General features: G+C 66.0%; 51 protein-coding genes and 7 pseudogenes. 32 read left to right on the top strand and 26 right to left on the bottom strand.

The features are described 5' to 3' along the window. Positions 1-163: 163 nt before the first annotated feature. The 5 genes from GNX96_RS42475 (at position 164) to GNX96_RS42450 (ending at position 2,224) form a co-directional block, all read left to right on the top strand. Entirely contained in the window at positions 164-388 is a 225-nt protein-coding gene (locus tag GNX96_RS42475; protein WP_163573215.1) for a hypothetical protein, read from the top strand. Further along, positions 389-931 (top strand): TetR/AcrR family transcriptional regulator, encoded by a 543-nt coding sequence (locus GNX96_RS67495; protein ID WP_279582971.1) that lies wholly within the window; start codon positions 389-391, stop codon positions 929-931. 111 nt (positions 932-1,042) lie between these two features. Continuing rightward, positions 1,043-1,585: an outer membrane protein assembly factor BamB family protein gene (locus GNX96_RS42460; RefSeq protein WP_279582970.1), complete on the top strand. Its 543-nt coding sequence runs from the start codon at positions 1,043-1,045 to the stop codon at positions 1,583-1,585. Next, complete coding sequence (locus GNX96_RS42455) at positions 1,570-1,947, top strand: hypothetical protein (RefSeq protein ID WP_452124507.1); 378 nt, start codon at positions 1,570-1,572, stop codon at positions 1,945-1,947. Before GNX96_RS42460 ends, GNX96_RS42455 begins: the two co-directional genes overlap by 16 nt. A 13-nt stretch (positions 1,948-1,960) precedes the next feature. Then, the gene (locus GNX96_RS42450; RefSeq protein WP_279582969.1) at positions 1,961-2,224 is read left to right on the top strand and encodes a hypothetical protein; all 264 of its coding nucleotides are present in this window, start codon (positions 1,961-1,963) and stop codon (positions 2,222-2,224) included. Here GNX96_RS42450 and GNX96_RS42445 read toward each other — a convergent pair. The 7 genes from GNX96_RS42445 to GNX96_RS42420 all read right to left on the bottom strand — a co-directional run bounded on the left by GNX96_RS42445 (position 2,217) and on the right by GNX96_RS42420 (position 5,848). Further along, positions 2,217-2,639: an MmpS family transport accessory protein gene (locus GNX96_RS42445; protein ID WP_279582968.1), complete on the bottom strand. Its 423-nt coding sequence runs from the start codon at positions 2,637-2,639 to the stop codon at positions 2,217-2,219. The genes GNX96_RS42450 and GNX96_RS42445 overlap by 8 nt on opposite strands. Before the next feature lie 188 nt (positions 2,640-2,827). Then, positions 2,828-3,271: a RidA family protein gene (locus GNX96_RS42440; protein WP_163573208.1), complete on the bottom strand. Its 444-nt coding sequence runs from the start codon at positions 3,269-3,271 to the stop codon at positions 2,828-2,830. 82 nt (positions 3,272-3,353) lie between these two features. Next, positions 3,354-3,728 carry a beta propeller repeat protein gene (locus GNX96_RS42435; RefSeq protein ID WP_163573207.1) on the bottom strand — a complete coding sequence of 125 codons (375 nt, stop codon included), beginning with the start codon at positions 3,726-3,728 and terminating at the stop codon, positions 3,354-3,356. Then, on the bottom strand, positions 3,698-4,657 hold the full coding sequence (locus tag GNX96_RS42430; protein WP_163573206.1) for a beta propeller repeat protein: 960 nt from the start codon (positions 4,655-4,657) through the stop codon (positions 3,698-3,700). The genes GNX96_RS42435 and GNX96_RS42430 overlap by 31 nt, the downstream gene beginning before the upstream one ends. Continuing rightward, positions 4,650-5,180: a SigE family RNA polymerase sigma factor gene (locus GNX96_RS42425; protein WP_163573205.1), complete on the bottom strand. Its 531-nt coding sequence runs from the start codon at positions 5,178-5,180 to the stop codon at positions 4,650-4,652. Before GNX96_RS42425 ends, GNX96_RS42430 begins: the two co-directional genes overlap by 8 nt. Before the next feature lie 60 nt (positions 5,181-5,240). Next, positions 5,241-5,375 (bottom strand): TetR/AcrR family transcriptional regulator, encoded by a 135-nt coding sequence (locus tag GNX96_RS61875; RefSeq protein ID WP_313885930.1) that lies wholly within the window; start codon positions 5,373-5,375, stop codon positions 5,241-5,243. Next, complete coding sequence (locus tag GNX96_RS42420; RefSeq protein ID WP_313885929.1) at positions 5,375-5,848, bottom strand: TetR/AcrR family transcriptional regulator; 474 nt, start codon at positions 5,846-5,848, stop codon at positions 5,375-5,377. Before GNX96_RS42420 ends, GNX96_RS61875 begins: the two co-directional genes overlap by 1 nt. A gap of 127 nt (positions 5,849-5,975) precedes the next feature. On the opposite strand from GNX96_RS42420, the gene GNX96_RS42415 reads away from it, so the two are divergent. The 3 genes and pseudogenes from GNX96_RS42415 (at position 5,976) to GNX96_RS66385 (ending at position 7,506) form a co-directional block, all read left to right on the top strand. After that, positions 5,976-6,701 carry a sulfite exporter TauE/SafE family protein gene (locus tag GNX96_RS42415; protein WP_163573204.1) on the top strand — a complete coding sequence of 242 codons (726 nt, stop codon included), beginning with the start codon at positions 5,976-5,978 and terminating at the stop codon, positions 6,699-6,701. After that, a complete protein-coding gene (locus GNX96_RS42410) occupies positions 6,698-6,889 on the top strand; it encodes a hypothetical protein (protein WP_163573203.1) in 192 nt (63 codons plus the stop codon). The genes GNX96_RS42415 and GNX96_RS42410 overlap by 4 nt, the downstream gene beginning before the upstream one ends. Before the next feature lie 49 nt (positions 6,890-6,938). Then, positions 6,939-7,506: pseudogene (locus GNX96_RS66385) on the top strand (sulfotransferase family protein). Positions 7,507-7,572: 66 nt separating this feature from the next. Here the strand turns inward: GNX96_RS66385 and GNX96_RS42395 are convergent. From GNX96_RS42395 to GNX96_RS42370, 6 genes are read right to left on the bottom strand one after another with little or no spacing between them, the layout of a single operon-like run. Continuing rightward, positions 7,573-7,881 carry a hypothetical protein gene (locus GNX96_RS42395; RefSeq protein WP_163573200.1) on the bottom strand — a complete coding sequence of 103 codons (309 nt, stop codon included), beginning with the start codon at positions 7,879-7,881 and terminating at the stop codon, positions 7,573-7,575. Continuing rightward, on the bottom strand, positions 7,878-8,630 hold the full coding sequence (locus GNX96_RS42390) for a nucleotide-binding protein (protein WP_163573199.1): 753 nt from the start codon (positions 8,628-8,630) through the stop codon (positions 7,878-7,880). Before GNX96_RS42390 ends, GNX96_RS42395 begins: the two co-directional genes overlap by 4 nt. Beyond that, the gene (locus tag GNX96_RS42385; RefSeq protein ID WP_163573198.1) at positions 8,623-9,276 is read right to left on the bottom strand and encodes a hypothetical protein; all 654 of its coding nucleotides are present in this window, start codon (positions 9,274-9,276) and stop codon (positions 8,623-8,625) included. Before GNX96_RS42385 ends, GNX96_RS42390 begins: the two co-directional genes overlap by 8 nt. Continuing rightward, positions 9,204-11,336, bottom strand: coding sequence for a hypothetical protein (locus GNX96_RS42380; protein ID WP_163573197.1), 2,133 nt, complete (start codon positions 11,334-11,336; stop codon positions 9,204-9,206). The genes GNX96_RS42385 and GNX96_RS42380 overlap by 73 nt, the downstream gene beginning before the upstream one ends. Before the next feature lie 46 nt (positions 11,337-11,382). Continuing rightward, positions 11,383-11,535, bottom strand: coding sequence for a hypothetical protein (locus tag GNX96_RS42375; RefSeq protein WP_279582967.1), 153 nt, complete (start codon positions 11,533-11,535; stop codon positions 11,383-11,385). Between the two features lie 46 nt (positions 11,536-11,581). After that, positions 11,582-11,911: a hypothetical protein gene (locus GNX96_RS42370; protein WP_279582966.1), complete on the bottom strand. Its 330-nt coding sequence runs from the start codon at positions 11,909-11,911 to the stop codon at positions 11,582-11,584. 468 nt (positions 11,912-12,379) lie between these two features. Between GNX96_RS42370 and GNX96_RS42365 the strand changes: the two are divergent. The 4 genes and pseudogenes from GNX96_RS42365 (at position 12,380) to GNX96_RS42340 (ending at position 16,713) form a co-directional block, all read left to right on the top strand. Continuing rightward, positions 12,380-13,680 (top strand): annotated as a pseudogene (locus tag GNX96_RS42365) (MFS transporter). A 12-nt stretch (positions 13,681-13,692) separates the two neighbouring features. Continuing rightward, positions 13,693-14,388: a response regulator transcription factor gene (locus tag GNX96_RS42360; RefSeq protein ID WP_163573194.1), complete on the top strand. Its 696-nt coding sequence runs from the start codon at positions 13,693-13,695 to the stop codon at positions 14,386-14,388. Then, positions 14,358-15,611 (top strand): annotated as a pseudogene (locus tag GNX96_RS66380) (HAMP domain-containing protein); the annotation flags it as partial. The gene GNX96_RS42360 and the pseudogene GNX96_RS66380, both read left to right, overlap by 31 nt. A gap of 163 nt (positions 15,612-15,774) precedes the next feature. Continuing rightward, a complete protein-coding gene (locus tag GNX96_RS42340) occupies positions 15,775-16,713 on the top strand; it encodes a TAXI family TRAP transporter solute-binding subunit (protein WP_163573193.1) in 939 nt (312 codons plus the stop codon). A 48-nt stretch (positions 16,714-16,761) separates the two neighbouring features. On the opposite strand, the gene GNX96_RS59500 is transcribed toward GNX96_RS42340, so the two are convergent. Further along, positions 16,762-17,373 carry a hypothetical protein gene (locus GNX96_RS59500; RefSeq protein ID WP_279582963.1) on the bottom strand — a complete coding sequence of 204 codons (612 nt, stop codon included), beginning with the start codon at positions 17,371-17,373 and terminating at the stop codon, positions 16,762-16,764. Positions 17,374-18,082: 709 nt separating this feature from the next. Between GNX96_RS59500 and GNX96_RS42330 the strand changes: the two genes are divergently transcribed. The 4 genes from GNX96_RS42330 (at position 18,083) to GNX96_RS42315 (ending at position 22,776) form a co-directional block, all read left to right on the top strand. Then, entirely contained in the window at positions 18,083-18,541 is a 459-nt protein-coding gene (locus tag GNX96_RS42330; protein ID WP_163573192.1) for a hypothetical protein, read from the top strand. Between the two features lies 1 nt (position 18,542). Then, the gene (locus GNX96_RS42325) at positions 18,543-19,262 is read left to right on the top strand and encodes a PucR family transcriptional regulator (protein WP_279582962.1); all 720 of its coding nucleotides are present in this window, start codon (positions 18,543-18,545) and stop codon (positions 19,260-19,262) included. Positions 19,263-19,746: 484 nt separating this feature from the next. Next, a complete protein-coding gene (locus tag GNX96_RS67490) occupies positions 19,747-21,270 on the top strand; it encodes an MFS transporter (RefSeq protein WP_452124506.1) in 1,524 nt (507 codons plus the stop codon). Between the two features lie 123 nt (positions 21,271-21,393). Beyond that, a complete protein-coding gene (locus tag GNX96_RS42315; protein ID WP_163573190.1) occupies positions 21,394-22,776 on the top strand; it encodes an MFS transporter in 1,383 nt (460 codons plus the stop codon). 127 nt (positions 22,777-22,903) lie between these two features. Here GNX96_RS42315 and GNX96_RS42310 read toward each other — a convergent pair whose 3' ends face one another. Continuing rightward, entirely contained in the window at positions 22,904-23,245 is a 342-nt protein-coding gene (locus GNX96_RS42310) for a hypothetical protein (protein ID WP_163573189.1), read from the bottom strand. A gap of 361 nt (positions 23,246-23,606) precedes the next feature. On the opposite strand from GNX96_RS42310, the gene GNX96_RS42305 reads away from it, so the two are divergent. Next, entirely contained in the window at positions 23,607-23,912 is a 306-nt protein-coding gene (locus GNX96_RS42305; RefSeq protein ID WP_163573188.1) for a hypothetical protein, read from the top strand. A 22-nt stretch (positions 23,913-23,934) separates the two neighbouring features. Next, a complete protein-coding gene (locus GNX96_RS59480; protein WP_279582961.1) occupies positions 23,935-24,117 on the top strand; it encodes a hypothetical protein in 183 nt (60 codons plus the stop codon). Positions 24,118-24,200: 83 nt separating this feature from the next. Here GNX96_RS59480 and GNX96_RS42300 read toward each other — a convergent pair whose 3' ends face one another. The 4 genes from GNX96_RS42300 to GNX96_RS42285 form a co-directional block, all read right to left on the bottom strand. Further along, positions 24,201-25,337 carry an RNA polymerase sigma factor gene (locus GNX96_RS42300; RefSeq protein WP_163573187.1) on the bottom strand — a complete coding sequence of 379 codons (1,137 nt, stop codon included), beginning with the start codon at positions 25,335-25,337 and terminating at the stop codon, positions 24,201-24,203. Between the two features lie 107 nt (positions 25,338-25,444). Beyond that, a complete protein-coding gene (locus GNX96_RS42295; protein ID WP_163573186.1) occupies positions 25,445-26,344 on the bottom strand; it encodes an alpha/beta hydrolase in 900 nt (299 codons plus the stop codon). A 47-nt stretch (positions 26,345-26,391) separates the two neighbouring features. Then, positions 26,392-26,709 carry a hypothetical protein gene (locus GNX96_RS42290; RefSeq protein WP_390624294.1) on the bottom strand — a complete coding sequence of 106 codons (318 nt, stop codon included), beginning with the start codon at positions 26,707-26,709 and terminating at the stop codon, positions 26,392-26,394. Then, positions 26,606-27,028 (bottom strand): TetR/AcrR family transcriptional regulator, encoded by a 423-nt coding sequence (locus GNX96_RS42285; protein WP_163573184.1) that lies wholly within the window; start codon positions 27,026-27,028, stop codon positions 26,606-26,608. The genes GNX96_RS42290 and GNX96_RS42285 overlap by 104 nt, the downstream gene beginning before the upstream one ends. Here GNX96_RS42285 and GNX96_RS42280 point away from each other — a divergent pair. The 5 genes and pseudogenes from GNX96_RS42280 to GNX96_RS42260 all read left to right on the top strand — a co-directional run bounded on the left by GNX96_RS42280 (position 27,027) and on the right by GNX96_RS42260 (position 30,785). Beyond that, on the top strand, positions 27,027-28,037 hold the full coding sequence (locus tag GNX96_RS42280; RefSeq protein WP_163573183.1) for a LysR family transcriptional regulator: 1,011 nt from the start codon (positions 27,027-27,029) through the stop codon (positions 28,035-28,037). The two genes, GNX96_RS42285 and GNX96_RS42280, sit on opposite strands and share 2 nt — an antisense overlap. A gap of 142 nt (positions 28,038-28,179) precedes the next feature. Then, positions 28,180-28,458: a hypothetical protein gene (locus GNX96_RS59475; protein ID WP_279582960.1), complete on the top strand. Its 279-nt coding sequence runs from the start codon at positions 28,180-28,182 to the stop codon at positions 28,456-28,458. A 49-nt stretch (positions 28,459-28,507) separates the two neighbouring features. Beyond that, positions 28,508-29,392 (top strand): MFS transporter, encoded by an 885-nt coding sequence (locus tag GNX96_RS42275; RefSeq protein WP_279582974.1) that lies wholly within the window; start codon positions 28,508-28,510, stop codon positions 29,390-29,392. A gap of 27 nt (positions 29,393-29,419) precedes the next feature. Next, positions 29,420-30,417 (top strand): annotated as a pseudogene (locus GNX96_RS66375) (MFS transporter). A 38-nt stretch (positions 30,418-30,455) separates the two neighbouring features. Continuing rightward, positions 30,456-30,785, top strand: a complete 330-nt coding sequence (locus GNX96_RS42260) for a multidrug efflux MFS transporter (RefSeq protein ID WP_163573180.1) — start codon at positions 30,456-30,458, stop codon at positions 30,783-30,785. A gap of 290 nt (positions 30,786-31,075) precedes the next feature. Here GNX96_RS42260 and GNX96_RS59470 read toward each other — a convergent pair whose 3' ends face one another. From GNX96_RS59470 to GNX96_RS59450, 5 genes and pseudogenes are all read right to left on the bottom strand, one after another. Beyond that, complete coding sequence (locus GNX96_RS59470) at positions 31,076-31,675, bottom strand: carbohydrate binding domain-containing protein (RefSeq protein ID WP_279582973.1); 600 nt, start codon at positions 31,673-31,675, stop codon at positions 31,076-31,078. A gap of 48 nt (positions 31,676-31,723) precedes the next feature. Beyond that, positions 31,724-32,368: pseudogene (locus GNX96_RS59465) on the bottom strand (glycoside hydrolase family 18 protein); the annotation flags it as partial. After that, positions 32,257-32,913: a glycosyl hydrolase family 18 protein gene (locus tag GNX96_RS59460; protein ID WP_279582972.1), complete on the bottom strand. Its 657-nt coding sequence runs from the start codon at positions 32,911-32,913 to the stop codon at positions 32,257-32,259. The pseudogene GNX96_RS59465 and the gene GNX96_RS59460, both read right to left, overlap by 112 nt. A gap of 179 nt (positions 32,914-33,092) precedes the next feature. Continuing rightward, positions 33,093-35,366, bottom strand: coding sequence for a glycoside hydrolase family 76 protein (locus GNX96_RS59455; RefSeq protein WP_279582958.1), 2,274 nt, complete (start codon positions 35,364-35,366; stop codon positions 33,093-33,095). Continuing rightward, positions 35,315-35,959, bottom strand: coding sequence for a hypothetical protein (locus GNX96_RS59450; protein WP_279582957.1), 645 nt, complete (start codon positions 35,957-35,959; stop codon positions 35,315-35,317). Before GNX96_RS59450 ends, GNX96_RS59455 begins: the two co-directional genes overlap by 52 nt. A gap of 645 nt (positions 35,960-36,604) precedes the next feature. Here GNX96_RS59450 and GNX96_RS42240 point away from each other — a divergent pair. Next, positions 36,605-37,885: a zinc-binding dehydrogenase gene (locus GNX96_RS42240; protein ID WP_279582956.1), complete on the top strand. Its 1,281-nt coding sequence runs from the start codon at positions 36,605-36,607 to the stop codon at positions 37,883-37,885. Between the two features lie 435 nt (positions 37,886-38,320). On the opposite strand, the pseudogene GNX96_RS66370 reads toward GNX96_RS42240, so the two are convergent. Both GNX96_RS66370 and GNX96_RS59440 read right to left on the bottom strand, forming a co-directional pair. After that, positions 38,321-38,461 (bottom strand): annotated as a pseudogene (locus tag GNX96_RS66370) (hypothetical protein); the annotation flags it as partial. Positions 38,462-38,609: 148 nt separating this feature from the next. Continuing rightward, a complete protein-coding gene (locus GNX96_RS59440) occupies positions 38,610-38,834 on the bottom strand; it encodes a hypothetical protein (protein ID WP_279582954.1) in 225 nt (74 codons plus the stop codon). A gap of 65 nt (positions 38,835-38,899) precedes the next feature. On the opposite strand from GNX96_RS59440, the pseudogene GNX96_RS59435 reads away from it, so the two are divergent. The 8 genes and pseudogenes from GNX96_RS59435 to GNX96_RS42205 form a co-directional block, all read left to right on the top strand. After that, positions 38,900-39,460 (top strand): annotated as a pseudogene (locus tag GNX96_RS59435) (Na+/H+ antiporter NhaA); the annotation flags it as partial. Then, positions 39,382-40,395 (top strand): Na+/H+ antiporter NhaA, encoded by a 1,014-nt coding sequence (locus GNX96_RS59430; RefSeq protein WP_279582953.1) that lies wholly within the window; start codon positions 39,382-39,384, stop codon positions 40,393-40,395. The pseudogene GNX96_RS59435 and the gene GNX96_RS59430, both read left to right, overlap by 79 nt. Continuing rightward, on the top strand, positions 40,380-40,580 hold the full coding sequence (locus GNX96_RS66365; protein ID WP_390624295.1) for a DsbA family protein: 201 nt from the start codon (positions 40,380-40,382) through the stop codon (positions 40,578-40,580). Before GNX96_RS59430 ends, GNX96_RS66365 begins: the two co-directional genes overlap by 16 nt. A gap of 315 nt (positions 40,581-40,895) precedes the next feature. After that, positions 40,896-41,387 (top strand): MFS transporter, encoded by a 492-nt coding sequence (locus GNX96_RS42225; protein WP_163573178.1) that lies wholly within the window; start codon positions 40,896-40,898, stop codon positions 41,385-41,387. Next, the gene (locus GNX96_RS42220) at positions 41,387-41,998 is read left to right on the top strand and encodes an MFS transporter (RefSeq protein WP_163573177.1); all 612 of its coding nucleotides are present in this window, start codon (positions 41,387-41,389) and stop codon (positions 41,996-41,998) included. The genes GNX96_RS42225 and GNX96_RS42220 overlap by 1 nt, the downstream gene beginning before the upstream one ends. Positions 41,999-42,000: 2 nt before the next feature. Continuing rightward, positions 42,001-42,324, top strand: coding sequence for a hypothetical protein (locus GNX96_RS42215; protein ID WP_163573176.1), 324 nt, complete (start codon positions 42,001-42,003; stop codon positions 42,322-42,324). Positions 42,325-42,412: 88 nt separating this feature from the next. After that, positions 42,413-43,492, top strand: coding sequence for a zinc-dependent alcohol dehydrogenase (locus tag GNX96_RS42210; protein ID WP_163573175.1), 1,080 nt, complete (start codon positions 42,413-42,415; stop codon positions 43,490-43,492). 37 nt (positions 43,493-43,529) lie between these two features. Then, positions 43,530-45,134 carry an L-lactate permease gene (locus tag GNX96_RS42205; protein ID WP_163573174.1) on the top strand — a complete coding sequence of 535 codons (1,605 nt, stop codon included), beginning with the start codon at positions 43,530-43,532 and terminating at the stop codon, positions 45,132-45,134. Positions 45,135-45,393: the final 259 nt, after the last annotated feature.

The following is a 45,393-nucleotide window of genomic DNA, read 5'->3' as shown; positions in this document are numbered from 1 at the left end:
GTGGGTGCGGTCTTCCTGCTCTGCGCGCTGGCCGACACACCGGTGGTCGAGGCCATCGAGAAATCGGCGCGTACGCAGACATTCACCAGCCCACCAATGGCTGTTCTGGTCAGCTCGGAATTCGTCCGCGGACTCCTGCACGCGGCGGTTTTTCGTTGTCATCGTGGCACTTCTGCGCCGCAGGTGGCCAGTGGCCTGGCTGTGGTGCGCGGTGTCGTTGGCGCTGCTGAATGGCTGGATTCCGATCATCACGCAAACCACGCTGGCGCCGCTGATCCGGGTGGCGAACGGCGTCGAGATCACCCTCAGCTCAGTCATCTTCGGCCTGCTCGCGGCCTGGTTGCTGGCCCACCGAGCGGCCCCGGCACCGGATCGGCATGCTGGGTAGATGCCACCCCCCGGCCGGCGCAAAGCTGCTGTCCGCACCCGAACGCTCGGCCAGCGTCCTCGCGGCGGCCGCCCGAGTATTCGCGGCCGGCGGGTACGCGCGTACGTCCATCGACGACATCGCCGCCGAGGCCGGCATCACCAAAAACTCATCGTCTACCGGCATTTTGCCTCCAAACAGGCGCTCTACCGGGCCGTGATCGACCAGATCGCCGGAAAACTCGGCGCCGTCGAACGAGCGCCGGTGAACGGGACGACGTACGAAGATCTGCTCGCGGGCGTGACGCGGACGCTGGCCGACACCATGCGAGTCGCCAGACAGGCACCGGACGCTTTCCGGCTGCTCATTCGCGACGCCCAGCATGAGCCGGAATTCGCCGACTATGCCAAGGAAATTCTGGCGAGGAGCGTGCCGATCAGCGCCCAGGCGCTGGCTGGGATCGCCGATCCGGCGATCCGCCGGTGGACCGCGGAGGTGATCGCTACCACCGTGGACAACGCGATGCTGAGATGGCTGGAACTGGGCGCCGGCCGACCGGGATGACGAGATGGCGCCGATCCTAGCCCGCATGCTGGCTGGCATCGGCGGTGCCGCTTTAAGACCGTAAGGTCCTTGTAAGGAGGATCCTGTCCATCTCGTGGTTAGCATCGGGCCATGTCATTTCGGGTCCGCGCGGTGGCGGGTTTTTTCGTTGCTGGCGCTGCTGGTCGCGGGATGCGGCGGCGGAGCTACCAAAAAACCGTTCCGTCCGGTACGCCGGGAGAGCCCACCTGGGCGCCCTGGCCGTCCGCGCTGCACGACGCCCGGCACAGTGGCGCGTCGACCTCCGATGGCCCGCAGAGCGGGAAATTCCGCTGGCAGCGCCAGCTCGAAACGTCGATCACACCTGGCCCGGTGATCGGCGCGGACGGGACGATTTACGTCGCGTCCAACACCGGAATTTTCCACGCACTCGATCCGGCGACCGGAAATGACCGCTGGACGTACGATCTCGGCCATGCCGGCGGTGGTGACCTGTCGGTCTCTCCGCACTCGTGCTGCCCAGTGGCGACATTCTCGTACCGAGCGCACAACAGCTGGTCGCACTGTCGCCAGCGGGCGTACACCTCTGGACACAGGACCTCCCGGGCGTACCGACTTCTCCGGTCACCGCCAACGGAGACCGCGTCTATGTCGGCGACATGTCCGGCGGCGTGAGCGCGATCGACGTGACTGGGGGAAAGTCTCACCGTCTGGTGTGGACGGTCCAGGCCGGCTCGGGGTCGTACGGGTCGGTGGTCGCCACCGGAACGGGCCGGCTTTACACCACCGCCGACTCCGGCCTGGTCGCTGTCGACGACCACGGCAGCACTGGGAAAGTGGCCTGGCGAGCCAATCCCAGCGACGGCATCACCGAAGTCTCAGCCGGCTTGGCCGCCGACGGCACCGCGATCCTTGGTACGAACGGAAAGCGGGAGTGGGCCTACCATCCGGACGGCACGCGGGCCTGGGACTCGCCGCGGACCATCACTTATTCTTCGCCGTCAGTTCACCGCGAACGGCCTGGTCTATGTCGGTGACCACGCTGGTTTTGTGCACGTTTTCAGCGTGAAAGACGGAACTGAATCCGCCACCTACGGGCCCGTACCCACTTTGATCTGGAGCTCCACCGTGGTCGACCGCCGCTCAGACGTGTATTTCGCCGGCCAGAACGGCCATGTGTACGGCGTCACCGCTGCCGGTAAGCGTTTGTTCGACGTAAAAGTGGGTGGCCAGGTGGACAGCTATCCGGCCCTGACAGCCGACGGCGCCCTGATTGTCGGCGCCCGCAACGGCATTCTCACTTCGATTAGCTGAGATCCGCGCTGCAGATGACATCCTGGTAGGGGCCGCTGGTGACGGCCTTGGAGTCCACCTGCCTGCCATCGACAGTGATGGAGCAGGTAACCGGCGAGTCGCCGCCCATTTGATTGACATTCAGCGTGATGTAGTCGACCACGCCACTGTCGATCGTCTCAGTGTCGGTCCAGGGCGATGTGACATCGTAGATGTTTTGATCAAGGCCAGTGGAGTCGTAGAAACCGATCTCGCCGATCGAACTGCCGGGGCTCGATGCCGAATACGTCACCACGTGCGGCTGGCCGGTGCCCGAACTGCTGGGCGGCGTGGCCGAGGCTGTCGTCGGATTCTGTGCGTTGCCGGCGGTGAACAGCAGCACGGCACCCATCACCCCAGCGCACAGACACAGCACAACCACCAGGCCGCCGGCCATCATGCCGATGATCACACCGGTGCTGAGTCCGGCTCTGGGCGGCGGTGGAACGAAACCAGAAAACGGCGAATTAGCCGGATATGCCATCTTTCTCCCCGTCTTTCCCCGTACTTGCCGACAAGCAGCATACGGGGGCAGACGGGCGGCTGTTGCCAGAATTTTGTGAGGCCCGTCGGCCGCATGATCCTTTAAGCGATCTCGGCGAGCACCTCGATTTCCAACGCCAGGTTGGCCGGAAGGGAGTTGACGCCAACCGCGATGCGCGCATGCTGCCCGGCCGGGCCGAACACCTTGATGAACACGTCCGATGCGCCGTCGATCACTTTCGTGTGCTCGACGAAATTCGGTGTCGCGTTTACCCATCCGCGGACCATGACGATGCGCCGTACCCGGTCCAATGAGCCAAGTTCGGCTCGCATGCTGGCAAGTGCGCTGTATGCGGCGCGGCCGGCGGCCTCATAGCCGGCCGCGGTGTCCAGCTCCTCACCAAGTTTTCCCAGTACCACAGAACCGTCCACCCCAATCGGGATGTGCCCGCCGAGGACGAGAAGACTGCCGACGACCACGGAGTTGACGTACGAGCCGGCCGGCGGAAAGGGCGCCGGCAGGTCCAGATCCAATTCGTTTGACATAGGCCCGGACACTGGCACAGGACTTGTCGACCGTCGATTACCTCAGAGGTAAGCGTCCCCAGCCGACGTTATTCAGTGATGACTATCCATTGCCACCAGTCACGATGATCCGATTCGGCACGATCGCGCCGGCCGGCAGCGGCGGCACCAGTACGAAATGAATGCCGTCAGCGGAAACCACCTCGCCATACGGAGTACTCTTCGGCCACAATGCGGCGGAGTAGGACCCGAGAACGGTCCGATAGGGAATGCCGCCCGGAGCCGGTTTCGTGGAGATCCGCTGGAAAGTAGCGCCAGCGTCGGTGCTGCGGATGACCGGAGACGAATCACCGCCGGCAGTGTTCATGTCGATCGTCGCGACCGACCCATCGCCGAGAACGCCTAAACCGGAGACAACCCTGCCGATCGTCTGGGTCTTCTGCCAGGTCAGGCCACCGTCGGTGGTGCGAAGGAGCACCTGCGGACCAGGAATGTACTCCACCAGGGCATATCCGGTATGGCCGTCGAGGCTGTCCACGGTGACCTGCCGATCCGGGTGTTTCGGTCCATCCTTGGCAAAGTTGACGCCACTGGAGCCTTTCGCCGCCGGGGCGTCGAACGTGTGCCAGGTCGCGCCGCGGTCGCGGCTGACGGCGACCGCGCCATCGCCTCCAGCCAGAGCGAACCGTTCGTGGGCTGTCGCTCGTTCGTCGGTAGGCAGCCCCTCGCGGCGGTGCCGAGCGGGTGTAGCTGACCGGACCCCGGATCAACGGCCATCGGGACGGTGGGCGGCTGGCCAGCCTTGGCCACCGGGCCGGCGGCCAGCTCGCCAGCTGAGGCGTTCGCGGCCGGCTGGGCGAGCAGGGCGTCCGTGCTCAGCGGCGTCAGCAGTTGCCACTGGGTGGGCAATGAACGTACGGCCGCGCCGGCTGCTGGGCGTACGGACCAGGTTTCCCCGCCGTCGTGTGTGATGAGGTTCCCGACCATCGTGGTCTGCGCGTCCAGCGCGACCACCGCATGCGGGTTGGCCAGGCTGGATGGCAGTTTGCGAGTGTCCCACGTGTGCCCGCCATCGGCCGTACGCGACCAGGCGAACCCGCCCGCCGCCAGTTTGCTGACGACCTCGTTAATCGTCGTACTCAGGACAACCGAACCGACCACGTTGGTGTTGGCCGGCAACCTACCGGCGATCACGGTGGCCGCCAGATCGCCGGTCAGCCGATCGGAATGGCTGGCGAACTGGGTGCCAGTCACCCCGACCGCCAGCGCCGCCACCGCGGCGGTCGCGCCGACGGCGAGCCGGCGCTGTTTGATCCGCCGGCCCTGCTGGACCACGGCCCGCACATCGACCCGTACGCCCGGATCGAAGGTGCGCAGAGCCGTCTTCACATCCTGGTCATCAAACATCTGCTACTCCTTCAGGCTGGGGAATTCGACCGCTGGCCGCGAAAACCGGGTCGGCGCGGAGCTTGCCGAGAGCGCGCGAAGCCGTGGACTTCACCGTGCCGGTCGTCACTCCCAGCTGCGCGGCCACACTGTCGGACGGCAGATCGAGGAAATACCGCAGGACCACGACCAGCCGCTCGCGCCGGGTCAACCGGCTCATCGCGTCGGCCAACTCCTGCCGGTCGATCACCACGCTCGCGAAATCGGGCTGCGGAGCTGGCTCCCGCAGTCCTGCGACCGGCACCTCGAGTCGACTCCGTCGCCGCCACCAGTCGATGTGACTGTTCAGCAGGATTCGCCGGGTGAACGCGTACGGGTCCTCCATCCGGATTCGCCGCCACGCCACGTACGTCTTCGCGTACGCGGTCTGCGTCAGGTCCTCCGCACGCCCCTGGTCGCCCGTCAGCAAATACGCGATCGCGGTGAACTGCCTGGTCGTACGGTGCACGTAGCTGGTGAAGTCGTCCACTTCATCCGAAGTCATCCCCGTCCCTTCGCTGCCACCCACAACGACGCAGGCATTGCCGGAAAGGTTGAGAACGAGTTATCCGAGTGGACCGGTGAGGTAGCGTTGAATGGTCGGGCCGAATCGCGCGACCAGCTGATCGATGGTGAGCTCGGCCAGCGGCGGCACGCCCAGCACGTACCGGCAGGTGCCCAGGCCGACAAGCTGGGTCATCACCGCGGACGCACGCTGCTCAGCCTCGGCTGGCACCGCGCGAGCAGGGCCGCGGTGTGCGGGATGACCTGCTCGCGAAAGACGGTGAGCATGCGCGCCGCGGCGAGCTCGTTTCCCATCGCGGCACGGAAAAGGAAGATGTACGCCTCCCGGAACCGCTCATCCTCCCATTTGCCGATGAAATGCCGGATAATCCGCTCGCCGAGCTGCTCTCTCGGTACGTTTCCCAGGTCTGGCAACGTAAGATCGACGTCCAGAACGGCGTGGAACAGCTTTTCCTTGGAGCCATAGTAACGCATCACCAGCGCCGGATCGATGCCCGCGTCGGCGGCGATGGCCCGGATCGTCGAGCGCTGGTAGCCGCTGCTCGCGAACTCGGTCCTCGCGGCAGCGAGGATGGCCGCCTTCGTACGCTCCGACCGCCGCTGCAGGGAGCTGGGCTCGGCCTCGGTCTGGTCCGGCTGACTCGCCATCGGTGTCCTCGCTGATCGGTTCGCCGCCGAGTTTACGGCGAGTGTCAACGGGCGTTGATATGCGGTGGGCTCCGGGGCTAAAGTCATGTCAACACGCGTTGACCTCAGTCTAGCGAGAGGGGTAACGGTGGACTGGACCTTCGCGGCGGCCGGACTGGTCACCGGATTCCTGGTCGGCCTGACCGGCACCGGCGGCGGCGCTCTGATGACGCCGATCCTGACGCTGCTGCTCGGCGTGCCACCGCTGGCCGCGGTGTCCACCGACCTGGTGACCAGCGTGGTGATGAAGCCGTTCGCCGTGCTGGTGCACTTGCGCCAGCACACCATCCGCTGGCGGATCGCACTGTGGCTGTGTGTCGGATCGGTGCCGGCGGCATTCGTCGGCGCGATGGTGGACGGCCTGCTCCGCTCCGCACGAGTGGACGGCATTCTGCGCATCCTGCTGGGCGCGGCCCTACTGCTGGCGGTCGCTTCCACCGTCGTACGAATGTATCTGGATCTGCGCAAACGCCCGGAAAACCCAGGCGTGGAGCCGGAAGCGGCGGTGGCGCCGGGCCGGCTCGTGCTGATCGGCGTGGTGGTGGGCTTCATTGTCGGAGTCACGTCCGTCGGCTCCGGGTCTCTCGTCATGGTCACGCTTTTGCTGATGTATCCACGCCTTTCGGCCGGCCGGCTGGTGGGCACCGACCTCGCCCAGGCACTGCCCCTGGTGGCCTCGGCCGCCCTCGGACACCTGTTCTTTGGCGAAGTACACTTTGGCCTGGTGGCTGGCCTTCTGGTCGGCTCGATCCCGGGCGCCGTCATCGGCGCGCTGCTCTCGTCGCGCGCACCCCCAGCCGAGTCATCCGGGTGACGCTCGCCGTCGTTCTGCTCGCCTCCGGCCTCAGCCTGCTCGGACTGGCCGCACTCACCACCCTGATTGTGGTCGCGGTGGCCGCACTTATCGCCGCGACGGCGTGGTTTTTACTGGCGCGTACGACACACTCGGCTGCCGCCAACGAGAAAACGACCGTACCTTCGAAAGGAAGGGAACTACTATGAAGGTCATCGGCGCGGGCTTCCCGCGTACTGCACCTCCACCCAGCAGACCGTGCTCAATAAACTGGGCTTTGGCCCCTGCTATCACATGCGCGAAGTCATGGAACACCCCGAGCACATCGACAGCTGGGTCGCCGCCTATTCCGGGGAAAAGATCGACCTGGTGGCCACCTTCGCCGGATACCAGTCGACCACCGACTCGCCCGGCTGTTATTTCTGGCGCGAGCTAATGGAAGCGTACCCGGACGCGAAGGTCCTGCTCAGCGTACGGGACCCAGAGAAATGGTACCAAAGCATGATCAAAACCGTCCTCAACGAAGACCTCTTCAAGGAGGTGGACGGCCCGACTACCTCCGCGCGGCGACTGGTACCGGTGATGTTCGACCGGATGTTTGGCGGATCCCGGGAAAAAAGACCACCTCATCAACGTCTTCAGCCGCCACAACGAAGCCGTAAGACGCGAGGTGCCGGCTGAGAAGCTGCTCGTGTACGAGGTCAGCGACGGCTGGGAGCCGTTGTGCGCATTCCTTGGCGTGCCGGTGCCGGACGAGGAATTCCCCTGGCTCAACGACTCGGCGGCCTTTGTTCGTACGGTCGCAGAATTCCGCAGTCGCCAGTAGGCGTACCAACAAAGTTTGGCCGCCGGGAGCAACGCTGCATCCCGGCGGCCAAACGGCAGGTTTCCCTTATCCCTCAGGTAAGGAGTCGACCACGGTGGCGGCCAACTTGAGGTAGGCATCCTGGGTGTGGTGGGACAGCAGAAGCCACTGCGGCACCCCGCCGGCGGCGAGATGCCGGTCATGCGGCACCCGCAGGACATGGGCCACCTGCCTGCTCAACTCCGCCTCCAACCGGTCCAGGTCCAGCTCCCCCGCGACCGTGTGAGAGGCGTTGACGACCACCGTCGAGGTGGCCACCTTGAGCGGGAATCGCCTGGCCAGCCAGTCCATTCCCTCCACCAGCACCTCCGCGGCGTCGAAACTCGGCCTGGTCACCGCGACCACCGCGTCGGCAGCCTCCACAATGGACAGAAGGCCGCCTCGCGCATGCCGGTGCCCAGATCCACCACGATGATGGAATAGAAACGCGAGAGCACCCCGAGGACCTCGCGATATTCCACCGGCCCGAGCCGGCCGGCCGCGGCGGTGTCCGAGCGGACCACGCACAGCCCGCCTTCGGCCTCGGTCACATAAGGCATCAGGTCCGCGTACCGCTGCACATGCTCGCTGTAACACCGAAGTTCGCTGGCGCTGCCCGGACTGTACGGCTCGGCCACCCGCTTGATCAGGTTGCCGGAGTCCGGGTTGGCGTCCAGCGCGGCGATCAGATCTCCCCGCAGCCGGGCCAAAACCTGCCCCAGCTGCAAGGCGGTAGTCGACTTGCCGACGCCGCCTTTCGGGCTGAACACCGCGATCACCTTCGGTGCCGCGAGCGGCCGGCGGGACAGTCGGGCCCATCGGCGGTGGCGGCGCTCGCGGGCACCTGGGCGCACCCCTCGCGCACCCAGCCGCCAAGCGATCCGCTGCCACCCCAGGATCGGCGGCTGTCGCGACTCGCGGAGATAGTCCTCCGGCCGCAAAAGCCGGCTCTGGTCCACTTTCGCCAGGGTGCTCGGCTCCGCTCCCGCGTCGGCACCCGTACGATCCGGGAACCACAGCGGGGCGTCCAACTCCGGCGTACCGGACCTGGACACCACCGGCCGCTGTTCCCCGCGCGGCCTTGCGCCGCGCGCCGGCTCACCCACCGGCCGGACTCCCTTCGTCATTGATATTCCCGGTGTCCGCGGCAGGTCCGGCATCTGGCGGCGGACCTGCGTCTGGCGGCGGGCTTGTGTCTGGGGGCGGACCTGCGTCTGGGGGCGGACCGGCATCTGGCGGCGGACCCGCGTCCGGCGGCGGTCCGGCGTCTGGCGGCGGACCCGCGTCCGGAGGCGGCCCGGCATCTGGCGGCGGAGCGACGTTGTCCGGAGTATCGCCCTGACCATTCACCCCGGCCTGGCCCGGACCGGCGTCTGGCGGTGGGCCGCCTTCGTTGTTGATGTTTCCGTTGTCCGGGTACGAACCGCCGTCAGGTGCGCCCAGGTTGTCCGGCGTATCACCCTGACCATTCACCCCAGCCTGCCCCGGAACGGCCTCATCATTGATGTTTCCGTTGTCCGGGTACGAACCGCCGTCAGGTGCGCCCAGGTTGTCCGGCGTATCACCCTGACCATTCACCCCAGCCTGCCCCGGAACGGCCTCATCATTGATGTTTCCGTTGTCCGGGTACGAACCGCCGTCAGGTGCGCCCAGGTTGTCCGGCGTATCACCCTGACCATTCACCCCAGCCTGCCCCGGAACGGCCTCATCATTGATGTTTCCGGTGTCCGCGGCCGCGCTGCCGTCCGGCACGCCCAGGTTGTTCGGAGTATCACCCTGACCGTTGACGCCCGCCTGCGCTGGCGCCGATTCGGGGCATGCCTCGGATTGGCAGTAAACACCGTTCTTGACGCCGAAAGGCGCACCCGGCGAGCCGGGTGGCACGTTGGCCGCCGGTCAGTGGGCGGAGCCGAGTCGGCTCCCAACATGGAATAGAGAAAACCAGCCCAGTTGAGCCTGCCCGCGATGCTCGTCGGCGCGCCGACCGGCGGCAGCCTCCGGAACCAGTCACCCCAGTCCGAACTGGACGGTTCGGTCGGGGTGCGTACGTCCGGAGGGCTGCCCTCGGCCGACACATTCGACGAATCCCCGGCAACACCCGCATCCCCAGCCACCCCCGGCGGGTCGGCCGGCGGCCCTTCGACCGGACCGGTCTCGCCTTCCACCGCGCCGGGTTCCGCCGGCGCACCTTCGGCCGGTTGTTCGGTCGGCGCACCCTCAACCGGTGCACCTTCAGCCGGCGCCTCGTCCGCCGGACCACTTTCGGCCGGTGCACCCTCAGTCGGAGCACCCTCAACTGGTGCACCCTCAGCCGGTACGGTCTCGTCCGGTGGAGCCTGTTCCGCGGGCGGAGCCTGCTCGTCCGGGGGTGCCTGTTCGTCCCCGCCGTTCGGATCGGCTTCGGACGGAGGCTGCGCATCGGGGCCGTACACCGGATCCTCGCCGGCCGGCGAGCCCTCGGCCGGAGTTTCCGGGCTTGCTTCGGACGGCGCCTCGGGAGGCGTCATCTTCTGCAGGGAGCGCAGCATCTTGCTCACCAGCCATGGCTCACTGCCCGGTGGCAGGCAGCTTCCGTCGACGCCCTCGCTGGTGGCGACGCAGGTTGCCGTCACGTTGATATCCGACTCGTTGCCCTTACCGAGCGGTTTCGCCCCGAACTGGATGATCGGCTGGCACTCGTCCTTGGTCTGGGACTGTTCACAGACGCCACCGACCCGACCTTTTCCGTTTCCCACCCGGGAGTTTTCGAAGAGGTGACAGTTTCGGCCGTACTGATCGCAGCCAAAACCCACGTCGTTGTACGTCGATCCCGGCAAGCCGATGGGTCCGTTGTTCGCCTTTTGGACGTAGAGAACATTGTTTCCGGGTTTGGGCATCGGCACCAGCCGGCCGTAGACGACCGCACCGCCCTTGCCGTAACCCAGGCCACTGGTGAGTGCCGCCGCGGGTTTTCCGTTCTCGTCCTTGCCCAACGTCAGTTCCACCATGCCGCCCGGGCCGTCGTAAACCCCCAGGCGCGCGTTGTATCCGTAACCGTTCGGGATCGCGTCCCAGGTCTTGCCGACCGCGTTCACGATGCCGTTCCAGGCCGCTCCCGCCGCCGATCCCACCGGATTCCCCTGATCGCCGCCAGGAGGCGCCGGCGGCGCCGGCGCCGACAGCAGCGTCGGCACCAGTCCACCACTTTCGGCCGCCGCGTGCTGCGGTGTGTACGGCGAACCCGCCGGCGGCACGGCAGCCGGATTCTGTTGCGGAGCAACGGAATTCTGCGGTGAATGCAGGGGTTCCTGCGCCGGGTCTACGGAATCCGGGGCAGCGCCGGCACCACCCTGTTGGACGACCGGGGCCGGCGCCAGCGCCAGCGGTGTGGGCATCACCGGGGCCGCCGCCGAGATGTTCGCCAACACCAGCGCGCTGGCGATGCCGGTGGCGCCCACCAAACCCAGTCTGGCCAACCGGGGCCCGATCGTAGGCGCCGCATGACCTGGACGGGACCAGATTTTGCGTTCCGGCCGGGCCGGGGTGGCCGGCAGCGAGTTCGCCATCACCGCCCGGACAAAGCCACGCGCGGTGGTGACCGGCACCATCAACGTGTACGAGTCGCCCTGCCCGCGCAGTTTCTTACGCTCACTGCCCGGAGGCATTCCCACATAGCTGGTCAGGCCCAGATTTCGCAGGTCCGCAAGCAATCCGTCCTCGCACAGCGCGACCAGCACCGGACTCTCGCCGGCCGGCAGGTGCTCCGCGCACCAGTTGCCCACCAGCCGTTCGTACGCGGGAGCAGTGAAATCCCGGCCACGCAGGGGTGGCACAAGTGCGGAAACGCTGCGGTCGCGAGCCGCCGCCCGAGCTTCGATTTCAGTGGCGACCGCATACGCGAACCGGCTTTCGCGGGATGATCACCACATACGTACCGTCCCGGGCTCCTTTCCTGACATTGGCACCCAGCCAGCGGTCCGGCGACGCCCGCAGGCCACCGGCCCCGGCGTCTTCGTCCGGCTTGATAAGCACAGCAGACACTCCTTTCGTTCGTACGATCGCAGGATGATCGGTCAGCTCACCGGGCCGGCGACAGCCAAGGTCGCAGAAACGGCGGAATCCACGAGTTGCCTCCGTCGGGGTCGCGCTTGGGTGGCGCAGGGGTGGACCGATGGCCGCTCGGCAAGGTGGCCCGTACGGCTTTCGCGGCCTCCGAGGGAAAACCTGGCGAACGGGGGTGCTGGCTCGCCGGCACGGCCCTGGCGGCCGTCGCCGATGCGCCGGGCACGGAGTCCGCTGGCTGATACACCCCGACGATCGCGACCAGGCCCCCGACGATCACCGCTCCCAACAGCAGGGTTAGCAGGCTCACCAACCAGAATCTTCGTGCCCACCCGACCGCGCTCATCCGCGCAATGCCTGATATCCAGGCGGCGGTGTCGACCACATTCGGGTGGCGGCTCCGGGTCGACGGGAAGTGGGACGGTGTTTTGCTGCGCGCGGCGGCGCGAATCGCTCCGGAGTGGAGTCCGTCTGACCAGGCATTTGCATGTCTCCCCTGTCGGGAACATTCATCGTTGACTGTTCACGGAAATCCGGAAAACATTTTGCTCCGCCAACAAGGGACCCGAGATTACCCGTGACCGCCAACAGAAAACAATCCAGACCAGAAGATTTTTTCTTTTTTTCCGAGTTCGGCAGTTCTCCGGACCGGCGTTACCCACCCTGGCAGTTTGCCCAGGATACGCCCGCGGCGCTCACGAGTGTTCCTAAGGAACTGTAAAGAACGCCGTCATTTCCTTGCTCCGCGGCACATCGGCCACCAAGGTGACGCTGACGCCAGCAAAGGAGAGATCTTTTGAATTCCGCGAGTTCGATGGTCGTACGAACGAACAGGCACAGCGTTGCCGGCAATGTGGTCAGGGGTTCTCTCGGCAATCTCATCGAGTGGTACGACTGGTATGCGTACGCCGCCTTCAGCGTCTACTTCGCGGCGACTTTCTTCCCGTCCGGCGATCTCACCGCCAAGCTGCTGGACACCGCCGGGGTGTTCGCGGTCGGTTTCCTGATGCGGCCGGTCGGCGGTTGGATTCTCGGTCGCTACGCCGATCGGCATGGCCGGCGGGCCGCACTCACCCTGTCGGTGAGCCTGATGGCGGTCGGTGCGTTACTGATCGCGGCGAACCCCCGCTATGCGGTCATCGGTACGGCCGCGCCAGCATTACTCCTGCTGGCCCGGCTCGTCCAGGGCATCTCGGTCGGCGGCGAATATTCCACCGCGGCAACATATCTGTCCGAGGTGGCACCGCGCGGCCGTCGGGGGTACTACTCGGCTTTCCAGTACGTGACCCTGGTGATGGGGCAGTTGGTGGCGCTCGGCCTGCAGATCGGCCTGCAGCACCTGCTGACCGATCGGCAGCTGACCCTGTGGGGCTGGCGAATCGCCTTCGCGGTCGGCGCTTTCGCGGCCGTCGCCGTGGTGTGGCTGCGCCGGACCATGGACGAGTCGGCCAGTTTCCGGCAGGCCGGCCCACAGACCGCCGAAAGACGCGGGACCATCCGGTCGCTGATGCGCCACCCCCGATCGTTCTTCCTGGTGGTGGGCCTGACCATGGGCGGCACGGTGGCGTTTTACACGTACACCACGTATATGCAGAAATTCATGATCAACACCAGCGGCATCGACAAAACCTCGGTGACCACCATCAACTTCGTCGCGCTGCTGATCTTCGTGGTGATGCAACCCCTTTACGGCGCGCTGTCGGACCGGATCGGGCGCCGCCCGCTGCTGCTGTTCTTCGGGATCGCCGGATCACTGGGCACCGTACCGATTCTCACCCTGCTGGCCGGCACCCACAATCCGCTCACGGCCTTCGTCCTGATGATGTCCGCCCTGGTCATCGTGGCCGGCTACACTCGATCAGCGCGGTGGTCAAGGCGGAACTCTTCCCGGTGCATATCCGGGCCCTGGGTGTCGGCCTCCCGTACGCGCTGGCGACCGCGATCTTCGGTGGAACCGCCGAATACATCGCGCTCGCACTGAAACAGCAGGGCCACGAGAACTGGTTCTACTGGTATGTGACCGCCTGCATACTGGTCTCTTTCGTGGTGTACGCACGAATGCGGGAAACTTCGCAGCGATCCTGGATAGACCGCGACACCGAAAACCTCGACTGAGATGAGAACGACATGCGGGTGATGGTGGTCGAGGACGACGACGGAGTCGCGGACGCACTGACCGACGGGCTGCGCGGTTTCGCGATTCGAACCCTGCGGGTTCGCCGCGCGGACGACATGTTGCGCGATCACACCATGGCCGACCTGGTGCTGCTGGATCTCGGGCTGCCGGACCTGGACGGTCTCGATGGCCTGCGCAAACTCCGACGGATCTCCAATGTGCCGGTTATCGTGCTCACCGCTCGAAACGACGATCGGAGCGTGATCCGCGGCCTGCGCCTGGGCGCGGACGACTACCTGGTGAAACCGGTCGGCCTGACCGTCCTGCTGGCCCGAATCGAAGCGGTACGCCGACGCGGACGTACGGTCCGCGCCGACGCTCACGCCGTCGTCCAGATCGCGGATATCCACATTGAACTGGATTCCCGGCAGGTCATTGTCGGCGGCACGCCGGTCGCGCTCACCCCGATCGAATTCGGCATTCTGGCGTCCCTCGCGCGCCGGGTCGGGGAGGCGGTCAGCCGGCAGCTGGTGATGGACGAAGTGTGGGGAGACGCGTATCTTGCGGTGTCCCGGTCGTTGGATGTCCACATCGGTGCTCTACGGGGCAAACTCGGCCGCCCCGGACTGATCACCACCATTCGCGGATTCGGTTTTCGGCTGGAGGAATCACCAGGATGCGCAGTCGACTCCTCGCCGCGGTCCTAGTTCTCGCCCTGGTGGTCAGCACCGCTCTCGCGGTCCCGCTTGCGCTGATGATCGCGTCGGCACGTACGGCCTCGTTCGCGGCCCAGCGACAGCACGACCTGGCCTGGTTCGTGACGCTGGCGCTGGATCATTCTCCCGGTGGCATCAGGAGGGTGACCACCGAAATGGCGCGCTACACGGCCGTTTACGGCGACGGCCTGGTGCTCGTGGACAGCCGCGGAGACCAGCTGGCGGCCACCGGATCCGGCTCGCTCACCCGTCCGGCCATCGCCGCCGCGGCCGCGAATGCCCTGCGCAGCCAACAAATCGCGGCTCCGCCCCTGCTCCTGCCCTGGTCGAGGGGAACCGTGGTCTTCGCGCTCCCAGTAGGTGGCCCGACGACAGTCAGCGGCGCCGTCGTGCTGGACGCGAATGTGCGCTTGGCCGCGGCGGATCTGGCGGTTTCGTGGGGCGTGGTCGGCGCAGGCCTCGCCGCGGTCGCGCTGTCTTTTGCCCTGTTGGCACTGGGATTGACCCGGTGGCTGCTGCAGCCGCTGCGCGAGTTGCAGGCCGCGACCCAGGCATTGGCGGCCGGGACCGGGGATGTGCGGGTGGCCGGCCGCAGCGGACCGCCGGAAATCCGCGAGCTCGGGGCCCGATTCAACGGGCTTTGCGAGGCACTCGCGCAAGCCGCGCAACAGCAGCGCGACCTGGTCGCGGACGCCTCCCACCAGCTGCGCAATCCGATGGCCGCGTTGCGCCTGCGACTGGATGCGGCCGCCACCGATCCTGGCTCTATAAGGAAAAACCGGCTCGCGCTGGGCGCGGCCGCGACCGAGCTGAGCCGGCTGGAACAGCTGCTGGACGGCCTTCTGCAGTTGGCCCGGGCGGACAGTTTCGCGGTCGGCACCGCCACCAGCGCGCAGGCCGCGGAGATTCGGTGCACCGGCTGGTGGGTGCTGTCCGAGCGGGTCGACGCCTGGCGGCCAACCGCATGCAGGTCGCAAATCACCCTATGTGCCGACGAAAACAGCTGGTCGGGTGAGGTGGCGATCAGCGAGCTCGACCTCGGGCAGATGCTGGATGTGTTCCTGGACAACGCGATCCGCTATGCGGGGCGAAGCGCCGAGGTGCGTACGAGCATCCAGCGGCATGGATCCACCGGCCGATTCGTGTTGTGTGACAACGGTACGGGACTGCCGGCGAACGAGCTGGCAGCGGCGACCCGGCGGTTCTGGCGGTCGGCGCGTACATCCGCACAGCCGGGCAGCGGCCTGGGCCTCGCGATAGCCGACCAACTCGCCCCGCGCGCATCACGGGAGAGTTTCCCTGCGGCACACCGATCCGGCCGGCCTGACCGTCGTACTGGAGCTTCCGATCGCCCGGGCGCAGGGAAAGTAGGACACCATGAAACGCCGGCTGTTGTTACGTGCCGTCCCCGGCACGGCCGCGCTCGGCGTTTTGGGCGCCTGCGGGCCGCAGACCTACCGCGGACCGACCACCTCGCTGCGGATCGCGGCCGGCGAGCGCGGCGGGCTTTTCTACGCCTTCGCCACCCTGCTCGCCGGGCAGATCGCCGCCACCGAACCGAAACTGCGGCCCACCGTGGTGGAAACCGATGCCAGTCAGCAAAATCTGCGGCTGCTGACGACTTTCTCGGCCGACCTCGCGCTGACGCTGCTCGACTCGGCCACCGGCGAGCCCGGCCGCAGCTGGCTGCGAGCACTCGGCCGGACGTACGAGGACTACCTGCAACTGCTGGTGTCTGCTGGCGGCCGGATTCAGCAACTCGCCGATCTGGCCGGCGCCCGCATCTCGCTGGGCGCCGCCGGCTCAGGTGCTGCTTTCACCGGCCAACGTCTGCTGGCGGTGGCGGGGCTGGAAAACCATGCCCTGGACGTCCGCCATTACCCGATCGCCCAGGCGGCCGTCGCGTTGCGGACCGGGTCCGTCGACGCCCTGCTGTGGTCCGGCGGCATACCCACTCCGCTGCTGTCCGCCCTGGCCCGAAAGTTTCCGGTACGGATGCTCGATCTTCAGCTGGTTCTCGCTGATCTGCAGGGAAAGTTCCCGGATCTGTACGATGCCGCGGTAGCCCCTCCAGGGGTGTACGGCCAACAGCTCGCGGTCCGTACGGTCGGGGTGGCCACGCTGCTGACCTGCCGAGCCGACCTCGACCCGGCCATCGCGGCGGCGGTGACCAACGTCCTGGTCACCCGTTCCGCCCAGCTCGTCCCGCCCGAGGTTGTCGGCACCCAGTTCCTGGACACCCCGACTTTGCTGGCCACCGGCCGGATTCCGCTGCATCCGGGAGCCATCACGGCGTACCGACAACTCCGCCACTGAGAGACCTCTGGTGTTCGACTGGCGTCTTTTCGAGGTTGAATTTCTTCGTTAAGGTGCGTTGCCGGTGAGAGTGGTCGCCAGCGCCTGCCAGGCCCGCGCGGATTCCAGCGCCAGCGCGGCCACCACGTCCGTGCAGTGCGGCGGGACGCTGTCCAGCCAGCCCTGCCAGTCGGTGGGTTCGACCAGGTGCGCATCCATCCAGCGCAGCAGCAGATCCCGGCCGGCCTCGTTGTAGCGCAACGAAGGATCGTCCTTGAGCGCCCGCAACCGGGTCCGACCGCCGGCCGGACCGGTCTCTTTTTCGGTAGCACAAAGCCGCAGCGGCCGGGCGCCGCCCTGCTGGCCAGCCGGCACCGGGTCCTCCCCCAGCTGAACGCGCCGCCGGACGTCGTGCGCGGTGCTCACCGAAATTCCACTGGCCTGGGCGACCGCACGCAGAGCCACGCCCGGATCGGCGAGAATAAGCGCGCTGGCCCGGCGTCGGCCGTTGGCGCTGTTCAACGGCCGGGTCCTGCCGTCCCGGCCGACGCGTTTTTCGTCACCGGAAACACCTTCCACCATGGACTGCCGCCTGATCGTGCGTACGGTGCCTTCCGAAAGGCCAGCCGCCTCGCCGACCGTACGATTCGACCAGTTCGGATGAAACTGCAGGATCCGCACCGCGGCGGCCTTGCGGTCGCCCCGGGACAGCGGCAGACCATGCGCGACATTTCTCTCGTACGGCAAGGACAAACGCGTCCCGCTCGGAGCCGTCGAAGAAGCCGGCGGCGATGTGGCTGCGGCCGCGCAGCTGCGCGGCCCGCACTCTGTGCATTCCGTCGATCACCCGCATCGTCCGCCGGTGCACAAGAATGGGCGGCAGGTTGTCGTTCAGCTCGGCGAGCAGCCGGGAGTGTTCGGCGATTTCCCCACTCAGCCGCGGCCAACTTGTCAGTACCAGTGAGGAAATTCGTACCAGCTCCACGGAATTCTGGTCGACGGCCAGGTCGTTCCCGGCGGACGGCGCCACCGCGCACCCACTTCCTGTTTCGTTCGGATGGACCTTCGAGACCGCGATGATGTGCACTTGTTCCCCCAGCGCGCGGAAACCCCGAGACCAGACGCTTCTGGCATTACCCGCCAAATCGGATGTCTACCTGACCATTACAACCCCGCCCAAGCCCTGGCGACAGTTGTTAATACGCGCAGTTTTATTGCCGAAGAACTACCCAGGCCGGTAGAAATGTACCCTCCGCGTCACGGACAGTTATGCCTTGACACTCACTGTCGACAGTTCTACTCTCGATCGAGAAATCGATATCTGACTTCCCGAAAACATCTTCCGGAATGCCGTGAAAATGGACCCGGAAGCCGTGACGAAAGTGGCACCATGACCACCGGCGGTTTCCTGCACCGACTGCGAACCCGACAGAACCGCACCACGATCACCATGCACGACGCCATGATCACCCTCGTCCCCGGTTATCACCGGTTACCCGCGAGTAAATGCGCCCTTTTGCTGGACGAGGTCCGCGAGACATGGGACGTCACGCTGAAACGTGCGATGACGAACGAGCCTTTCACCGCCGAGGATTTGAGTCTGCTCGCCATGATTGGCCAGCGCCGCGCGACGGACCATTTCCCGCTGGCGGACATTCGGGCCGGATTCGAGGTGGCATATGTGACCGGCCTGCGGGAATGTTTCGCCTCCGCGGCCGCGGACGACCGAGCCCGAACTGATCGATTTCACTTCCTGGGGAGTCGACCAGCTCGACCGGGCCGTCCAGGCGGTCACGAACACCTATCTCCAGGTGTGCCGCGATACCGGCGATCTCCGGCCAGCTCGTGAGTTGTTGCTGCAAAACCTGCTGGACGGTACGCCCGCGCCCACCGTCGCGACCACCGCTGGAGTCGATCCGGCCACTGGATTTCTGGTGCTGCTGTGCCGACCCCGAAACGGCGTCGACTGGAGCCGGTGCGCGGCCACCGTACGAGCTGCCCTTCCCGACGCGCTTTTTCGAGCGGATTCCGGCGAACTCATCATTCTGCTTCCCACGTTGGAAAATGCGGCGCCCGCCCGAGTCGGGATCGCGGACCTGGTCCTCGCGTTGGGAAGAACCGCCGGCCCGGGAATGTACGCGACGCAGGCCTTCGCGCCGACGCCGCAAGCCGTCCCAGCCGCCGTGGACGAAGCCCGCGAAGCGCTTTTGCTGGTGGCCGCGATGCCCGACGTACGACTGCGCCCGTACCAAATGCAGGAGTTGCTGATCGAGTTGGCGGTCGCCCGGCAACCGGCTGTCCGGCAGCGGTTGGCCGACCTGCTGACCCCGTTGGGGTCCGGGAAAGATCTCACCCACACGCTGGAAACTCTTTTCGACTGCGGACTGGATCGGGAGCGGACCACCAAAGCGCTGCACATCCACCGGCGGACCCTCACCTATCGACTGCAGCGCATTCGCGAGCTCACCGGAATTAATCCAGCCACCGCACATGGCATTCAGGTCCTGCGGTCGGCCTTGGTCGCCACCCGGCTGCCGGTGTTGACGGATCCGCGCCACAAAAAGCCCTGATTTATCCGCAGTCGAACAATTCCCCGTACCCAACCGCCGATCGCTATTCTTTAGAGGCCTCGACGCGACCGGAGGTGACCAACGGACAAGAACCCTGATCGACCGTTCTTCCGGCCGGTGACCCGACGCGGCGGTGAGCCTGCCCCCTCGCCCAACCGCGGCGAAGGGCGCCGGTTCGGAAGACGGTGAATGGCGGCGGTGACCGGGACCTCTCGCGGTCACCGCCGTCGCCCTGTCACCAGGGCCCGGCCGCATCGGCTGATGTGCCGCCATATGCTGACTTCCCCTCCCGAAGCCGCCTTCTTCGGTCCACTCCACGATCGGCAGCAGCGCTGAGTGCGCTGCCATCTGGCTGATAGAGAGTGAGAGCGGTTACACCATCACGCGGGGAACTGAAATATCTTGGTAGCGGCGATGAGTTCTGGCCTAGTACACAGTCCCTATTGCTACAAGACCTCAGGCAAGACATCGAAGGGCCATAACCATGCCAACCAACGACACAGCTCGCCGGACCAGCGCCGCGCGCGACGTCGACGAACGTACTGAAGGGCAGCGGTCCGTGGACCTGACAACGCTCAGTGACCCCGCTGTCACCGACCCGAACAAGATGAGCGCCCGCGACCGTACGGTCATCGGCGTTCTGCTCGTCTCGACGTTTGTTGTGCTGCTCAATGAGACCATCATGAGCGTCGCGCTGCCAGTGCTGATGCAGAAGTTGAACGTCGATCCGAACACCGGCCAATGGCTCACCGCCGGCTTCCTGCTGACGATGGCGGTGATCATCCCGATCACCGGCTTCCTGATCCGCCGCGTCCACACTCGTACGCTCTACGGCATCGCCATGGTGCTCTTCAGCACCGGCACCCTCACCGCCGCGCTGGCTCCCGGCTTCCCGGTGCTGCTGGCTGCCAGGTTCATCCAGGCCAGCGGTACGGCGATCATGATGCCGCTGTTGATGACGACCGTCATGACGCTGGTCCCGCCGGCCCGCCGCGGCGCGGTGATGGGCAAACCTGTCGATCGTCATCTCGGTGGCGCCGGCGATCGGCCCGACCATCTCCGGCATCCTGCTCAACCTGCTCGGCTGGCGCGCGATGTTCTGGACAGTGCTGCCGATCGCGCTGGTCACGCTGGTCATCGGCGTACGGCAGATGAAGACGTCGGCGAGCAGAGCCACACGCCCATCGACATCCCGTCGGTGATCCTGTCCGTCTTCGGGTTCGGCGGCCTGGTGTACGGGCTGAGCAGCATCGGCCAGACCTCGTCTGCGCCATCCGTGCTCCCGCTCTGGCTGCCGTTCGTGGTCGGTGGCGTCGGGCTGACCGCTTTCGTGGTTCGCCAGCTGCTCCTGCAGCGCACCGATCGCGCGCTGCTGGACCTGCGTACGTTCAAGTCGCGTACGTTCACGCTCTCCTCGGCGATGATGGCGCTGATGATGATGACCCTGCTGGGCACCATCGTGCTGCTGCCGATCTACCTGCAGACCGTGTTGCACCTGGAGCCGGTCGTCACCGGCTTGCTGCTGCTGCCCGGCGGGTTGCTGATGGGACTGCTGGGACCGGTGGTGGGACGGCTCTACGACCGCTTCGGCATCCGCAAGCTGTTGGTGCCCGGCGCGGTGATCACCAGCGCGGCGCTCTGGTCGACCACGTTCTTCAAAACCGCGACCAGCCCGATCTGGCTGGTGCTGGTTTTCCACCTGCTGCTCAGCACCGGGCTGGCCTTCGTCTTCACCCCGCTGTTCACCGGCGGTCTCGGCGCGGTCGAGCCGAAGCTCTACTCGTACGGCAGCGCGATCTTCGCGACCACCCAGCAGCTCGCCGGCGCCGCCGGGGTGGCCCTGCTGGTCGCCATCCTCAGCGTCCGTTCCGCCGCCCTCGCCGGCGCTGGTGCCAACGCGATCGAAAGCACCGCTGGCGGCATCCACACCGCTTTCCTGGTCGCCGCCATCGTGTCGCTAGTCGCGATTTTCGGGGCTTTCCTCATCAAAACGCCCGCCAACGACTAATTCGCGTCGAACTGCTCGCCGATCCCTCGTGCCGGGATCGGCGAGTTTTGTTTCTGCCGGAATGGCCAATTTTGGCCTGAACAGCTGGTTGCGCGTGGCCGTTCGGCCGGATCACCATCGGTGGTGCGGGAAAACGCGGCCAAGCGACTGGCTCTCATCGTCATCGTGGCCTGCCAGGTCACCTTGGTCGTCGACTCGACGATCGTCAATGTGGCACTGCCCAGCATCCAACGCGGGCTGGGATTCTCCGCGGCTGACCTGTCGTGGGTGGCGAACGCGTACACCCTCGCCTTCGGCGGGCTGATGCTCCTCGGTGGCCGGGCCGGCGACATTCTCGGCCACCGCCGGGTGTTCCTCACCGGAGTCATGCTCTTCAGCCTGGCGTCGGTGGCCGGCGGCTGCGCGCTCACGCCGAGCTGGCTGCTGGCCGCCAGGGCCGTTCAGGGCGTCGGCGCCGCGCTCGCCGGCCCGGGCGCCCTCGCGCTTATCAACACCACTTTCGACGAAGGCCCCCAGCGGTCCCGCGCGATCGCCATCTTCGCTAGCACGAACAGTGTGGCGATGGTGTTCGGGCTGGTCCTGGGTGGTGTTCTTGCCGCGTGGACGTGGCGCGCGACGCTGTTCGTGACCGTCCCGGTCGGCATCGCGATCGTGATCCTCACCCCGCTGTGCATCGGCGAGTCCAGCCGCCGCCGGGCCCGTTTCGACTTCGCCGGCGCACTGACCGTGACCACCGGCATGACCCTGCTGGTGTACGGCTTCATCCGAGCCGCCGAGAACGGCTGGACCGAGCCGCTGACAGTCGCCATTCTCGCCGTCGCCGCCGTCCTGCTGGCGACCTTCGTGGCGGTGGAGAGCCGAGCCAGCCAGCCCATCGTGCCGCTGTGGTTGTTCCGCGACCGGGAACGCTCCGGTGCGTACGCAATGCGCGCGCTGGTTTTCGCGTCGAACGGCGGCGCGCTGTTCTTCCTGACGATCTACCTGCAAACCGTGCTGGGCTACACCCCGCTACAGTCCGGCCTCGCGGTTCTTCCTTCCACCGTCCCGTATCTGGTGGCCAGCCGGGCCGTGCCACGGCTGCTGCGGCGTACCGGCCCGAAACCGGTGATGGTGGCCGGCGCGGTCCTGATGCTGGCGGGCATGGCGTGGCTGACGCAGGTTTCCGCGACAAGCACCTTCCTTTCCGTTGTGCTGGGCCCCTTTCTGCTCTTCGGCGTTGGCACCGGATTCATCTCGGTGGCCGCCATGGTGCTCGGCATGACCGGGATCCCGGACGGCGAGTTCGGCGTCGCCTCCGGTGTCCTGCAGGCCACCCCACCGATCGGCAACACCCTCGGCGTGGCGATTTTCGTGACAGTGCTCGCATCGCTGTCACCGCCGGCGCCCAAGGTGGTCGGCATCGCCGGCGGCTACACCGCCGGCCTGGTCTTCGGCATCGGCATGATCGCGATCGCCCTGCTGGCCTTTCGCGGCAGCCGCCGCAAAACCCTCGCCCCGGTCAGCTGAAGCAGCGAGGCCGGACAGGAGCCTCTGCTCCTGTCCGGCGTACTCGTCGCGAAACGTCTATGAGCTCATTTCCACACATGGCAGGCCCCAGGAGCCGTACCCGCCGCCAGGCTTGTGGTTCCACAGCTCACCACACACACCACCGCACGGCCGGCACTGGCACGTTGTAGACGTTCCCCGGCACCACTCGCAGGGCATAGTTGTACGCAGGAGTGTTGTAATCCCAGCCGCCGCCGGCCCGCCAGAAATGGACGTTGTACACGCCCGCCGGCTCATCCTCGATCCACTGCTCCCAGTTGATCACCCCGCCAGACGCCCGAATCCAGAGCGCCACACTGGACCCACTGTCCGCGGACGCCGGCGTCGCTGTGGTGGCGAGGATCCCAGCAGAGGCCAGCAGGAGCCCCGCCGACAACGAAACCCGCCGGACAACTCTCGCCGAGCGCGAGCCGGTCAAAGTTTTACGCATGATTGTTCCTCCACATAGTCTGGATGGAAAAATGATCGGACTCAGGCGATCGCCCGAGCGATACCGACACTAGCCAGGCGCCCTTTCTTGGGCCTTTCAGTTGCCCTGTACGCGCTGCTTGTACGTGAACGCGCTCGCTCTACGTTTTGTTGGTGGCATTGAGAAAATGAGCATTTCCTGATAGGCGAAACGCGGTCGAACTGTCGGTGGTGGCGGTAGAATTAGCGGCTGGGCCGACGGACGAAGACCCATCCGCGGAATCAACCAACTCGCCGCATAGAAAATCCAACCGGCCGTCCAAGCCCTGCCACCATCTACGGAAATCCACTCGCCCTTGCCGACATCAGCTACCGTGGAAAGCGTGACCACAGTCCAGCAGGATTTCCCCGTACCACCGGCCCAGCTGTGGAAGGCAATCCCGGCCGCCATCGAAGCGGTCAAGGGGAAAAATCCCCTCTACCAGCAAAAGAACGGCGTCGTCACCTTCACTATTGGCACCAGCGTGCTCACCTGGGGAATGGTCGTCGAGGCGACCGTCCAGCCGGCCGCCGGTGGGGCACGGCTGACCATGGAAATCGATCTGAGAGTCGGCCTGATCGACTATGGCGCCCGAAAACGTCTCGGCCGCCGCTTCATCACCGCAGCCCGCGACGCGACCCAGCGATAGCCCACGTCACGGGCTGATCGCAGTGCAACGCCAGCAACGGGCAGTCCTGAATGACCGGCGGCACGATCCGAATCTTCACCCCAACGCCCACCAACCCGCGGTGCCCGCCGACGCCGACCGACACGCCGACATGCAGCGGCGGGACACCTACCCGTACGCGCACTCGAATCCCACTCCGAGCGGGCGGCGTCGGCGGCACCCGTGATGCACTGGCCGACGGTTGCGGGGACGGCGACGCCGGTGGCGCGGCGGATGGGGAAAGAGACGGAACCACCCCGGGCGGCGGCTTCACCGCGGCCGGTGGCTGGCCAGCCGGAGCGTTCGGCGCCGCTGGCGGCGGATGCGGCGCCGTACCACCGCCGCCTCCTGGCGGCGCTGCTGGCGGTGCCGCTGCCGCGCCGCCGCCGGCGGCTTGGTCGGTTTCTGCGGGCTGTCCGAAAGCACAAATGCGAATGCCGCCAGAGCAATCAGCACGATCGCCCCGGCCACCGTCGCCACCCCGGCCGGCTGCCGGGCGAAGTCCTTGGTCCGCTGGGCGCCGAACACCACTCCGTGCCAGATGCCCGCGAGACCACTGCCAGCACCGGCGATGATCCCAGCCGGCTTCAGGAAGTAGCCGGTGACGGCAGCGGTCAGGATCAGCGGAGCGAGTACGCCACGCAGGCCCGAGTTGAGCTCGCCCAGCTCGCCGTAGAGCACCTCGCATTGCGCACAATCGTGCAGGTGGGCATCCACCTTGGTGGCTTCCCGCTTGCTGAGGCCACCGCGCACCCGGGCGCCCAGATGCTCGGTGGTCCAGCCGCAGGTAGTGCCCGCGACCACCGTGTTCTGCGGGACGTCGGCGCAGTGGACGGACAGGTACGCCTGTCGCAGTCGCTCGCGAGCCCGGTACGCCAATGCCGCTACGCCGTTCGGCGTCAACCCCAACAACGGGGCCACTTCGGCGGGCGAGTCGCCTTCCACCTCGGTGTGCCAGAGGACCATCTGCCACCGCTCTGGCAGCGTCGCGAACGCGCGGGCCGCGAGCGTACGTTCGAAGCCGTCCACCACGGTGTCAGCGAACGCCACCGGGGTGTCGTGCCGCTCCATGTCGTCGGTCACGTCGACCCGGCGCTCCTGCCGCGTCCGGTCATAGAAGGCGTTCCGTACGACCGAAAGAAGGTACGAACGGAACGCCAGATCCGGGCCGCCGCCGGCTCGCAACGCCGACAACACCTTGGCGAACGCCTCCGAGACGAGGTCGTCGCGGTCAGCCGGATTGCCGGCGAGGCTCAACGCGTATCGCCGCGCGGCCTCGCAATGCCGGCGGTAGAGCGTCTCGTACGCGTCGGCTTCACCGCTTCTGGCTGCGGTGATCAGCTCCGCATCACTCGGTCCGGCCGGCACTTCACCAGCGCTGACACCGACTTCCGCGTCGCCAGACATCGCCCGAACCAGCTCCCATCAGACATTCGCGGTCTCGCCTGAGAAGGGTAGGGCCTCCCGGCTACCCGCGTCCCCACACTTCCGCGTGGTTGCCCTCGCCAACCCGGTTACAGGGATTTGTCGAGGAAGTCGGTGAGAGCGGCGATCGCGGGACCGATAGATGCCTCGTCGTCGTAGAAACCGATGTGGGTGTCGACCGGGAGCCACTCCAGCCGCGCCGGACCGGCCAGCCGATCGTGGACCGCGACGGCCCGCTCCGGCGGACATGCCCCGTCCTTTTCACCGTGCACGATCAGTGCCGGGACACCGACCAGGTCGGCGGCCGTCGCAGTGTCGAGAGTCAGCATCGTGTACATGGTGTCCGCGGTAATTTCGTTGCGATAGTTCGCAGAGGCGGCTCGCTCAGAGCCGTAGAACTCGTACACCTCGCCGCCTTGGAGCAGGGCATGAGCGCCGATTGGGCCGACGTGTGGGAGATACCCGACCTCGCCCGTACGATCCTCTTCCGCCAGCACCTCGATCGCCTGCCGGAGCGCGGCGCGGTAGCCGTCTTCGCCCATCGCGTCCCGCAGCGTCCGCAGATCCGGGTAGAAGCCTGCGATGCCGGCGAACGCGGCCAGCCGCGGATCCTGGGCGGCGGCTTTGAGCGCGTATCCGGCCCCGGCGCAGATCCCGACGATCGCTATCCGGTCGGCGTCGATGTCCGGTTGGGCGGCCAGGAAACTGACGGCCGCTCGTAGATCGGCGAGCTTGCCGGCCGGCATCTCGCGCAGCCGGGGCTGGCCTTCGGACTCACCGAAGCCGCGGAAGTCGATCGTCAGGGCCGGGAAGCCAGCAGCCGCGATCCGTACCGCGTACGTGTCCGGGACCTGCTCTTTGACCTGCGGCGATGGGCCCGCGACCAGCACCGCTGGGCGGGCGCCCGCGTCCCTGGTATCGGGTTCGTGCAGAGTCCCGGCGAGGCTCAGACCGTCGACAGTGAAACGTATGTTGCGCCTGGTGACCATGGTGTCCTTTCGCAGAGATGCCCTCGACGACAGAACATACATACTGTCTAGACAGTATGTATAGTCCACCGAGGACTTTCCGCATAGAGCGTGGTCATCCACATATGCGTCAGTACGTCCACCAGCTCGGACTGGTTGTCGAATGGCGGCGTGCCGGTCGCGGCGAGATAGTAGAGCCGCTCGCCGAGCCAGGTCAGGGTGGCCGCGAGGGTCTGCGAGTCGATCGCGTGGTGGCTGATCGCCCCGGCCGCGCGGTCCGCGTCAATGCGCTCGGCGGTGGTCTTCGCGAAACTGTCCATCTGGCCGCGCCAGAGCTCCTCCAGCGCGGGGTCGTCGCGCCAGTGCTCGACGATGGCGCGCAACACCGCCGCCTGCTCGCTCCACAGCTGGGCGCCGTCCGCGATCGACCGCCGGATCGCGGCACGGCGATCCGATTCGTCCCGGTGCCCCAGCCAGCTGGCCGACGTTTTTGTGGCCCTGGTCGATCGCTTGCCGGACCAGCTCGGCCAGCACCTCATGTTTGCCCTGGAAGTAGAAATAGAAGCTGCCACGGGAAATCCCGGCTTCGGCGAGGATGTCCGCGACGGTGAGGTCGGCGAACTTGCACCGGCCGAGCAGCCGCGTGGTGGCGTCCAGAATGTTCCGGCGAAGCTCGCGGTCCTCCCGCCGGGTCTCTCGCGCCATGCTGGGAAGGGTAGCCGGCGGCCCACTAGACAGCACGTATAGACACCACATCCAGTACGCTGGCGGCATGGAGTTCCGGGAGCTGGAGACGTTCCTGGTGCTCGCGCAGGAGTTGCATTTCGGCCGGTCAGCGACCCGATTGCATGTCAGCCAAGCGCGCGTGAGCCAGCTTATTCGCGATCTTGAACGCGAGCTCGGCGGACCGCTGTTCGACCGGACCAGCCGCCGCGTCACGCTGACCGCGCTCGGCGAGCGATTCCGGCAGACCGTCCAGCAGCCGTACGAGCAGCTGCTCCTTGCCGTGCGGGACACCCGGGCGGCGTCCCGGGAGGTCGCCGCGGAGCTTCGCGTCGGCTACATGCAGTCGATCGGCGGCTCGCGCTCGCTCGCGAGCGAGCTCATCGCGCCCTTCGAGCGGGCGTATCCGCACTGCCGAACAACGGTGGTCGCGCTGCCGATGCGGCATGCCATGGTGCCGCGGGCCGATCTCGACGACGGTACGGCCGAGGTCGTGCTGTGCTGGTCACCGGGCGGCTCCGGGGACGCGCTGACCGAGCCGGGCCTGTCTGTCGGCCCGGTGCTGATTCGCCTCCCGAGAGGCGTGCTCGTACGCGAGGACCATCCGTTCGCCAACCGGTCGACGATCGATGTGGAGGAACTCGCCGACTACGAGATCGTCGATCCGAGCCGCCCGGCCGGGAAATACGTGGAGGCGTGGGTGCCGCGAACCACCCCGGCCGGCCGACCCATCCACCGGACCGAACAGGATCTGCCCGGGCTGTTGGGCCGGACGGAACCAGTTCTGGAGGATATTTTCACCATCGTTACCCGTACGAAAGCGCTGCATGTGACTTTCGTCGGGCTGCTGGATCGCTATCCGCGCCCCGGACATGCGAGTGGTCGAGGTCAATGGCCTGGCACCGATGGTGCTGCTGCCGATGTGGCGAACGGCCCACGAAAACACCACCATTCGGGCGTTTGTCGAGGAAAAATCTCGGCTCATCGATAAACCGATTCGGCACTGCCCATTAGAGACTGGTCATTGTTCACCAACTGGGACTGTTGAAGGCTCTGAGTAGGTCGTTGGCACTCTGCACGACCGGCACAGAGTGGAGATTCCCATGGTTCACATAAGCTCCCCACCAGAGGCGTTGAGCCAGCGAAGGGCGAACGTCGTTCTCGTCACGCTGTTCCTCGCTACGTTCGTGCTGGGCAGTGCCGAGCTGCTCGTGGTCGGCGTACTGGACCTGATAGCGGCCGACCTTCGCGTCTCCATCCCCTCCGCCGGCGGGTTGCTCACCGCCAACGCCCTGGGGCTGGCGCTCGGCGGCCCCGTCCTGACCGCCGCGACGATCAAACTCAACAAGCGGACCGTACTGATCGGCGCGCCCTCGCGCTGTTTGTCCTGGCCAACCTGGTGCCTGCACTGACTTCCAGCCTTGGCCTGTTCATCGCCGCCCGGGCGGTTGGCGGCGCGCGCTGCAAGGGCTGTTCATCGGGGTCGCTTTTGTGGCAGCTACGACGATCGTGCGGCCTGAGCGCAGGGGACGGGCCATGGGCGTGGTCCTGTCCGGCGTCTCGGTGTCGGCCGCCGTGGGCGTGCCGCTGGGGACGTGGGTCGGCCAGGCGCTGGGCTGGCGTGGCTCCTTTGTCGGGGTTGTCGTACTCGGCGTTCTCGCGCTGATCGCGATTTTGGCGCTGGTCCCATCCGTCCCCAGTACCGGCGGCGCAGCAGGCCAAGCCAGATATGCATTCGCCCCACGGGTACTAGCCGTGCTCGGACTCAACTTCCTGACGTTCGCCGCGATCTTCGCAGCAGTGACCTACATCGTGCCGTTCCTGCAGCACATCACCGGAATCTCCGGTCCGCTGATCAGCGTCTTCCTGCTGGTGTACGGAAATAGCTACAGCAGTGGGCACCTTCGGCGGCGGCCGGTACGCAGACCGAAACGCCGCGCGCACCCTGCTCGTCGGCACCATCGGTGTCGCAGTATCCCTGCTGGCCCTCAGCCTCGTCGGCGCAGTCGCCGCCCCCTGGTAGCCCTGGCGTTGGCGGCTCTCGGGCTGTTCGCGATGGGAATGACCCCATCGATCCAGTACCGGGTAGTCAGCCTGGCTGGGCCCGGAGGTGCCTTGGCCTCTTCGCTACCCGCCTCTGCGATCAACGTGGGCATCGCCTTCGGCTCAACCGCGGGCGGCCTGGCGATCAGTACGTTCACCACCTCGTCCGCGGTGATCGCAGGCCTGGTCATCGCAGCCCTCGCGGTCCCGGTCGCCGTGGCCACCAGACACCTCAAACCGCCAACCGTCGAGACAGCGCCGAACCAAAGGGCAGCGAAAACGAGTGCCGAGCTCACCGTCTGAGTAGATGCGGCTATATGACAATCGTCAATGTCTCGCTGCCGGCGATGGGTACGTCTCTGCGTTTTCACCGATCAAGGAGCGGAGTTTTCGATGAAAATCCTCGACCGTCGATGGGCGGTGTTGGCGTTGCTCGCCGCCACACAGTTCATTGTGGTGCTGGATATGACAATCGTCAATGTCGCACTGCCTGCTATTGGTACGTCCCTGCATTTCACTGACCAAGGTCTTTCCTGGGTCGTCAACGCTTATGTGTTGGCGTTCGGCGGTTTTCTGTTGCTGGGCGGGCGAGCAGCTGACCTGTTCGGCCGGCGTCGAGTGTTCATGGCCGGGTTGCTGGTTTTCGCGCTCGCGTCGCTGGCCAACGGGGCCGCACCAACCGCTGGCCTGCTGATCGCCTCACGTGCATTGCAGGGCGTTGGCGGCGCACTGCTCGCGCCCCCCGCGCTTTCCTTGGTAGCGACCGTTTTCACCGAACCAGCCGAGCGAAACACGGCCATGGGCGTTTGGGGCGCGTCGCCGGCGGTGGCGGCGCGGCCGGTGTCCTGCTCGGCGGAGTGCTCACCAACACGGTTGGCTGGCCGTGGATTTTCTGGGTGAACGCACCGGTCGCGCTGGTGGTCGCGCTGCTCGCGCCACGACTGCTGCCGGCCGGTGGCGGCGAACAGGGGCACCCCCGGCTGGACCTTCCCGGTGCGGTGACTGTCACCGCCGGGCTTTCACTGTTGGTCTTCGCGTTGGTTGGCACCCAGGAAGCCGGCTGGATTTCGGTGCGTACGATTGGATTCCTGCTGACAGCGGCGGTTCTGCTGGGGGTTTTCGTCGTCATCGAGATCCGGTCGCCGGCTCCGCTGGTGCATTTCCGGTTCTTCCGGATGCGGGTGCCAACAGTGGCCAACATTGCCCTGCTGATCTTCGGCGCTGGCATGTTCTCGATGCTCTATTTCCTTTCGCTCTACATGCAGCAGGCCCTGCACTATCCGCCGCTCGCCGCCGGACTGGCGTTCCTGCCGCAGGCCGCTGCGTGATGATTTTCGCTCAGATTTCGGCCCGAGTGGTCACAAAAATGGGCTTGAAGACGGCGATGGTGACCGGGCTGGTGCTGGCCGCCGCCGGCCTGGGCTGGTTCAGCCAGGTAAGTCCGACCGGCAGCTTCCTCGCCGACATTCTCGGTCCGTCCATTGTGGTCTCGGCCGGTGGCGGTCTCGCGTCGGTGGCCATCAACATTTCCGCGGTCACCGCAGTGCCAGCCGCCGACTCCGGGCTCGCCGGCGGCCTGGTCAATGTCAGCCAGCAGGTGGGATCCGCGTTGGGGTTGGCGATCCTGGCCACCCTCGCGAGCACTCGGACTCACGCACTGCTGGCCGCCGGCGCGTCCGACCCGGTCGCGCGCTGACCGGCGGATTCCGGCTGGGCTTCCTGGTCGGCGCGAGTTTCGCCCTGGCAGCGGCCATTATCTGCGTCATCTGGATGCCCAACCAGAAGGGGCGTACGACCGTACCGCAGCCCGTCGTGGCCGAGCCCGTACCGAGCGGCCGATAGTCCCCCAGGCTGAGCCGCCCTGGGTCGCGAGGACGAGCGACGGTTCCGGAGGTTTCTGGGAATATCTCCCGTGACTTTGGCGGCGATGCCTGATCGCGTGCGGGTGGCGCACGCGATGAGGCATCGCGGCCAAAACGTCCACCGCTACGCGAGGGCGATGTCGTCCACGTAGTACGTGCCGGTGCCGTACCAGCCGTGGGTGAAGACGGTGATGCTGCTGGTGGCGGCGCCGGTGGTGAAGGTGAGCGTGAGTTTCTGCCAGCCGCCGCTGGTGGTGGCCCAGGTGGAGGGATCCGTTCCGCCGGTGCCGGTGGCGCCCAGATAGGTGTTGCTGCCGTTCACCCAGCCGGTCAGTGTGTAAGCCGTTCCCGGTTTGACGGCCACCGTTTGGGTGCATTGAGCGGTGTCACTGTTGCTTGGTGTTGCTGACAAAGCGTGCGTTCCACTGTGGACAGTGCCGCCTTGTACGCTGCCCCGAGAGCCAGCGGTGCAGGTCCACGGAGTGAGGCTGCCGGTCTCAAAAGTGCCGTTGGTGACAGCTCCCGATCCGCCCGGCGGAGTCGGAGTGGGGCTGGGACTGGCCGGCGGAGTCGGTGTCGGCGAGGCTGGCGGAGTCGGTCCCGCTGACGTCGTGCTCGGTGTCGGCGTGGGGCCGGCCGGGCAGCTCGCCGCCGAGCCACCGGTGTCGGTTACCGCCGCGTTGAACAAGGTGGTGCCCGGATCGAGGTCGTAGAGCGAGAACATCATGGTGCCGCCGAGTCCGTTGCAGTGCAGGTAGTCGGCCTTGGCCTGGATGGACCGGGTGTTCTCCCCCGACCAGAAATTCGTGCCGTCGTAGAAATAGGAGGCTTTCGCGCTGTCGTCCCAGAAAGTGTCGCTCGGGTTGTCGACAACCCCGGAAAGTTCTTTGTACATCCGGATTCCAGCCACGTTTCCGGAGTCGGCCGCACCTGGCGCCGGACCGGTGGCGGTCTGGAAGAGCCCGTGGTTGCTGCCGGCTGGTACGCCCGTCCAGCCGCGATAGTAGAACGGCACGCCAATGTTCAGCTTGGCGGCTGGGAAACCACCAGGAATGCCGTACTGGGAATCCCCGACGGTGAACGCCTTGATGGCCTCGTCGACGTTGTATTTCGCGGTGCCCGGCGGGATCGGGGCCATCGGGTCGTTCGGGCCGGAGAACAGCGGCGACTGGTGGTTGGTCGGTCCGGTCGCCTCCCAACCGCCGTGCATGTCATACGTCATCGGGTCCCCGAAGGTGAGGTACTGGCCAATCTTGTCGGTCTCCAGGTTCTTGATCTTGTCCTGCCCAGCGCCCAAAGCAGCGGTCAGCGCGTACGTTTTACCGTCCGCCGAGCCCTGCGTGTTGAGCTCGGACCGGAATTCGGCCAGCAGCGCGGTGAAGTTCTGCTTGTCGGCGGCACTGGAGTGGTTGCCGGTGTGGCCGCCACCGCCCGGGTATTCCCAGTCGATGTCGAGCCGTCGAAGATGCCCTTCGCCGTACCGTCGCCGCCATAGCCACCCTGTACGGGCAGGTTTCCCTTGATGAACATGTTGATGCAGGACGAGACCAGTTTCTTGCGGGCCGCGTCACTGGCCGCCGCGTCGGAGAAGAACTTGGAATACGTCCAGCCGCCGATCGACAGCAGCACCTTCAGGTTCGGGTGCCGCGCCTTCAACTCCTGCAACTGGTGGAAATTGCCGACGATGGGCTGGTTCCACACGTCCGCGGTGCCGTCGACGCTGATGTCCGAGCCGAACGACTTCTGGTAGTCCGCGAAGGAGTCTCCGGCGCCGTCACCGGCGTTCGGGTCGTTCTCGTCCTGCGAAGCCGCCTTGTTCGCCTCGAAACAGGTCAGGTTGGTCGGATCGACGTTCGCGAAGTCGTACAGCATGTAGTCGAGTTTCCCAGCGATGCCTTCGTTGTCGACGTTCTTGAGATAGAAGGCGTTCTGGTAGATCGACCACTGGTCGTAATAGGCCACCTTGATGCCACCGCTGGTGGCCGGCGCGCCGGTGGTGTTGGCGGTGGCCGGACTGGCCGCACCCAGCAGCGCGGTGGTCAGGGCCAGCAGCGAGGCGACCGCGAACGCGGCACCGGTGAAGGCCAGCCTTCTGTTGGTTCGCACAAGAATCCTCCTGGGATTGGGGCTGCTTCCACTGCTCAACAGGCGCCGTTGTCGGCCCAGACGCCGGCGGGACCGCCGGGAATGTCACCGTAGCTCCACCATTTCGCGGTCCACTGGTGGCTGCCGTACGAGACGACCGCGCCGCCGTTGTACGTCGTGGTGGCGCTCCACGCGGCCGCCGAGCAGCCGCCGCCCGGAGGCGCGGAGGTCGGCGGCGGCGGCGCCGTCGGCGAGGACGACGGGCCGCTGGTGGGTGGCGTGGCGCCGGCGAATGTCGCCGAGTATTTGGTGAAGTCCCAGGAATTCTGCGTGACACTGCTGCAGACGCCGGAGGTCTGGCCGTTGTTGTCCGGCGGCGAACACTGCCGGTCCCGGTTCACCGCCCAGAAGGTGAAGCGGGCCAGGCCGTGGCTGGTCGCGTAGTTCAACACGGACTGGAAATCGGCTTGCCGGAAGAATTCACCGGTGTCCGAGCGGCCGTTCATCAACGACGCGCCTTCGTGGGCGTACGCGGTGGCGCTGCTCCAGCCGAGGTGCGATTCGAGCAGTCCGTGAAAACTTTCCAACGCGTTGATCTGATCCGTGGCGCCGTTGAAACCGCCGTCGAACGGCATGATGGAGAAGTTGTCCGGAGTGAAGCCCAAAGTCTTGGACTTGTCCAGCAACAAAGTGCCGAAGTAGCCGGCGCCGGAGGTGGTGCCGGGCATCGTGACGGACACGTAAAGCCCGGAGTTGTTGCGCTGCAGGATCTGCGCCGCACCGAGCTCGTTGTTCACCGCCGCGTCGTTTTCGTACTCCGGCTCCTCCAGGTCGAAGTCGATTGCGTGCAGGCTGTATTTGCTGCACCTGCTGGTACGCGGCCGCGGTAGCCGCCGGGCTGCCACAGTTCTGGCCCAGTTTGGTGCCGCCGTAACCGCCGATGGAGACCGAAACATCCCCACCTTTGCTCCGAACGGTTGTTGATCAGCGCGCCAGCCGCGGTGTCCGACGAGATCGGCGAGGTGCCGCCCCACGATGGCGTGCAGCCGCCGGAATCCAGAATAAAGGCCAATTGGAACGCTTTTTGACCGGTCGCGTCCATGACGGCGGCCACGTCCGGCGGGCTGTTGTCTTCCGGCATCACGTACGGCGCGGAGGCGTACCAGTTGCTGCCCAGGGCGGCGGTGGCCGCCTGGCCGGTGCCGGAGAACAGGGCGAGTCCGGCGACGGTGGCCAGGGCCACCGCCGCGCGTGCCAACAGCGGCGATCTTCCAGCTGCGCATGAGGCTGCTCCTTTGCGTTGGAGAGATGGGATTCAGGCGCCTAGCAGACCACCGAGCCCGCTCGCCTGCGTCCGCCAGTCCGGCGTTCGGTGTCGCCCCAGCCCAGCGTTGACCTATTCGGTTCAGCGGATCGCGATCGTGCTGCCAGATCGCATCCGCCTGCCGTTGGGCGTACCCCCGATATCCGGAGTCGCCGGTCGCGGTCAAAAGATCCAGCAAATACCGCATGAAGATGCCCTTGAACTGCTTTTGGTTGTCGTCGCAGGTGTTGGCCGGGTCGCACGACTCGGTGAGAATGCCGTTCGGGCTCAACGAAGATGACGTGATCGCCGCGTCGGCGAGCCGACGGGCCGCCGCGAGTTGAGTCGGATCACCGGTGGCTCGCCACAGTTCCAGCGCTGCACCCATCGCGAGTCCCTGGTTGTACGTCCACACCGTGCCGCCATTGTTGTGGCAGCCGCTGTCGATGCCGTCGTTGACCAATCCGCTGGCATTGATCATGCCGCTGGCCGAGAACCAGTTCCAACCCGCGATCGCCCGGCCCAACCAGGTGGTGTCTGCGAGCAGCCGATTGTGCAGGGCGGCCGCCAACCGGACATAAAGGCCGTTGGTGATCGCGTTTTTGTACGTACGCTCGCGGTTCCACCACACCCCCCCACCGCAGGTGGTATCCCAATATCCCTGCACGTACTGCCCAATGGTCTGGGCCATCGACAGGTATTTCGCGTCATGGGTCAGGTCGTACGCCTGGATCCAAGCGATGCCCCACCATTCGGTGTCGTCGATCGCCCGGCTGGCGAAGTTTCCCTCGATCGGGTCGCTGCTTTTCACCCCGGCCGGGAAGACGCCTTTGTTGACCTCGAATGTGCGGTCGACAATCCAGCGCTGACTGGTGCTTCCGGTCCGCTGCAGGTAATCCATCATCGTGGTGACCGCGACGGCCGAGTTCCACCAGCTCGACGGCCACCAGGCGGTGTTCGGGTCGTACGAATACATCAACGCGTCAGCGGCCGCCGCCGGACGATCGCGCTGGCCGGCCGAGCCCACGCCGTACAGCTGCCGTTGGAGCCCTCGACGACCGCCCGGCCGCAGGCCCGTACGGCACCGCCATAGAGCAGCGATTTCGGATCTCGGGTGGCGAAAAGTGCGGTCCGGGTGGAAGTCGCGCCGGAGCCGACACTGAGGCGTCCCAGCGATGATCCGTCCGGCCAGGAGGCGCCCTCGTTCCAGGACCGGTCCAACCACACCTCGTCGCCGGCACGGCCGGCCGAAAGGGTTGCCCAGGCCATCCCGCGATTGTCCATATGCAGGGCGAACTCCCGGCCATTCAAGGTCGTCGGCGGCACCGGCTGATCGTCGCCGACCGCGCCGGACGCGTCGGTGCCATCACAGGCCGCGTCGCACACTCGTACGTACGCCCAATCCGTGCAGGCAACGCCCTGCGCGTCGCCACAGGCACGCAGCAGACCTCGACGGTGATTCGACGGGTCCGCGAGGTTGTACATGAGCGTACGAGTGCCGGTCCACGTCGCGGGAATGCTTGCCTTTCCCAGCAATCCGTCCCACGTCGTGCCGCCGTCCCCCAGCTCCGGTCGAGCCAGACCGAGTCCCCGGTCGTCCCATCGTCGATGCTGGCCCACGCCATCGCGTCGGCATCGGAAACGTGCAGGACAATACGTCGCCCATTAACGATCTTATTCGAAACGGGGAAAGTTTCCTGCCGCGCCAACGACGGATCACGGGTGTCGCAATAGACCGAGCACACCTGGGTCCCCGCGACCGCCGGCTGGGATGGCGTTATTGCGGCCAAAACCGCGATGATCAGGAAGATTTTCGGGGCCAGCCACCACCGCGAACGTCCGGACATGGGCCAGCTCCTTCTCCGGAGGCGGAATCCCGTGAAATCCTGAATAATCGTGCGGTTGATCAATACCGGTTAAGCCGGCTATGAGATCCACAGGATTACACCGATTGACGCAGCTCAGAACAACCCGCGACACAGTGGCCGGATCCGGCCATCGGCCGCCTCGCCGCGAACGGAAAAAAATCATTGGCGCTGACGGCAGGTTTTCCCGTACGACAATAGATGCGCCAGTCGCGGCAGGCCAATTCTGCTCACATTGAACAATACCCTCGTTCATTTCCCCGGCAGGTTCGAAAATCGGCCAGGGCAGGCACGTAACCACCCAGCCGCGAACACCAGTCCACCGGCCCGCCGCCGGATCGGCCGCGTCGCTGTCGTACGTTGGACTCGACGGTGGACAACGGAAGGACGGTGGTCGCTCATGCTCGCGGGGCGTCTGAACGTGAAGACCCGGGAATTCGCGATGGTGGACGTGCCGGTTCCGGAGCCCGCCCGCGACCAGGTGCGCATCAAGGTCGCGGCGGCCGGAGTGTGCCTGTCCGACGTGCACCTGATCGACGGCACCCTGGGGCTCGGCCGGGAAAACACCGTCACCCTCGGGCACGAGGTGGCCGGCACCATCGACGCGCTGGGCGCCGAGGTCACCGGCTGGCAGCCGGGCCAGCGGGTCATCCTGCAGGCCGGCGAGCGAAACCCGAGCGGCCGGATGCTCACCCGTGGCGTCGACTACGACGGCGGGTGGGCCGAATACGCGCTGGCCACCGCGACCACGCTGGTGGCGATCCCGGACAGCCTCCCGTTCGACCAGGCCGCGATCATCCCAGACGCGGTTTCCACGCCGTGGGGCGCGATCGTCGAGACGGCGAACGTACGTCCCGGTCAGGCGGTTGGCGTCTGGGGTGCCGGCGGTCTCGGCGCACACGGCGTCCAGTTGCTGCGGCTGGTCGGAGCCGCCCCGATCGTGGTCGTCGACCCACTGCCGGCCGCCCGGGAGCGCGCCCTGGCGCTCGGCGCCGACGTCGTGCTCAGCCCGACCGACGCGGACTTCGGTCAGCGGATGTGGGCCGAGACGGACGGCGCCGGGCTGTCCGCCGCCTTCGACTTCGCCGGCGTCACCGCCGTCCGCGACCAGGCGGTCGGCTGCCTGGGCGCCGGCGGCCGGCTGGTCCTGGTCGGCCTCAGCGGGCAGCCGTTCACCGTCGCCGACAGCACCCGCTTTCAGCTTCCTGCAACGACAAATCCTCGGCCACTACGGCTATCAGCCGGGAGCGGTCGAACAGCTCGTCGGGCTCGCCCGCCGCGGCCGGCTCGACCTGTCCGGTTCGATCAGCGATGTCCTCCCGCTGGCTCAGGCCGCCGACGCGGTGGCACGTCTGCAGAGCAAGGAAGGCAACCCGATCCGGCTGATCCTGCGCCCCTGAGCGGCGCGTCTTTTCGGGGAAATTCCGCCGTTCAGCCGTTAGTTCGTTGGCTCCACCAACCGTCCGCTGAGTTCCGGCTGCACGCGGTGGCTACCCCAGGTGAGCCGAAGGTCCGCGCTCCCTGGCCGACCGGCGGCATCCCATTCGCGTACCGAATCGCACAACTGGTCGGCGAGCCTGCCGCCGATGCAGTCCTGAACAAGCACGCCGATTTCGCCGGACGTACGCCGAAAAAGCGCGGCCGTGCCGGCGTTGCTCATCACCCGTACGGTCTCCATTAAGTACGGAATTCCGGTCGAGGACCAGCCGCCATGACGAAGTTCAAGCCACAGGCTCAGCCCGTCCACGACTTCCGCCGGAGTGATCGTCAGGCCGGTCGCGCGATGATCGCGTCGACTCAGGTCCGGTCCGACGATGTCGCCGTCGGTCAGCAGTGCGAGCGCCGAACCCTGCTGCATCGAGACGAAGTTCACCGGCCGAATGGACCGACTGACCCATCGATCCCCATCAGCCTCCACACTGACGGTCCGGCACATGCCGGAAATCTCCACTGGCCGTACGAGCCGTCCACCCGGCACCAGCTCGAACCATCGGTTCAGATGGCGCTTGGTGACCAGCACCCGGTCGTACGGCGGCCGGTCGGCCCAGGCCACCCCGCCGGTCGGACCGGTGAGGTGGCCAATCAGTGCCGTCAGATATCCGTCGATATCGCGATTGCCGGACCCAACCAGCAACACCTGATGGCCCGGTCGTACGTCCAATTGCTCCAGCATCGCGGCCAATGCGGACGGCTGGTCGGCGCACAGATCGGGCCCGTATCCCAGCGGCACGTCTCGAAGGCATTTCGCAGGGTCCACATGGGACAGATAAACATCTCTTGGAATATCCCGAAAAGCGGCTCGTACGCGGTCCCTGACTCCGACGGTCACGGTGTCCGTGCCGACCTTTTGGTGATGCTGTTCATTGCCTGAGATCTCCGTTTCAGCAGCTTTCGTCAACCTTCGCTCACGGCCTGACCGGCCGCTGCGGCCGAACGGACAGGCGATCAGGCATGGGTGCCCGTACGGCCGGCGCCCCGCGACTCAGCGATGATGGCGCCATGACGGACTCGTCCACGCGCACTCCGCTGACCCGCCGGGCGGCCGCGCCGGTGCGTACGTTCCTGCGCACCGAGTCGGGCAGCGCCGGCGTGCTGGTGGCCGCGATCGTGCTCGCGCTGCTCTGGTCCAACGTCAGCGTCGCCGGCTACGAGGCGTTCTGGCACCTCCAGTTCTCGATTCGGCTCGGCGGTTTTCGGCATCTCGCAGGACCTGCGGACCTGGGTCAACAGCGGGCTGATGACGCTGTTCTTCCTGGTAGTGGGCCTGGAGGCGCGCCGCGAAGTCGACCTTGGCGACCTGCGGGACCGGCGCCGGTTCGTGCTGCCGCTGGCCGCCGGACTGCTCGGGATGGCGATCCCGGTGCTGATCTACCTGGCCATCACGCTGGCCGGGCCAGCCGCGCACGGATGGGGCGTGGCGATGTCGACCGACACCGCGCTCGCGCTCGGAATGCTGTCGCTGCTCGGCCGCCGAGTCCCCGATCGGGTACGAGTGTTCCTGCTGACCGTCGCGGTCGTCGACGATCTCGTCGCGCTGATCGTGATCGCCTTCGCGTACAGCACCGATGTACGGATCATGCCCATCGCGATCGCCGTGGTGGTGTTCGGCGTACTCATCGCCGCCCTCAAGTTCGGAGTGGACCGGCCGGCGCTCTACGCCCTGCTCGGAATTGTCATGTGGGCCGCTTTGCTGAGCAGCGGGGTCGACCCGGTGGTCGCCGGCCTCGCGATTGGCCTGACCGCGTCCGCCTACTCACCAGCGCGAGAAAACCTGGAGCAGGCGACCGGCCTTTTCAAGCTTTTCCGCGAACAACCGACGCCGGAACTGGCTCGGGATGCGACCACCGGACTCACCTCGACGCTCTCCCCCCCGCGCGCCTCCAGCATTTCTATCTGCCGTGGACGAGCTATCTCATCGTGCCGCTTTTCGGGCTGGCCAACGCGGGCATCGTCATCAACGGCGACTTTCTCGTACGGGCCTACACCACCCCGATCACGCTCGGCATTCTTTTCGGCTATGTGCTGGGAAAGCCGGTCGCCATTCTGGGCATGTCGTGGCTGCTGTCGCGGCTGAGCGGCGGCCGGATCAAGCCCACTGTCGGCTGGGCGTCGGTCGCCGGCACCGGCACCATCGCCGGCATCGGCTTCACCGTGTCCTTGCTGATCGCCACCCTCGCCTTCAGCGGACCGCAACTGGCCGAGGCGAAACTCGGAGTGCTGTCGACCATGATCGTCGCGCCGCTGCTCACCTGGGTGGTTTTTCGCATCACGGCGCTGCTTCCGGAGAATCGCCGAGCCGTCGCGCTGCTGGGCGACGCCGAGCAACTGCTCGATCTCCTCGTGCCGGTCGACCCCGACCGCGACCACATTCGCGGCCCGGCGGACGCCTCGGTCACCGTCGTCGAATACGGCGATTTCCAGTGCCCGTACTGCGGCCAGGCCGAGGTGGCCGTACGCGAAGACCTGCTTGTCGACGATGACGTGCGCTATGTCTGGCGCCATCTTCCGCTCACCGACGTACATCCACAGGCACAGCTGGCCGCCGAAGCGGCCGAAGCCGCGGCAGCCCAGGGCGCGTTCTGGCCGATGCACGACTTGTTGCTGGCCCGACAGGACAAGCTGCGCATCATGGATCTGATGAAATACGCTGAAGAGCAAGGCCTGGACAAGCAGCGATTCCACGAGACCTGAAACGCCACGTCCATGCCGCGAGGGTCGCTCAGGACCTGGAGTCCGCGGACCTCAGCGGCATTTCCGGCACCCCGTCGTTCTTTATCAACGGTCAGCGCTATTACGGCGCGTACGACATCGAGACCCTGACCGTTGCCATCACCACCGCCCGTACCCGCGCGATCATCACCTCCCTCGACGGCTGATCTCGCGTACACGTGAGCGAACACCGGGCGCGGTCGGCAACCCTTTTCCGGTTTTCCCTTCGACCCTGGGAAGTCGCTACCCAGAGCGACCTTGCCCAGTCGGTCAGCCTTCCAAAAAAGGCACCAGGAAGAGGGATGAGCGGGTCGAACGTACGAAAGGTCGCCCATCTCCTGACAACTCTGCGCTATGGACACGCGGGCCATGTTTACCGACGTAACGCTTACGTCTAAAGTGATCTTGGCCAGGAAGTTTTTTCGTTTGTCGTAAGAACCTCTGCCCCCGTTCGCATGTGACTCCCCGGGGGGACTCACTTCATGTCCAGTCCCACCAAGCCGTTTCGAGCCACCACCCACGCGGAACTGATCGCCCTGTCGGATCAGGCCGCCCACCGGGTGATGAACAGCCAGGGCACCAGGAACGGCCAGGGCGTCGGCTGGCTGATGATGTCGACGATCCTGGTCGAGTCCTGGGATATCTACGCGATCTCGTTCCTGCTGGTCTTCGTGAAGGCCGATTTCCACCCCAGCGCACTGATGTTGGGCCTCGCGTCCAGTGCGGTCCAGCTGGGCGGCCTGCTCGGCGCCGTTTTCGGTGGCTGGCTTGCGGACCGGCTGGGACGGCGATGGGTCTTCATCACCACCATGGTGCTGTTCATAGTGTTGGCCCCACTGCAGGGTTTCGTGACCAGCATGTGGCAACTAGTGGCCATCCGGTTTCTGCTCGGATTCCCGTTGAGCAGCGACCTCGCGTCCGGGTACGCGTACATCATGGAGGCCATGCCGCGGGGCACCCGCGAGGTGAGGTGATGGGCAACCGCAAACAGGGAATGTTCGCCATTGGCGAGGTGCTCGCGATCACCGTCGTCACGGTGATGCTGGTCGCCGGCGTCGATCATTCGTTGCTGTGGCGGATTGGCCTCGCACTGGGAGCGCTGCCCGCGCTCGCGCTGCTGCTCGGCCGCCTCAAAATCACCGACACCGCGCCTTCGCTCATTTTGCGCGGCAAGTTCCACCAGGCCAAGCAGGTCTCGCGAGTGATGTTCCACGATTCGCTGGACATGCTTCCGGACCAGGATTTCCGCATCAAACGGCCCAGCACCGCGAACTTCCTGCGCAGCATCTGGTCTGATCCAGTACGTCGACGGGCCAGCATTTTCGGCTGGATCTCCAACGCCGCACAGTCGGCCTCGTTCGGCGCCTTCGGGTTCTACTTACCCTCCGTACTAGCCGTTGCCGGGATTTCCAAGGGCATCGTGGCCACCAACCTGATGACCGGCGCCATCTACTGCCTCGCCGCCGTGAGTGTGGCTTTGTCGGGCCGCAGATCACTTCTCGCATCGGCCACCGTGGCATCTCCCAGTGGGGCTTTGGAATCTCGTTCGTCTCGTTGTTACTCGCCGCTTTCGCGCTACAACTGAACGTGGGCTGGCTGTTACTGCTCGCCGCGGCCGCGATGATGTGGGGCCAGTATTGGGCCGGCACCAACGGCATGACCGTCACCGCGATGGTGGCGCCCACTCGTTACAAGGCGACCGCGTGCGGTTTCGGTTACGTTTTCGTGAAACTGGCCAGCTTCGTCACACTTTTCCTGTTCCCGTTGCTGCTTGAGGCGACCGGCACGGCGGCGGCCACCGCGATCGTGTCGCTGATCGCGCTGGGTGGTTTCCTTGCAGCGCGTTACATCCTGCCCGAGGTCTACGGCTACGTGGAGTCCGAAAGCCTGAAGACTGCTCAGACGTACTAGAACTTGTGTTCGATCGCAAGAAAATGTCTCGTTCGGGCCGCCCCAATCACTGTTATCCGCGAAGCCCCCGGACCGTTAGCCTCAACACGTGATCATTGCGAGTGCGCCCACCACCATGCGGGCCGCGGTGCTGTACGGTCCGGGCGACCTGCGGGTGGTCGATCGACCGGTGCCCCGCCCAGGTCCCGAGGATGTGCTCGTACGAGTCGAAATGTGCGGGGCGTGCGGCACCGACCTGAAGATCGTCGATGGACATTTCCCACAGACTCCACCGTTTGGTGAGTTCACCCCCGGTCATGAGTGGACCGGGGTGGTCGTGGAGACCGGCTCGACCGTGGACGAGTTCCAGCCCGGCGACCGGGTCTGCATCGAGGCGCATCGAGGCTGCGGCCGGTGCGCCAACTGCCTGGTGGGCCGCTACACCGCTTGCCTCAACTACGGAAATCCGGCCAAGGGGCACCGAGCCAGCGGGATGACCGCGAACGGTGGTTTCGCCGAATACGTCGTACACCATGTCAGCGCGCTTTACCATCTGCCGGCCGAACTGTCCGCCGAGGACGCGGTGCTGATCACCACGGCCGGCACCGGTTTGTATGGACTGGACGTCGCAGGCGGTTACATCGTCGGCCAGGACGTGGCGATTTTCGGTCCCGGCCCGGTCGGTCTGATGACCGCGCAGGTCTGCCGTGCGATGGGGGCGGCGCGGGTGATTTTGGTTGGCACCAGGCCATCCCGGCTGGAGCTCGGTGCCAAGCTCGGGGTCCGGCACACCATTAACTCCAGTGAAGTCGATCCCGTACGAGCCGTGTTGGAACTGACCGGCGAACAGGGCGTCGATCTCGCCATCGAAGCGTCCGGCGGCCTCGGCACCCCGCAACAGTGCGCGGAAGTCACCAAGCGTGGCGGGAAGATTCTTTTCGTTGCGTTCTATCGCGATTCGGTCCAGTTGGACCTGAGTGCGGTGGTGCGCAAGGACATCACGATGTACACCTCTCGGGGCGAGGGTCGGAACAACGTTCAGCGAGCCGTGGCGTTAGCCGCTTCCGGTCAGCTGCGCGCGAAAAAAGAGCTGGTCACCCACCGATTCCCGCTGGACCAGATCGCCGAGGCGTTCCGGGTCATGCGGGAGCGGGAAGGCGATCCGGTGAAGGTCGTCGTCGTACCCTAACCTGATCGTCGTCACCCCAAGGCGCGAGGAGCCCGGGATGCATCATCAAATTCTGGCCCCGGTGGTTAATTCGCTCGTACTGTCGGCATTAGTCGCCGCGGTGCCGCTGATTCTGCTGCTGGTGCTGCTCGGCGTCGTACGCATGCGATCCCACTGGGCCGCGCTGATCAGCCTGGTGTGCGGATTAGTAGTGGCGATCCCGATCTTCCGGCTGCCGCCAGTGCCCGCTTTCAGCGGTGCGCTGGAAGGCGCCGCTTTCGGGCTTTTCCCGATCGTCTGGATCATCGTCAACGCCATCTGGCTGAACCGGCTGATCACCAGGTCTGGGCACCTCGACACCGTACGGCGTACTTTCCTTTTGTTGTCGAGGGACTATCGCGTACAAGGTCTGGTCGTGGCCTTCTGTTTCGGATCGTTGCTGGAATCAATGGCCGGCTTCGGTGCCCCCATCGCGGTCGTCGCGGCCATCCTGCTCGCCCTCGGCTTCAGCCCCATCCGAGCCGCCACCGTCGCCCTTTTCGCGGACGCGGCCGGGACAGCTTTCGGCTCGGTCGGCAACCCGATTTTCGCGCTGAGCAAGGCAACTGGATTGCCCACCGGACCGCTCGGTGAGATGGTCGGCCGGCAGGCGCTGATAGTCGCGCTGTTCGTCCCCTTCGCGCTTTTGCTTGTCCTAGACGGCAAGCGCGGCCTCCGGCAACTCTGGCCGGTCGCCCTGGCCACCGGCCTCGGCTTCTCCATCGGCCAGTTCGCCGCCGCCAACTATGTCACTTTCCAGCTCGCCGACCTGATCGGCGCGCTGCTGTCAGCGGCAGCCGTGGCTGTGCTGCTGCGCTTGTGGTCCCCTCGCGAGATTCTCCCACCGCCCAACGAAAAAGCCGACGAGGCTCCTGACGAACAGCGGCACTGGCTGCCGTCCTTCGCACCCTACGGCGTACTGATCGTCCTGCTTGCCTTGGTGTCGCTGAAGAATCCGGTCTCCGACTGGCTGCAGACCCTGACCATCCAGTTCCGCTGGCCCGGCGCCGGCGCGATTGGCGCCAACGGCAAGGCTCTGGCTTTGCCACTGTTCCAGCTCAACCTGCTGACCGCGACCGGCACGGTGCTGCTGGTGACGGGTCTTCTCACGCTCGCCATCCAGAGGATCCGAGCACGTGACGCCGTACGCGAATATGGCGCCGGACTCGTACAGGTCTATTCCGCGGCCTTCACTGTCTTGCTCGTGATGGCGCTGGCCTATCTGATGAACTATTCCGGCCAGGCCAACACCATCGGCACTCTGCTCGCCCACACCGGAATCGCGTTCGCTCTGCTCTCACCCGTACTAGGCTGGCTCGGCGTCGCCGCCACCGGATCCGACACCTCAGCCAACGCCCTCTTCGGCGCCGTACAGGTCGCCGCCGCCAAACAACTCCACCTCAGCCCGTACCTGACCGCCGCCGCCAACAGCGAAGCCGGCGCCCTCGGCAAACTCATCAGCCCCCAAAACCTCGCCATCGCAGCCGCCGCCGTCGGCCTGTCCGGCGAAGAAGGTCAACTGGTCCGGCGAACTTTCCTCTGGAGCCTCGGATTCCTCGCCGGCTTCTGCGTCCTCATCTTCCTCATGGCGTACGGCCCCCTAGCCTGGCTAGTCGTCGTCTAAACGCCCGAGGAACCCCTTCTCCAGAAGTAACTGGTCGGGAACATCTGACGACGAAACCTCGATGGACATTCCATCCAAATCGGCTATTCGAGGCACCTCTAGCAAATACATTCACCAAACCACGTATTAGATCCTCGCACTGCGGCTTGAGCGCATAGCGCAAGCTGGCATTTGAGGCGCTCAGCAATAGCTGAATTCTCTGCCTACGCAAGTGAGAGTTCAAAACCCAACAGCCGCGCCTCCATAATCGCGCGGCACG

This window comes from Fodinicola feengrottensis, assembly GCF_010993775.1.
GTDB classification, from domain to species: Bacteria; Actinomycetota; Actinomycetes; order Mycobacteriales; family HKI-0501; genus Fodinicola; species Fodinicola feengrottensis.
This window is presented reverse-complemented; position numbering and strand designations above follow the sequence as displayed.

What these genes read in the sequence shown, in the direction of transcription:
- GNX96_RS67495 (WP_279582971.1), top strand. Translation starts at nt 389, where the DNA reads ATGCCACCCCCCGGCCGGCGCAAAGCTGCTGTCCGCACCCGAACGCTC.
- GNX96_RS42460 (WP_279582970.1), top strand. Translation starts at nt 1,043, where the DNA reads ATGTCATTTCGGGTCCGCGCGGTGGCGGGTTTTTTCGTTGCTGGCGCT.
- GNX96_RS42455 (WP_452124507.1), top strand. Translation starts at nt 1,570, where the DNA reads ATGTCCGGCGGCGTGAGCGCGATCGACGTGACTGGGGGAAAGTCTCAC.
- GNX96_RS42445 (WP_279582968.1), bottom strand. Translation starts at nt 2,639, where the DNA reads ATGGCCGGCGGCCTGGTGGTTGTGCTGTGTCTGTGCGCTGGGGTGATG.
- GNX96_RS42440 (WP_163573208.1), bottom strand. Translation starts at nt 3,271, where the DNA reads ATGTCAAACGAATTGGATCTGGACCTGCCGGCGCCCTTTCCGCCGGCC.
- GNX96_RS42430 (WP_163573206.1), bottom strand. Translation starts at nt 4,657, where the DNA reads ATGTTTGATGACCAGGATGTGAAGACGGCTCTGCGCACCTTCGATCCG.
- GNX96_RS42425 (WP_163573205.1), bottom strand. Translation starts at nt 5,180, where the DNA reads ATGACTTCGGATGAAGTGGACGACTTCACCAGCTACGTGCACCGTACG.
- GNX96_RS61875 (WP_313885930.1), bottom strand. Translation starts at nt 5,375, where the DNA reads ATGACCCAGCTTGTCGGCCTGGGCACCTGCCGGTACGTGCTGGGCGTG.
- GNX96_RS42420 (WP_313885929.1), bottom strand. Translation starts at nt 5,848, where the DNA reads ATGGCGAGTCAGCCGGACCAGACCGAGGCCGAGCCCAGCTCCCTGCAG.
- GNX96_RS42370 (WP_279582966.1), bottom strand. Translation starts at nt 11,911, where the DNA reads ATGAGCGCGGTCGGGTGGGCACGAAGATTCTGGTTGGTGAGCCTGCTA.
- GNX96_RS42360 (WP_163573194.1), top strand. Translation starts at nt 13,693, where the DNA reads ATGCGGGTGATGGTGGTCGAGGACGACGACGGAGTCGCGGACGCACTG.
- GNX96_RS42340 (WP_163573193.1), top strand. Translation starts at nt 15,775, where the DNA reads ATGAAACGCCGGCTGTTGTTACGTGCCGTCCCCGGCACGGCCGCGCTC.
- GNX96_RS42330 (WP_163573192.1), top strand. Translation starts at nt 18,083, where the DNA reads ATGACCACCGGCGGTTTCCTGCACCGACTGCGAACCCGACAGAACCGC.
- GNX96_RS67490 (WP_452124506.1), top strand. Translation starts at nt 19,747, where the DNA reads ATGCCAACCAACGACACAGCTCGCCGGACCAGCGCCGCGCGCGACGTC.
- GNX96_RS42310 (WP_163573189.1), bottom strand. Translation starts at nt 23,245, where the DNA reads ATGCGTAAAACTTTGACCGGCTCGCGCTCGGCGAGAGTTGTCCGGCGG.
- GNX96_RS42300 (WP_163573187.1), bottom strand. Translation starts at nt 25,337, where the DNA reads ATGTCTGGCGACGCGGAAGTCGGTGTCAGCGCTGGTGAAGTGCCGGCC.
- GNX96_RS42295 (WP_163573186.1), bottom strand. Translation starts at nt 26,344, where the DNA reads ATGGTCACCAGGCGCAACATACGTTTCACTGTCGACGGTCTGAGCCTC.
- GNX96_RS42280 (WP_163573183.1), top strand. Translation starts at nt 27,027, where the DNA reads ATGCTGGGAAGGGTAGCCGGCGGCCCACTAGACAGCACGTATAGACAC.
- GNX96_RS42285 (WP_163573184.1), bottom strand. Translation starts at nt 27,028, where the DNA reads ATGGCGCGAGAGACCCGGCGGGAGGACCGCGAGCTTCGCCGGAACATT.
- GNX96_RS42260 (WP_163573180.1), top strand. Translation starts at nt 30,456, where the DNA reads ATGGGCTTGAAGACGGCGATGGTGACCGGGCTGGTGCTGGCCGCCGCC.
- GNX96_RS59470 (WP_279582973.1), bottom strand. Translation starts at nt 31,675, where the DNA reads ATGTTCTCGCTCTACGACCTCGATCCGGGCACCACCTTGTTCAACGCG.
- GNX96_RS42240 (WP_279582956.1), top strand. Translation starts at nt 36,605, where the DNA reads ATGCTCGCGGGGCGTCTGAACGTGAAGACCCGGGAATTCGCGATGGTG.
- GNX96_RS42225 (WP_163573178.1), top strand. Translation starts at nt 40,896, where the DNA reads ATGTCCAGTCCCACCAAGCCGTTTCGAGCCACCACCCACGCGGAACTG.
- GNX96_RS42220 (WP_163573177.1), top strand. Translation starts at nt 41,387, where the DNA reads ATGGGCAACCGCAAACAGGGAATGTTCGCCATTGGCGAGGTGCTCGCG.
- GNX96_RS42205 (WP_163573174.1), top strand. Translation starts at nt 43,530, where the DNA reads ATGCATCATCAAATTCTGGCCCCGGTGGTTAATTCGCTCGTACTGTCG.